Source organism: Nocardioides pacificus, assembly GCF_054775955.1.
Map to the genome: position 1 here is coordinate 1,112,058 of NZ_BAAHCI010000005.1, position 54,298 is coordinate 1,166,355.

Consider the following 54,298-nt stretch of genomic DNA (forward strand, 5'->3'; position numbering starts at 1 on the left):
CGCCCGCCTCCCGCGCGCGACGTACGACGAGGTGGGCCCGACCGTCACCCTCACCGGTGACCGTGGGTCCGTCACGCTGCCGGCGGAGCCGGGCGACCTGCCCGACGGCGTGGTCTGGGTGCCCAGCAACTCCTTCGGCAACGGCGTCCTCGCCGACCTCGCCTCTGCGGGCAGCCGGGTCACCGTGAAGGGAGCAGATCAGTGATCTCGACCAGCGCGATCGTGCTGGCGGCCGAGGAGCCGCTCCAGCAGTTCGGCAAGGACCCGTGGTGGCTGATCATCACGAAGGTCGTCCTGATCTTCGTGGTGCTGCTGCTGCTCACCCTGTTCAACATCTGGTTCGAGCGTCGCGTCGTGGCCCGGATGCAGCACCGCATCGGCCCCAACGTCAACGGTCCTTTCGGTCTGCTGCAGTCGTTGGGTGACGCGCTCAAGCTGATCTTCAAGGAAGACATCATCCCCAAGGGTGTCGACAAGGTCGTCTTCCTGCTGGCGCCGGTGATCGTCGTGATCCCCGCCTTCGTGACGTGGGCCGTGGTGCCCTTCGGGCCCGAGGTCGGGCTCCCGTTCACCGACCGCACCACGATGCTGCAGCTGACCGACATGCCGGTCGCGGTGCTCTTCGTGCTCGCGATCGCCTCTATCGGGATCTACGGCATCGTCCTGGGCGGCTGGTCCAGCGGGTCGCCCTACGCCCTGCTCGGCGGGATGCGCTCCAGCGCCCAGATGATCTCCTACGAGGTCGCGATGGGCCTCGCGCTCGTGGCGGTCTTCCTCTACGCGGGCTCCATGTCGACCTCGGAGATCGTCGAGGCGCAGAGCGACCTGTGGTTCGGGCTGATCCTCTTCCCCTCGTTCGCGATCTTCGCGATCTCGATGGTGGGCGAGACCAACCGCGCGCCCTTCGACCTCCCCGAGGCCGAGGGCGAGCTGGTCGGCGGGTTCCACACCGAGTACTCCTCGATGAAGTTCGCGCTGTTCTTCCTCGCCGAGTACATCAACATGGCGACGGTCTCCGCGATCGCGACCACGCTCTTCTTGGGCGGCTGGCACGCGCCGTTCTGGATCGACGAGGTGTGGGCCGGCGCCAACGAGGGCTACTGGCCGCTGCTGTGGTTCCTCGGCAAGGTGCTGTTCTTCATCTTCGTCTTCATCTGGCTGCGCGGGACCCTGCCCCGGCTGCGCTACGACCAGTTCATGGCGTTCGGCTGGAAGGTGCTGATCCCGGTCTCGCTGGTCTGGATCGTCGCCGTCGCCACCGTCCGCGCCGTGTCGCTGGACGGCGGGGTCGACCGGGAGTACCTCCTGATCGGCATCGGCGTGCTCGCCGCGCTGATGGTGGTGCTGTTCTTCGTCGGCGACAAGGAGGACCCGGACGCCGAGGAGAACGAGGCCGCCGAGCGCCTGGTCGCCAACACCGGCACGGGCTTCCCCGTGCCGCCGATGCCCGCCGGGGGTGCGGTCCGCGGTGCGGCCCGTCCCCTGACCTTCGACAAGTCCGGTGACCCTGTCGGGTCGACGGCGACCCGAACGGGTGAGGAGATCTGATGGCTGAGTCAAAGGGACTCAAGGAGCAGTTCTGGGACCCGATCGCGGGCTTCGGGGTGACCTTCCGGACGATGTTCCGCAAGGTCGTCACCGAGGAGTACCCGTTCGAGAAGGTGCCCACGGCGCCCCGCTTCCACGGCCGGCACCAGCTCAACCGCTGGCCCGACGGCCTGGAGAAGTGCATCGGCTGCGAGCTGTGCGCCTGGGCGTGCCCGGCCGACGCGATCTACGTCGAGGGTGCCTCCAACACCGAGGATGAGCGGTTCAGCCCCGGTGAGCGCTACGGCCGCGTCTACCAGATCAACTACCTGCGCTGCATCCTGTGCGGACTGTGCATCGAGGCGTGCCCCACGCGCGCGCTCACGATGACCAACGAGTACGAGCTGGCGGACAACAACCGCGCCGACCTCATCTACGAGAAGTCCGACCTGTTGGCGCCGTTGCTGCCCGGCATGGAGCAGCCGCCGCACGCGATGCTCCTCGGCGACGACGAGGGCGACTACTACCGCGGCACGTTCCGCTCGCCCGACGCGGCTCCCGAGCCCACCGTCGGTGGCACCTCACTCGACAAGGAGGCCGGTCGGTGACCGCTTTCTGGATCCTCGCCCCGGTCATGGTGATCGCGGCGCTGGGCATCCTCTTCGTGCGCAAGGCGGTCCACGCGGCCCTCCTGCTCGCCGTGGTCATGATCAGCCTCGCGGTGCTCTACGCCGTGCTCGAGGCGCCGTTCCTCTTCGCGGTGCAGATCATCGTCTACACCGGCGCGATCCTGATGCTCTTCCTCTTCGTGGTGATGCTTGTCGGCGTCGACGCGTCGGACTCGGTCGTGGAGACGATCCGCGGCCAGCGCGCGATGGCCGTCGTCGCCGGGCTGTTGCTCGCCGTCGTCCTCGCGATCGGCCTCGGCCAGATCTCGCTGGGCACGGCGGTCGGCCTCGAGGAGGCCAACTCCGGCGGCAACGTGCAGGGGCTGGCCAACATCCTCTTCTCCCGCTGGGTCTTCATCTTCGAGACCGCGTCCGCCCTGCTGATCACCGCCGCCGTCGGCGCCATGGTCCTCGCCCACCGCGAGCGGCTCACGCCGAAGCCCGGCCAGCGCGAGCTGGCCGCCGAGCGGATGCGTGCCTACGCCGAGACCGGAAAGCACCCCGGGCCGCTGCCCGCGCCGGGCGTCTACGCCCGCCACAACGCGATCGACACCCCGGCGCTGCTGCCCGACGGCAGCGCGGCACCCACGTCGATCTCCCGGGTGCTCGCCGCCCGCGGCTCGGTCCGCACCGCGCCCGTGGACGCGGAGGAGATCGAGACCTTCGAGCGCCAGGTCGAGGGCGGCCTCTCAGGGGCCCCGAAGATCACCGGCCACACCAGTGCGGCCGGAGGCGAGGAGACACCGATGAGCGCACCCCCTCAGGCTGAGGGCGCGACGGGCGACACCACCGGCAGCATGAAGGAGGACGGTCGATGAGCGTCACGCCCTACATCGTCCTCTCGGGGATCCTGTTCTCGATCGGGACGGTCGGAGTGCTCACCCGCCGCAACGCCATCGTGGTGTTCATGTGCGTCGAGCTGATGCTGAACTCCTGCAACCTCGCGCTGGTCACCTTCGCCAAGCAGCACGGCAACCTCGACGGTCAGATCGCGGCGTTCTTCGTGATGGTCGTCGCCGCCGCCGAAGTCGTGATCGGGCTCGCCATCATCATGACCATCTTCCGCACCCGCCGGTCGGCCTCGGTCGACGACGCCAGTCTGCTGAAGTACTAAAGGGAGACGGACCTTGTCGAACCTTTTCTCCGAGGGCGGCCATGCCCTCGTGCCGGTGATCGCACCGGGCGACGCCGAAGGCGTCCTCGCCCTGACCTGGCTGGTGATCGCACTGCCGCTCGCCGGCGCCGCGATCCTGCTGCTCGGCGGACGTCTCACCGACCGTTGGGGTCACCTGCTCGGCACGGCCACCTCGGTCGGGTCGTTCGCGGTCAGCCTCACGATGTTCTTCGAGCTCCTCGGCCGTGACGCCGGGGACCGACAGATCGAGCAGCAGCTGTTCACCTGGTTCGAGGCCGGCGGCCTCGAGGTGGGGATGGACCTGCTCTACGACCCGCTGGCGGCGCTCTTCCTGCTGCTGATCACCGGCGTCGGCTCGCTGATCCACATCTACTCGATCGGCTACATGGAGCACGACGCGCGCCGTCGCCGCTTCTTCGGCTACCTCAACCTGTTCGTCGCGGCGATGCTCACGCTGATCCTCGCGGCCAACTACCTCGTCCTGTTCCTGGGCTGGGAGGGCGTCGGCCTCGCGTCGTACCTGCTGATCGGCTTCTGGCAGCACAAGCCCTCCGCAGCCGCGGCGTCGAAGAAGGCGTTCGTGATCAACCGCGTCGGCGACATGGGCATGGTGCTCGCGATCTCGCTGATCTTCGTCACCTTCGGGACCATCTCGTTCGCAGGCGTCAGCGAGGTCGCCGGCGAGGCGTCCGAGAACACGATGACCGCGATCGGTCTGCTGCTGCTGCTCGGCGCCTGCGCCAAGTCGGCGCAGGTCCCTCTGCAGGCGTGGCTGCTCGACGCGATGGAGGGCCCCACCCCGGTGTCGGCCCTGATCCACGCCGCAACCATGGTCACCGCGGGTGTCTACCTCGTGACGCGGTCCAACTTCATCTTCGAGAACGCTCCCGTCGCCCAGACGGCCGTCGTGATCGTCGGAGTCGTGACGCTGCTGTGGGGTGCGGTCATCGGTTGCGCCAAGGACGACATCAAGAAGGCGCTGGCCGGCTCCACGATGAGCCAGATCGGCTACATGATGCTCGCCGCGGGTCTCGGCACCGCCGGCTACGCGTTCGCGATCTTCCACCTGCTGACGCACGGCTTCTTCAAGGCCAACATGTTCCTCGGCGCCGGCTCGGTCATGCACGGCATGGACGACGACGTCGACATGCGCCACTACGGCGCGCTCAACAAGGCGCTGCCGGTCACCTTCGCAACGTTCGCGATGGGCTACCTGGCGATCATCGGCTTCCCGGGCTTCGCCGGCTTCTGGTCCAAGGACAAGATCATCGAGACCGCCTTCGCGGAGAACACTCTGGTCGGTCTGGCTGCACTGCTCGGCGCCGGCATCACCGCGTTCTACATGACCCGGCTGATGCTGATGACGTTCTTCACCAACAAGCGCTGGGCGCCCGAGACGCACCCGCACGAGTCGCCCAAGCTGATGACGTTCCCGCTCATCGTGCTCGCGGCGCTCTCCGTCCTCGGTGGCTTCCTCCTGCTCGGCAACTGGATCGTCGACTGGCTCTCGCCGGTCGTCGGCACCGCCGAGCACCACGACCTCCCCGTCGCGCCCATCGTGATGACGCTGATCGTGACCCTGGTGGTCGCGGTGGGTGTCGCGATCGCCTGGCTCCTCGTCGGACGCAACCCCGTGCCGCGCGAGGCGCCCAGCGACGTGTCGTTCGCGACCCGCGCCGCCCGGGCCGACCTCTACGGCGACGCGATCAACGAGGGACTGGTGGTTGCCCCCGGCCGGTCGCTGGTCGGTGGCCTCGCCGTCCTGGACCGCGTCGGCATCGACGGCACCGTCGAAGGCGGCTCCGCCGTGGTCGGCGGTCTCTCCCAGCGCCTGCGCCGGGTGCAGAACGGCTTCGTCCGCTCCTATGCCCTCTCCCTCCTCGGCGGCGTCCTGCTCGTCGTCCTGGCCCTGCTGGCGGTGACCCTCGTATGAACGACTTCCCCTGGCTCACCACGATGATCGTGGTGCCGCTCATCGGCGCCGTCGTCGTTGCTGTGATGCCCCGCAACCCGGGCGCCGCGCTGACCAAGTTCGTGGCCCTCGGCTTCTCGCTGGTCACGCTGGTCGTCGCCGGTCTGATGACCTCGGTCTACAACGTCGGCGACGGCATGCAGCTCGAGGAGACCCACGAGTGGATCGGCGCCCTGGGCGTCCACTACGCCGTGGGCGTGGACGGCCTCGGCCTCGTCATGCTGCTGCTGACGGTGTTCCTGGTGCCCGTCGTGATCGGTGCCGCCTGGCATGACGCCGACGGCCCGGTCGCCGGCCTGAGCGGCGGCCGCAGCACCAACACGTTCTTCGCCTGGATCCTGGCGCTCGAAGCCGCCGCGCTCACGGTGTTCGCCGCGACCGACGTGTTCCTCTTCTACGTCGTGTTCGAGGCGACGCTGATCCCGGCCTACTTCCTGGTGGGTGGCTTCGGCGGTGCGGGCCGTGCCCGCGCCGCGGTGAAGTTCCTCGTCTACCAGCTGGCCGGCGGCCTGATCATGCTGGTCTCGGTGATCGGCCTCTACGTCATCTCCGCCGACGCCGGCTCCCCGTCGTACCTGCTGAGTGACCTGGCCGCCCTGGACATCGGGGTCAACGAGGGCCGCTGGCTCTTCCTCGGCTTCTTCATCGCCTTCGCGATCAAGGCGCCGCTGTTCCCGGTGCACACCTGGCTGGCGGACACCACCGCGACCGCGACCCCGGGGACCAGCGTGCTGCTGGTCTCGATCCTGGACAAGATCGGCACCTTCGGGATGATCCGCTTCTGCCTGGGCCTCTTCCCCGAGGCCTCGCAGTGGGCGACCCCCGTGGTGGTGGTGATCGCGCTGATCTCGATCGTCTACGGCGCGCTCGTCGCGATCGGCCAGGACGACATGCTGCGCCTGATCGGTCTGACCTCGCTGTCGCACTTCGGGTTCATCGTGCTGGGCATCTTCGTCTTCACCTCGCAGGGCGGCACCGGCGCGATCCTCTACATGGTCAACCACGGGCTCGGCACCGCCGCGCTCTTCCTGGTCGCCGGCTACCTGATCCGCCGCCGGGGCACCGCCTCGATCCGCGCGATCTCCGGGGTCGAGAAGACCGCCCCGGTCCTGGCCGGACTGTTCCTGGTGGCGGGACTCGCGACGCTGGGCCTGCCGGGCCTCTCGCCGTTCGTCTCCGAGTTCATGGTGCTGCTGTCGGCCTTCGACCACGCCTGGTGGGCGGGGGCGATCGCCGTGACCGGCATCGTGCTGGCCGCCATCTACATCCTGTGGATGTACCAGCGCACGATGACCGGTCCCGAGCGCCCGGAGAACGTCGGCATGCCCGACCTGAGCCGTCGCGAGATCGGCGCGGTGGCCCCGCTGGTGGCCGCGCTGCTCGTCTTCGGCTTCTACCCGATGCCGCTGCTCGACGTGATCAACCCGGTCGTCGAGACCACCCTGGAGCACGTCGGAGTGACCGACGACGATCCGACCGTCCCCGCCGCCGACCCCTCGGGGAACGGCGGGAACGCCCCGGCTGAGGAAGGCTCGCACTGATGGAGTTCATCAAGCCCACGATCGAGTACTTCGAGCTCTCGCCGCTGCTGATCGTCCTCGGCGTCGCGGTGCTCGGCGTCCTGGTCGAGGCGTTCCTGCCCCGGGCGCGACGCTTCCTGGTGCAGACCGTGCTCGCGGGCGTCGGCCTCGTCGCCGCCTTCGTCGCTGTCGTCTGGGTCGCCGGAGACGTCGAGGAGCACGCCGACGGCGCCGCTCGCGGCCTGATCTCGGCCGGCGGCTCGCTGGTCGTCGACGGTCCCACGCTCTTCCTGTGGGGACTGATCCTGCTGCTCGCCGTCGGTGGGGTGCTGCTCTTCGCCGAGCGACGCCTCGAGGGAGGCCTGACGGGCTTCACCGGCCAGGCCGCCGCCCTGCCGGGCAGCGAGGCCGAGCGTGAGGGATCCTCCCTCGGCATCGAGCACACCGAGGTCTACCCGCTGCTGATGTTCTCGGTGGCCGGCATGCTGCTGTTCCCGGCGTCGGGCGATCTGGTCACGATGTTCGTGGCCCTGGAGGTCCTCTCCCTGCCGCTCTACCTGCTGACCGGCCTGGCGCGTCGTCGCCGTCTGCTCAGCCAGGAGGCGGCCCTGAAGTACTTCCTGCTCGGCGCGTTCTCGTCGGCGTTCTTCCTCTACGGCGTCGCCCTGATCTACGGGTACGCCGGCACGATGGACTTCGCGGGCATCGACGCCGCCGTCCGTGGCGGCGGGGAGAACGAGACCCTGCTGCTCATCGGCATGGGCATGCTGGCCGTCGGCCTGCTGTTCAAGGTCGGCGCCGCGCCGTTCCACGCCTGGACCCCCGACGTCTATCAGGGGGCCCCGACCGCGCTGACGGCGTTCATGTCGGCCGGCACCAAGGTCGCTGCGTTCGGAGCGATGCTGCGTCTGTTCTATGTCGCCTTCGGCTCCGACCGCTGGAGCTGGCAGCCGATGTTCTGGGTCATCGCGATCCTCACGATGGTCGTCGGCGTCGTGCTGGCGATCACCCAGACCGACATCAAGCGGATGCTGGCCTACTCCTCGGTGGCCCACTCGGGCTTCCTGCTCGCCGGCGTGCTCGGCGTGCGCGGTGCCGCGGAGGTGGGCGAGGGGTCGATCACGTCCCTGCAGGCGGTGCTGTTCTACCTCGTGACCTACGGCTTCGCGGTGCTCGGGGCGTTCGCGGTCGTCACGCTGGTGCGTGACAGCGGCGGCGAGACGACCCACACCGACCGCTGGGCAGGGCTCGGCAAGGAGTCCCCGGTGGTCGCCGGTGTCTTCGCGGTCTTCCTCCTCGCGATGGCGGGCATCCCGCTGACGTCCGGCTTCGTCGGCAAGTGGGCGGTCTTCGCGGCCGCCGGCTCCGCAGGCGCCTGGCCGGTCGTGGTGGCCGGTGTGCTGACCAGCGCCGTGGCGGCGTTCTTCTACGTCCGCGTCATCGTGCTGATGTACTTCTCCGACCCGATCGGCGAGGGCCCGGCCGTCACCGTGCCCTCGGTCCTGACCGCCGTCGTCATCGGCGTGTCCGTCGCTGTGACCATCGTCCTGGGCGTCGTGCCCGGCCCGGTTCTGGATCTGGCCGGGCATGCGGGAGAATTCATCAGGTGACCGCAGACTCTGCTATCAACGCGGCCCCCGACGGGCCCCCCGAAGGTGTCTCTGCCGGGCTTGCCCTGCCTGTCGTGGACGAGGCGCTGGCCGACCGGCTCCGCGCCCGGATGTCGCGGGTCGAGGATGCTCTCGACGGCCATGTCCGCAGCCGCGCGACCTTCGTCAGCGAGGCAGCCGGGCACCTGATGCACGCCGGCGGCAAGCGGTTCCGGCCGCTGCTGGTGCTGCTGGCCGCCGAGACCGGCGACCGGGCGGACAGCGACGAGGTGCTGCAGGCGGCGTGCGTCGTCGAGCTGACCCACCTGGCGTCGCTCTACCACGACGACGTGATGGACGAGGCGGCGCTGCGGCGCGGCGCCGACTCGGCGAACGCGCGGTGGGACAACCACGTGGCGATCCTGACCGGCGACTACCTCTTCGGCCGCTCCTCCGAGCTCACCGCTGGCCTCGGGCCGGAGGCCGTGCTGATCCAGGCGCAGACCTTCATGCGCCTGGTCGAGGGCCAGATCATGGAGACGGTCCAGCCCGCGCCCGGCGCGGACCCGCTGGCCCACTACCTGGACGTGGTGGCCGGCAAGACCGGCTCGCTGATCGCGACCTCGGCCCGGTACGGCGCCAAGTTCGGTGGAGCGTCCGCCGAGGTGGAGGACGCGCTGACAGAGTACGGCGAGATCGTCGGCTCCGCCTTCCAGCTGTCCGACGACATCCTCGACATCGCCTCCGAGTCCGACGAGTCGGGCAAGACCCCCGGCACCGACCTGCGCGAGGGTGTGCCCACGCTGCCGGTGCTGATGGCCAAGGCCTCGACGGACCCGGCCGACGCCCGGCTGCTCGAGCTGCTCGACGCCGACCTCACCGACGACGCGCTCCACGCGGAGACGCTCGAGCTGCTCCGTCGGCACCCGGCGATGGCCCAGGCCCGCGACTACGTCATGGGCCAGGCCAACGAGGCCAAGAAGCGGCTCGAGGTCCTCCCGCAGGGCCCCGTGCGCGACGCCCTCGAGGCCTTCGCCGACGTCGTGGCCCAGCGCTCCGCCTGACCCCGCCCGGCCCGGCGCTCGCCGTACTGGTGGGGCTGGAGTGGCGCGACGTTTCACGAGTTACCTCGTGAAACAGTCACTCACCACGTGAACCTTCGCGTGGTAAGTGACCGTTTCCCGAGTTAACTCGTGAAACGGACAGCCCTCAGCGGTCCCGGAACGCCACCGCGACCGACGGGCGCGGGAAGTCGTTCGTGTGCGGCCAGGTGCTCATCGGGGCCTCGAAGGTGGCGCCGTCGATCTCGCCCGGGTGCTGTACGGCGACGAAGAGCGAGCGGTCGTCGTCGGTCAGGAGCGGGCCGCAGGCCTCGGCGCCGCGCGGTACCGTGAGGAACTGCTGCACGCGGCCTCGCTCGGGGCCCGTGGTCGGCACCCGGAAGATGCCGTCGTTGGAGCCCAGCGCGTTGCCGTCGGTGGAGACCCACAGGTTGCCGACGGAGTCGAAGGCGACGTTGTCGGGGCAGCTGATCGGGCTGACCTTGGACTTGTCGTAGCCGGCGAAGTAGGTCTCCTGGGCCTCGGGGTCGCCACAGACCAGCATCAGCGTCCAGCTGAAGGAGCGCCCGGCGTGGTCGCCGCCGCGCGGCGTCAGCTCGAGGACGTAGCCGTTGCGGTTGCCGGTGGCCTCGGTGAGCGGCTCGCCCAGCGACTTGCGGACCATCGACGTCGCGAGCGGGTTGGCCTCGTCGACGGGGAACTTGGTCCCGCGGTTGGAGTTGTTGGTGAGCGCGACGTAGACCTTGCCGTTGACCGGGTTGGGCTCGACGTCCTCGGGACGGTCCATCCGCGTGGGGGTGAGCTTGTCGGCCGCGAGCCGGGTGTCGATCAGGACCTCCGCCACGCTCATGCCGGGCACGTAGGACTTCGTGTTCGAGCACAGTGGCAGCCACTCGCCGGTGCCGTCGTACTCGCCGTCTCCCGCGCCGTCGCCGGTGAAGCGGGCGACGTAGAGGGTCCCGGTCGTGAGCAGCGTGAGGTTGTGCGCCCGCGCCCGCTTGCCGCTGCCCTTGCGGAAGGTCTTGGCGGAGACGAACTTGTAGACGTAGTCCCCGCGCTCGTCGTCGCCCATGTAGGCCACGGCGTGCCCGGAGCGGGCGATGGCGACGTTGGCGCCCTCGTGCTTGAACCGGCCGAGCATGGAGTGCTTGCGCGGCGTCGAGCGCGGGTTCAGCGGGTCGACCTCGACGACCCAGCCGAAGCGGAACGGCTCGTGCGGCTCCCGGGTGAGGTCGAAGCGCTCGTCCACCTCGCTCCAGCCCCTCGTGCCGGTCCCGGAGACGCCGTAGCGGGCGTAGGACTCGGCGTAGCGAGCGTCCAGGTCTCCGGACTTGTCGAAGTACTGGTTGAAGTTCTCCTCGCCGGACAGGATCGTGCCCCACGGCGTGAGGCCGCCGGCGCAGTTGTTGAACGTGCCGAGCACCTTGGTGCCGGACGGGTCGGCGCTGGTGCGCAGTCGCTCGTGGCCGGCAGCGGGACCGGTCATCATGAAGGTCGTCTGGTCGTGCAGCCGGCGGTTGTAACGGGTGTTGCGCACCGGGACGCGCTTCCACGAGCCGGGCGTGCGCCCGCGCTTGATCTCGACCACGGACATGCCGTGGTTGGCGATCGCGATCTTCTTGATGTCCGCCTCGGCGTAGTCGCCGGTCGGGAACATCAGCGCCTCGTCGGTGTACTCGTGATTGACCACGAGCAGGGCCCGGTCGCCCTTGCCGGAGAGCGGGACGACGCCCACGTAGTCGCAGTTGTAGCCGAACTGCCGGCGGGCCTTGTCCGGCGTCTGACCGCGTACGTCGAAGCGCGGCGCGTCCTGGGTGACCTGGTCGCCCCATCCGATGACGACCTCGCTGCGGAAGCCGGAGGGTACGACGACCGCGTCGCGCTTGTTGGGCGCCACCGGAGCGAAGGGCAGCTTGGCCAGGCTGTCGTGGGGTCGCTTCTTCCGCCCCTTGTCGCCCTTGGGGCCCATCGCGAGGCTGGTCTCCGCTGCCGCGGCCGGGGACACGGCCGAGGCGGCCAGCCCGCCGGCGAGGACCAGCCCGGCGCCGACCGCGCCGCCGCGCAGGACGGCGCGGCGCTCGAGGGCGTGGCGGATCTCGTCCTGGATGTGCGGGTGGCCGGTCTGGTTCGGGATCGGACGGTCGCAGGCGTTGCCGCAGCGGAAGGCGCACGTCATGTGACTACGGGAGCCGTGCGGTCCGGAGCCGGTCGGGGTGAGGGGGAGGAGGGGGCGCTGAGCGGGAGCTGTCGTCATCGGGAGGCTTCCTGGTTCGGGCTGAGGGGCGAGCCGAACGTAGGACCTGCGGGTGAGAACGACGGGAGGACGAGGTGACCGTCAGATGAACGGGCGGGGGCTCACCTGGCGCGGCTAGATGGCGCTGGCCTCGGCGGTGAGCCGCAGCTGCCGCCGCCGGTGGTTGATCGCCTCGATCGTGAACACCACGAGCGCCAGCCAGACGAGTCCGAACCCGACCCAGCGGCCGGCGGGCATCGGCTCGTGGAACAGCAGCACGCCGAGCGCGAACTGCAGGATCGGGGCGAGGTACTGCAACAGCCCGAGCGTCACCATCGACACCCGCGTCGCTGCGGCCCCGAAGCAGATGAGGGGGATGGCGGTGACGATGCCGGCGGTCGTGAGGAGCAGGGCGTGCCCCGTGCCGTGGTTGCCGAAGTTGGAGGCCCCGGTGGCCACGAGGAATCCGACGTACGCCGCGGCGAAGGGCGTGATGACGGCGGTCTCGAGGGCGAGGCTCTCGACGGCGCCGGCGTTGGCGATCTTCTTCATCAGCCCGTAGACGCCGAAGGAGCAGGCGAGCACGAGGGCGACGTAGGGCAGGCGGCCGTAGTCCAGGGTCAGCACGACGACCGCCACACCCGCCAGGGCTAGCGCGCCCCACTGCAGCGGGCGCAGGCGCTCATCGAGGATCAGCACTCCCATCAGCACCGTGACGAGCGGGTTGATGAAGTAGCCCAGCGACGACTCGACCACGCGGTCGTTGGTGACGCCCCAGATGTAGGTGCCCCAGTTGACCGAGATGGTCACCGCCGCGACCGTGAGCAGCGCGAGGGTGCGTGGTCGGCGCAGGAGGTCGACGAGGTGCCGCCCCCGCCCGAGCACCACGACCAGGAGCCCCATGGTGAGGGCCGACCAGAGCACCCGGTGGGCCAGCAGCTCGACGGCTCCCGCCGGCTCCAGCAGCGGCCAGTACAGGGGGAACGCGCCCCACAAGCCGTAGGCTGCAGCACCGAACAGGAAACCTCGACGCTTATCCGGCACCGACGAAGCATAGGTGTCGCGGTCTAGGCCTGTCGCATCCGTTGGTTTGTCCCCCCTTTGCCCAGGGAAGGACCGGCCCGTTCGCTCCCGAGACCGAGAGAAGATCCGCCCATGAAGCGCTACCTCGTCGCCCTGATCAGCGGGGCCCTCCTGGGGCTCGCGCCCCTGTCCGTCACTGCCCAGGCTGCGCCTGCGGCCCCTGAGAAGCAGGCTGACGAGGCGTGGTCCGTGCCGGCCCAGCGCTCGGCGCGAGCCATCAACGTGCCGACCAAGGTGGTACTGGGGGCCGTCCCGAAGAAGGCCCTCTACAAGACCGCGGTCCGCATGGACGGCCAGGTCCTCGCGCAGAATCCCGCCGATGGCAGTTGGGGATACCTCACCCTGGGCACGGTGACCCTTCAGCGCAGCTGGAAGGGCAGCAAGGCCTGGAAGACGGTGTCCAGCCGCGACCTCGCTGCTCATCCCGAAGGCCTGTTCAGCTTCGTGCCGAGCGCTCAGCGGAACGCGGCCTACCGGATCAGCTACAGCGGCTCGACCTCTGGCGAGTACACCTTGACCCCGTCCTCCGCCACCCGCTCCCTGGGCGTCGCCCGCCGCTTCAACGAGTCCATCACCAAGCGCACGCTGATCTTCCGCGGCCGCATCGTCCCCTCGTTCGCCCGCAAGGCCGTCGTCATCGAGCGCCGCACCTGCGCCACCTGCAAGTGGAAGCGCTACGCCAAGGTCCGCACGGACGGTCGCAGCCGCTGGTCGAAGAAGGTCGCGGCACCCCGTTCGGTGGGGCAGCGCTGGTACTTCCGGGCCGTGACCCCGGGGAGCAAGCAGTACATCAAGTCCTACTCGCGGACGGCGGAGACCTTCCGCACTCGCTGATTCGGGGTTTGAGCGGCGGTGACGAGGGGGAGCCTCCTGCGGGTCACGTCAGCCATCTCACGCAACCAGGGGAACTCATGCGGATGAATCGTCTCGTCACCGCCGTCGTCTCAGTCGCCCTGCTCGGGTTCACGCCCGCTGCACTCAGCACCTCGGCCAGTGCCGCCGCTCCGGAGGTCACCGCCGCCGAGAGCGCGGCGCCCGACGCCCGCGCGGCTCGCACCATCTCGATCAGCTACGGCAACCGAGGCCGCCAGGCCTTCATCAAGGGCGGGGTCAAGCCGCGCTACGCCAAGCGCGTCCTCATCGTCCAGAAGCGCAAGTGCGGCGGCGGCGCCTGCACCTACAAGTTCTACAAGAAGACCAGGACCAACGCGAAGAGCAAGTACAAGGTCAACGTCTTCGTGCCGCGCCGCGGCAAGGCCGGCTACCGGGTGATGATCAAGCCCACGAGCACCATGGGCCCGTCCTACAGCAAGCCGGTCCTCCTCTACTGGCGCTGATCAACCAGCCGGCACGGCACACCCCGCGTCCCCGAGACGCGTGGAGAGCCAAGCAGAGCGGGCCGCAGACCCTAGGGTCTGCGGCCCGCTCTGTGCGTTCTGTCTGACTGAGCCGCTGCCTGCCTGGTGTGGGCCAGGACGGCTCAGACGACGGTCCAGGTGTCGCCGCCGCCGATCAGCGAGGCGAGCCGGTCGGCGGGGGAGCCCTCGACCGCGTCGGAGGCGGCCTGCACCTGCGCGCGCGCCTGGTCGTCGTACGTCGGGCGCTCGACCTGGCGGAAGATCCCGATGGGCGACTGGTTGAGGTAGCCCGAGTCGGTGAGCCGCGAGATCGCGAAGGCGAGCGTCGGGTCCGGGTTGTGGGCGTCGTGCACGAGGATCGCGTCGGCGCCGACGTCGGCGACCATCACGACCTTGACGCCGCCGGTGACGGAGTCGCGGATCAGGCCCTTGGCGCCGTTGCCGAAGATGATCGGCTCACCGTGCACGAGGGGGATGATCGCGTCGGCCTTGGTGTCGTTGTTCTTGATCGCGTCGAACGCGCCGTCGTTGAAGATCGGGCAGTTCTGGTAGATCTCGACCAGCGACGTGCCGCGGTGCGCCGCTGCCGCCGAGAGCACCGCGGTGAGGTGCTTGCGGTCGGAGTCGATGGTGCGGGCCACGAAGCTCGCCTCGGCGCCCAGGGCGAGCGAGACCGGGTTGAACGGGTGGTCGAGCGAGCCCATCGGGGTGGACTTGGTGACCTTGCCGGCCTCCGAGGTCGGGGAGTACTGCCCCTTGGTGAGGCCGTAGATCCGGTTGTTGAACAGCAGGATCGTCATGTTGACGTTGCGCCGCAGGGCGTGGATCAGGTGGTTGCCGCCGATGGAGAGCGCGTCGCCGTCGCCGGTGACGACCCAGACCGAGAGGTCCTCGCGGGCGGTGGCGATCCCCGTGGCGATCGACGGCGCGCGGCCGTGGATCGAGTGCATCCCGTAGGTGTCGAGGTAGTAGGGGAAGCGCGAGGAGCAGCCGATGCCGGAGACGAAGACGATGTTCTCGCGGCGCAGGCCCAGGTCGGGCAGGAACGACTGGACGGCCTTGAGCACGGCGTAGTCGCCGCAGCCGGGGCACCAGCGGACCTCCTGGTCGGAGGTGAAGTCCTTGCCGGTCTGGGTCTGGCCCTCGTCGACGGTGGGGACGCCCTCGGTGCCGGAGCGGAGGCCGGGGAAGGGGAGCTCGGTCGAGGCGGTCATGAGATGTCCTCCATCTGCGCGGCCTGCAGGTTGACTTCGATGCCCTCGGCGTCGGCGACCAGGCCGCCGATCACCTCGGCCAGGACGGCCGCCTTGAGCGGCATGCCGTTGACCTGGTTGTAGCCGATGGCGTCCACGAGGTACTTCGCGCGCAGCAGCAGGCTGAGCTGGCCGAGGTTCATCTCGGGGACGAGCACCTTGTCGTAGCGCTTGAGGATCTCGCCGAGGTCCTTCGGGAACGGGTTGATGTGGCGCAGGTGGACCTGAGCGACGTCATAGCCGGCGCGGCGCACGCGTCGTACGCCGGCTCCGATCGGGCCGTAGGTCGAGCCCCAGCCGAGCACCAGCACCTTGGCGTTGCCGGTGGGGTCGTCGACCTCCAGGGGCGGGAGCGACTCGGCGATCCGGTCGACCTTGGCCTGACGGGTGCGGACCATCAGGTCGTGGTTGGCCGGGTCGTAGGAGATGTTGCCGTGCCCGTCGGCCTTCTCCAGACCGCCGATGCGGTGCTCGAGGCCGGCGGTGCCGGGGATCGCCCAGGGGCGGGCGAGGGTGTCCTCGTCACGCAGGTAGGGCCAGAACTCCTCGACGGTCTCGCCCTTGGCGTTGGTCGAGGAGTGGTTGCGAGCGGTCGCGAAGTCGGGCTCGATGCGGGGCAGCTCGCTGACGTCCGGCACGTGCCAGGGCTCGGAGCCGTTGGCGAGCATGCCGTCGGAGAGCAGGATCACCGGCGTGCGGTAGGTGACCGCGATCCGGGTGGCCTCGACCGCGGCGTCGAAGCAGTCGCCGGGCGACTGCGGCGCGACGACCGGCACGGGGGACTCGCCGTTGCGGCCGAACATCGCCTGCAGAAGGTCGGACTGCTCGGTCTTGGTGGGCAGGCCGGTCGAGGGGCCGCCGCGCTGGACGTTGACCAGCACCAGGGGCAGCTCGGTCATCACGGCGAGCCCGAGCGCCTCGGACTTCAGGGCGACGCCGGGACCCGAGGTGGACGTGACCCCGAGGTGGCCGGCGAACGACGCGCCGATCGCGGCACCGATGCCGGCGATCTCGTCCTCGGCCTGGAACGTCGTGATGCCGAACGACTTGTGCTTGCTCAGCTCGTGGAGGATGTCGGAGGCCGGCGTGATCGGGTAGGTGCCGAGCAGCAGCGGGAGACCGGACTGCACGCTGCCCGCGACCAGGCCGTAGGCGAGCGCCAGGTTGCCGGTGATGTTGCGGTAGGTGCCCGGCGGGACCGTGGCCGGCTTGATCTCGTAGGAGACCGCGAACGCCTCGGTCGTCTCGCCGAAGTACCACCCCTGGCGGAACGCCGTGATGTTGGCGTCGCGGATCGCGGGGACCTTCGCGAAGCGCTTCTCCAGGAAGGTCACGGTGGTCTCGGTGGGGCGGCCGTACATCCACGACACGAGGCCGAGGGCGAACATGTTCTTGGCGCGGGCCGCGTCCTTGCGGGAGAGCCCGAACTCCTTGACCGCCTCGACGGTCATGCCGGTCAGGTTGACCGGGTGCAGCGCGAACTCCGCCAGCGAGTCGTCCTCGAGGGGGTTCTCGGCGTAGCCGGCCTTGGTCAGGTTGCGCCCGGTGAAGTCGTGGGTGTCGACGATGATGATCGCGCCCTTGGGCAGGTCGGCCAGGTTGGCCTTCAGCGCGGCGGGGTTCATCGCGACCAGGACGTCGGGGGCGTCGCCGGGGGTCAGGATGTCGTGGTCGGCGAAGTGCACCTGGAACGACGAGACGCCCGGGATGGTGCCCTGGGGCGCCCGGATCTCGGCGGGGAAGTTGGGCAGCGTCGCGAGGTCGTTGCCGAAGGACGCCGACTCCTGGGTGAACCGGTCACCGGTCAGCTGCATTCCGTCACCGGAGTCACCCGCGAACCTGATGATGACCCGGTCGAGCTGCTTGACCTGCTTTGCCACCGCAGCAACCTACTTCCTTGAGACACGCGCTCGAGAGCCCCACCGGAGGGGCGTTCCATACTCAGAGTACGGCAGAGACTGGAACGTGTTCCAGTTTTCCCGGTGAGTGATACCGGCACCTGGTGTGCCGAACCCCCACGATACCGGGGCGTCGGGCGAGCCCAAGATCGTCTCCCGAGGTGGACGTCGGCGGGGCGTGACCTGCGACACGCCCTCGGATCGGGGTGGGTCGATCGGGGCCGGGACGGTCAAGAAATGCGGCGGGGGATGAGCCCGTAAGCAGCACGGGCTCATCCCCCGCACACCGTATGGAGTCCCTGATGAAGCGAACCATCAGTTCCGTCGCCGCTCTCGCCCTGGCCGCCGGCGTCGCCGTCGGCGCCGTCGCGCCGGCGCAGGCAGCGCCGTCGCGCGATGCCGTCCACAGCAAGGTCAAGCCCGCCAAGGCGAGCAAGCCGAGCAAGCCCAGCAAGCCCAGCAAGTCCGCGAAGGCCGACCAGGCCGCCCGCAAGCTCGCCATCGCGAAGCGTCAGCTGACCACGGCCATCGTGGTGCGTGACTCGCTCCTCGCCAAGGCGGTCCGGGTCAACCGGGTCTCCGCGCTCCCGCTCGAGGCCGGCGCCGCCGTCGTCGCCAACGTCGCGGCCGACCGCGCCACCCTGAAGGAGCTGCGTGCGGAGGTCGCCGCCGCCGCCAGCCTCAGCGAGCTCACCCCGCTCCGCGCCGACGTCGTCGCCGTACGGCCCGCGAACTACAACTACGCGGTGAGCGCGCTGCGCCAGGCCGCGCAGGTGCAGGCCCTGGTCGAGGCGAACGTCGAGCTCGTGGTCGGCAACGTCGACGCCACACTCGCCAACTACGAGGCCGCGGCCGCGGTCGCCGCCGCGGTGGAGCTGGCGCTCGCCGTCACCGCGTGGAGCCCCACCGAGGACCTCTTCGCGGTCCGCGCCGAGCTGGTCGCCGCTGTCGACGCGCTGGCCGACGTGGAGGCAGCTCTCCTCGCGGTCGAGGAGCCTGTGGAGGAGCCGGTCGAGGAGCCCACGGAGGACCCGATCGAGGACCCGGCCGACGCGCCCGTCTTCGAGCCGGTCGTCTGAGCCACGGGAGCGCTGCCTAGCCTGATCAGATGGACCCCGACCTCGTGACCCACCCCCTCGTCACCCCCCTCGTCAGCGCAGCCAGCGTCGAGGAGGCGGCCGGCCGTCTCGTGGGGACCGTCGCGGCGACGCCCCTCCAGCACAACCGGAGGTTGTCGGCGCGCACGGGGGCCACGATCTGGCTCAAGCGCGAGGACCTGCAGGTGGTCCGGTCCTACAAGGTCCGCGGGGCCTACAACCTGATCGTGCAGCTCGATCCCGAGGTGCGAGCCCTGGGCGTGGTGTGTGCCAGTGCCGGCAACCACGCCCAGGGCTTCGCGCTCGCCTGTGCGCGTCTCGGTGTGCGCGGCACCGTGCACCTGCCCCGGACGACCCCGCGCCAGAAGCGGGAGCGGATCGCCGTCCTGGGCGGGGACTCGGTCGAGGTGCGGGTCGTGGGGGACACCTACGACGAGGCCGCCGAGGCCGCTGCGGAGTTCGCGGCCACCACCGGCGCCACGCTCGTGCCGGCCTTCGACGACCCGCGGACCGTCGCCGGTCAGGGCACCGTGGTCGTCGAGGCGATCGAGCAGCTGGGTCATGTGCCGGACGTGGTGGTCCTGCCCGTCGGGGGTGGGGGGCTGCTCGCCGGCACCGTCACCTGGCTGCGCGAGCGACACCCCGACGTGCGCATCGTGGGCGTCGAGCCCTCCGGAGCCGCGAGCATGGCCGCTGCGCTGGCCGCCGGGAGACCCGTGGTGCTCGAGAGCGTCGACTCCTTCGTCGACGGAGCGGCCGTACGGCGGGTGGGGGACGTGCCGTTCGCCCTGGTGCGCGACAGCGGTATCGAGGTCGTCGCGGTCCCCGAGGGCGGGGTCTGCGTGGAGATGCTCGACCTCTACCAGTCCGACGGGATCATCGCCGAGCCCGCCGGCGCGCTGGCCACGGCCGCGCTCGGCTCGTCGTTCGTCCCGGAGCCGGGCAGCGAGGTGCTGTGCGTGATCAGCGGCGGCAACAACGACGTCAGCCGCTACGGCGAGATCGTCGAGCGGGCCCTGATCCACGAGGGCCGCAAGCACTACTTCCTCGTGGACTTCCCGCAGGAGCCCGGCGCCCTGCGGCGCTTCCTCGACGACGTCCTCGGTCCGGACGACGACATCGCGCTGTTCGAGTACGTCAAGCGCAACAACCGGGAGACCGGCCCGGCCCTGGTGGGCATCGAGCTCGGCGACCCGGCTGACTTCGCCGCCCTGTGGGAGCGGATGGAGGCGGCCCCGCCCAGGATCGAGCGGGTGCCGCCGGACAGTCCGCTGTTCGGCTTCCTGCTCTAGTGCTGCCGGATCGGGCTCAGCGGTAGTTGGTGAACTGGACCGCGAACTCGAGGTCCTGCGACTTCACCAGCGCCTGCACGGCCTGCAGGTCGTCGCGCTTCTTGGACGAGACGCGCAGCTCGTCGCCCTGGATCTGCGCCTTGACGCCCTTGGGGCCCTCGTCGCGGATCAGCTTCGAGATCTTCTTGGCGTCCTCGGAGGTGATGCCCTCCTTGAGCGTGATCGAGATCTTCGAGACCTGCCCGGACTGGCGGGGCTCGCCGGCGTCGAGGATCTTCAGCGACTGGCCGCGCTTGATGAGCTTGTCCTTGAAGACGTCGAGGACGGCGGTGGCGCGGTCGTCGGCGGAGGCGCTGATCTCGATGCCGTGCTCGCCCTGCCACTCGATGCTGGCGCCGGTGCCCTTGAAGTCGTAGCGGGTGGCGACCTCGCGTGCGGCCTGCCCCAGTGCGTTGTCGACCTCCTGGCGGTCGAGCTTGCTGACGATGTCGAACGACGAGTCGGCCATGGGTTTCTCCTTCGTGCCGTCGGGGACGGCGGTTTTCGTCTGTCGGAGGTGCTGCGCTATTCTTTCGTCTTGCTGTCACCGGGCCAACTTTCGGCACGGAGACGCGTGGCAGATTGCCCGAGCGGCCAATGGGAGCGGACTGTAAATCCGTCGGCTTATGCCTTCGAAGGTTCGAATCCTTCATCTGCCACATCTGAGAGGCCCCGGTCCTGCGAGAGCAGGCTCGGGGTCTTTCGCCTTCCCGGGGCCCCCGGGTGCGTCGTACGACGAAGCAGCCGCATGGCGTTGAGGATCACGACGAGCACCGACGCCTCGTGGACGAGCATGCCGACGGCCATCGTCACGCCGCCGACGAGCACGCCGAGCAGCAGCAGGGTGACCGTCAGCAGGGCGACGGCGATGTTCTGCCGCATCGTGCGGACGGTACGGCGAGCGAGGTCGATCGCCTCGGGGAGCCGCAGCAGGTTGTCTCCCATCAGCGCGATGTCGGCGGTCTCGATCGCGACGGCCGAGCCGGCTGCGCCCATCGCGATGCCGATGTCGGCGGTGGCCAGCGCTGGCGCGTCGTTGACCCCGTCGCCGACCATCGCGACCGTGTGACCCTGGGCCTGGAGCCGGGCGACGACCGCAAGCTTGTCCTCGGGGAGGAGCGCGGCGTGCACCTCGTCGATCCCCGTCCGGGCAGCGACGGCCTCGGCGACCTGGCGCGCGTCGCCGGTGAGCATGACGACCGTGCTCACGCCGGTGCGGTGGAGACCGGCGACCATCTCGGCAGCGTCGGCGCGGACCTCGTCGGCGACCCCGATCACGCCGATCACCGCGCCGTCGACCCCGACGACCATCGGCGTACGCCCCGCTGCCGCGAGGCGGTCGACGGCCTCATCCGTGCCGACGGCCTCGGTGACCTCGAGCCGGTGCTGCAGCGCGAGCGTGCCGACGGTGATCCGGTGCGGACCCGCGTCGACGACGAGGCCCATCCCGGCGACCGCGTCGACGCGGTCGGGCAGCCCGGCGCCGCGGATCCCAGCCTCGACCGCCGCGTCGAGGATCGGGCGCGCGAGCGGGTGCTCGGAGCCGGCCTCGGCCCGGGCCGCCCACTCGAGCACGGTGTCGGCGTCGGTGCCGGGTGCGAGCGGGACGACGTCGGTGACCCGCGGGCGGCCCCAGGTGAGGGTGCCGGTCTTGTCGACCGCGACGGCGGTGATGCGGGCGGAGGTCTCCAGGAACTCGCCGCCCTTGATCAGGATGCCGTCGCGCGCGGCCCGGCCGATGCCGGCGACGATCGCGACGGGGATCGAGATGACGAGCGCGCCCGGGCAGCCGATGACCAGCAGGGTGAGGGCGAGCACGACGCTGCCGGTGGACAGGCCGACGACGAGGGCGAGCGCGATGATCGCGGGGGTGTACCAGGCCGAGAACCGGTCCATGAACTGCTGGGTGGCGGCCCGCGCGTCCTGGGCGTCCTCGACCCGGTGGATGATCCGGGCCAGCGTCGTGTCGGCGCCGACGCCCGTCGCGCGGACCTGCAGCAGGCCGCCGAGCGACACGGTGCCGGCGTGGACCCGGTCGCCGGGAGCCTTCTCCACCGGCATCGACTCGCCGGTGATCGAGGCCTCGTCGACGGCACCTGTCCCGCCGACGACCTCGCCGTCGACCGGCACGCGGGCCCCGTCCTTGACCACGACCGTCTCGCCGAGGCGTACGGCGGCGGCCAGGACGACGACCTGGGCGCCGTCGCGCAGCACCACGGCCTCGTCGGGAGTGATCGCGACCAGCTCGGCCAGCGCCGAGCGGGTCCGGTTGAGCGTGGCCGCCTCGAGGGCGTGGCCGATCGCGAACAGGAAGGTCACCGCCGCGGCCTCCCAAACCTCGCCGATGACCACCGCGCCGATGGCGGCGATGCTGACCAGCAGGTCGATGCCCACCACCCGGGCCAGGCTCGCCCGGACCGCCGACCGGACGATCGGCGCGCCGGCCACGACGGCCGCGGCGAGCAGGAGGGCGTCGGGGAGTGAGGCCGCGGCGAGACGGGTCATTCCGGGGCCGTGGTCGACGGCCAGGGCGAGGACGATCAGGATCCCGGAGAGGGCGGGGACCGCCCACCTCCGGTCGAGGCGGGGACGGGGTGAACGCATGGCTGCTTCCTTCGGGTCGCCCTCCCGGTCCGGGAGGTGACACTCACGCTAGGAACACGCGGCGATCCTCACCATGACCCGCGTCAAACGCCCACAGACGGTCCCAAGACGGCCATCGCACCCTGGCCCTGGGGGTGCGCGCGCCCTCTCCCGTCTAGTGGGTCGTGTGCCTGAGGGCGCGGTGGGGCGCGTGCTGGGGCACACGACCGGGCTGGGCGCGGCCGCGTGCTCGCCGTACCTCTCCCGCCTGGTGGGTCGTGTGCCTCACGGCGCGGCGGGGCGCGTGCTCGGGCACACGACCGGACTGGGCGGGCTCAGGCGTCGGGGGCGGTGCCGCGGGCCAGCCGGGTGAGGGCGGCGCGGTCGGTGATGGCGGTCCAGCGCCGGCCGGTGTCGACGAGGCCGTCGCGGCGCATCCGGCTCAGGGTGCGGCTGACCGACTCGGTGGTGGTGCCGGTCATCGCGGCGAGGTCGGCGCGGGTGAGCGGGAGCTGCAGGAGGAGGGAGTCGCCGTGCGGCTCGCCGAGCTTGTCGGCCAGCGTGAGCAGGGCGGCTGCGACCCGCTGCTCGACGGTCCCGCCGGAGAGGCGGCGCACGGACTGCTGGGCCTGCTCGAGCCGGTCCGCGACGTCGTCGAGCACCGCGAGCGCGACCGCCGGGTGGTCGGCGAGCACCCGGCGGAAGTCGGCGGCGCCGATGCTGAGCGTGCAGGCGACGGTGAGCGCCTGCGCGGTGTCCGGGTACGACGAGCGCCCCAGGGCCGACACCGAGCCGATGAGCGCACCGGGCGTGAGCACGTCGACCAGGACGTCGCCGCCCTCCGACGACGAGCCCAGCGACGGGCCTAGCGCCGGGCGCAGCACCTTGGCCCGGCCCGTGGCCAGGATGAACAGGTGGGTCGCCGGATCGCCCGCGCGGTGGATCGTCTCGCCCTCGGCGTGGCCGCGCACCTGCATCCGGCGGTCGATGGCCGCGATCTCGTCCGGGTCGAGCCCGGCGAAGTAGGGCGCGTGCCCGAGCACGTCGAGTCGCAACGACCGCGGGCAGGAGTGGGGGACCTCGCAACCGTGCCGCAGCGGGGTAGTCCGCCGCTCAGTGGCCATGCCCCCCACCCTAGCCAGCACGCCCAGTGGGGTGATCAGCATCAGTACGCCGCCACCCGGGCGCGGTAGCCCGCCTTCGCCACCGCGGTGACGAGCTCCGCCTCGTTGGTGAGGCGGGGGTCGTGGTCGACCTCGATCCGGCCCGTGGCGAAGCTGACCGTGACCGCCTCGACGCCGTCGAGGCGACCGAGGCTCTTCTCGATCTTGCCCACGCAGGAGGGGCACGAGAAGCCCTCGGCGCGCAGCAGGGTGTGGGTGGTGGCGAGGGGCTGGCTGGTCATGGGAGGCCTTCCGTCGAGCGTTGTGACCGGGGATCCGGCCACGTCTCGACGCTAGGCCGGGCGGGGCACAGCGACCATGACGTGCGTCAGACAACCGCACACCGGTCGAAATGCGCCGAAGGTAAGGCTTGCCTTATAGGATGCATCGGTGTCCCTGACCCTGCCCACCCCCGAGACGGTCATCCCCGAGACGACCGCCCCGGCGAGCGCCCCGGCGACCTTGGGGGTGCCCTTCGTCGCCGCCCTCGCGTCGTACGGCGAGCGGCCGGCGCTGGTCACCGCCACGGGCACGCTCAGCTATGCGGAGCTGGCCGGCCGGGTGGACGACTTCGCGGTGCGGCTGGGCACGACCCGCCGCCTGGTGCTGGTGGGCGGCGGCAACCACGTCGACGCGATCGTGGCCTACCTGGGAGCGCTGGCGGGCCGGCACCCGGTGCTCCTGGTCCCGGGAGGCCTGGGCGACGAGGCCGCCCGCGCCGCGCTCACCGAGGCCTACGACCCCGACGTGCTCGCCGTCGACGGCGAGCTCGTCGAGCGCCGCGCCGGCACCGCCCACGAGCTCCACCCGGACCTGGCGCTGCTGCTGTCGACCTCGGGGAGCACGGGCTCGCCCAAGCTGGTCCGGCTCAGCGCCGACAACCTGCAGGCCAACGCCGCGGCGATCGCGAGCTACCTCGCCATCCGCGACGGCGACCTCGCGGCGACCACGCTGCCGATGCACTACTGCTACGGGCTCTCGGTCATCAACAGCCACCTGCTGAGCGGCGCCGGTCTGCTGCTGACCTCGCTGTCGGTGGTCGACCGCTGCTTCTGGGACCTCTTCCGGGCGCAGGGCGCCACGACGTTCGCGGGTGTGCCCTACACCTTCGACCTGCTCGACCGCGTCGACTTCGCGGCCATGAAGCTGCCGAGCCTGCGCTACGTCACCCAGGCCGGCGGCCGGATGGCGCCCGCGCAGGTCGAGCGCTACGCCCGGCTGGGGCAGCGCTGCGGCTTCGACCTGTTCGTGATGTACGGCCAGACCGAGGCGACCGCCCGGATGGCCTACCTCCCGCCCGACCTGGCCCTCGAGCACCCGGGCGCGATCGGCGTGCCGGTGCCGGGCGGCTCGTTCCGGCTGGAGCGCTTCGCAGGAGCTCCCGACGGAGCCGGCGAGCTCGTCTTCCGCGGCGACAACGTGATGCTGGGCTACGCCGAGCGCCCCGGCGACCTCGCCCTCGGCCGGGTCGTCACCGAGCTGCGGACCGGGGACGTCGCCCGGCTCGACGACCAGGGGCTGCTCGAGATCGTCGGCCGGCGCAGTCGCTTCGCGAAGGTGCTGGGGCTGCGCATCGACCTGGAGCGCGCCGAGCGGGCGCTCGCGGCGGCCGGCCTCACGGCGTACTGCGCGGACGGCGACGGCGCCCTCGTCGTCGCGCTCGAGGGCGACGACCAGGACGCCCGGACCGATGCCGTGCTCCGCGTGGCCCGCCGCGACCTCGGCCTGCCGCCCGGCGCGGTCCGCATCCGGCCGGTCGAGGAGGTGCCACGGCTCGCGACGGGCAAGCCCGACTATCGCGCGATCGCGGCGCTGGCCGCCCCGGTCACCACGAGCGCGCCCGCCTCGCTGGAGGCGCTCTACGCCGAGATCCTCGGCTGCCCGCAGGTCGGGCCGGGCGACTCCTTCGTCTCCCTGGGCGGCGACTCGCTGTCCTACGTCGAGATGTCGATCCGCCTCGAGGAGGCGCTCGGCCACCTGCCCGCCGGCTGGCACCTGACCCCGATCGGCGAGCTGACCCCCGCCACCGGCCGCGCGCGGCGGGGCCGGACCGTCGAGACCAACGTGCTGCTGCGGGCGCTCGCGATCCTCGCCATCGTCGGCACCCACGGCAACCTCTTCGTCCTCACCGGCGGCGCCCACCTGCTGCTCGGGCTGGCCGGCTTCAACTTCGCCCGCTTCCAGCTGACCGACGCCCCCCGCGTCCAGCGCGTACGACGCGTGCTCGCGAGCGCGGCCCGGGTCGCCGTGCCGTCGGTGCTCTGGATCGGCGGGGCGACGCTGCTCACCTCGGCCTACCCGTGGCAGACCGTGACCCTCCTCAACGCGGTGGCCGGGCCCCGGTCCTGGTCGGAGCCGGAGTGGCACTACTGGTTCGTGGAGGCGTTGGTCTACACGCTGGCCGCGCTGGCCGCCCTGCTCGCCGTACCCGCCGTGCACCGCCTGGAGCGGCGATGGCCGTTCTGGCTGCCGGTCGCCGTCAGCGTGGTCGCGCTGCTCAGCCGCTATGACGTCGTGGTGCTGCGCGGGGGCGACGAGATCCACCGCGCCCACGTCCTGCTGTGGCTCTTCGCGCTGGGCTGGGCCGGTGCCCAGGCCAGCACGACCGTGCACCGCGCGGTCGTCTCGGGGCTGCTGGTCGTGACCGTCCCGGGCTTCTTCGGGGATCCGGCGCGCGAGGCGGTGGTCGTCGCCGGGCTGCTGCTGGTGCTCTGGCTGCCGAGCGTGCGGGTGCCGGCGCCGGTGGCCCGTGCCGCGGGGGTGCTGGCGTCGGCGTCGCTCTACATCTACCTGTCGCACTGGCAGGTCTACCCGCACCTCGAGGACAGCTACCCGCTGGCCGCGCTCCTGGTGTCGCTGGCCGTCGGCATCGCGCTGTCGCAGGCCGTGGCCTACGCCGGACCGCGCCTCACGTCCGGGCGGCTGCCGGCGGCTCGGTCACGGCGCGCTCGCCGCTGAGCAGCACCGGGACGATCCCGGGCACGACGCTCACCGCGACCGGTGTGCCGACCGGGTGACGCACGGAGTGCTGCTGCCACGAGCGCAGCGTGCGCCCGGACGCGAGACGGACCGTGTGCAGCACGAACGCGCCGTGATACTCCACCGCGACGACCGTCGCCTTCGACTGCGGGTCGGGCGTCAGCGCCACTTCGTGCGGGCGCAGCACCACCTCGACGTCGAGGTCGGTGCCGCCCCAGCCCGGGACGGTCGAGACGACGCCGATCTCGCAGGTGAGCAGGGCGTCGTGGACGTGGGCGGGCAGATAGTCGGCCTCACCCATGAACGACGCGACGAAGCGCGAGCTCGGCGACTCGAAGACCTGCTGCGGGGTGGCGGCCTGCTCGATCACGCCGTCGCGCATCACCACGACCCGGTCGCCCATCGACAGCGCCTCGGTCTGGTCGTGGGTGACGACGATCGCGGTGCTGCCGGTCTCGCGCAGCACCGCCAGGGTGTCCGCGCGCACCCGGGCGCGCAGGTTCTCGTCGAGGCTGGAGAACGGCTCGTCGAGCAGTACGACGGCGGGCCGGGGCGCGAGGGCCCGGGCCAGGGCGACGCGCTGCTGCTCGCCGCCGGAGAGCTCGTGGGGGTAGCGCGCGGTGACGTGGGGCAGGCCCACCATCTCGAGGACCTCGGCGACGCGGGCGCGGCGCTGGTCGCGGGGGAGCCGGTCCAGGCCGAAGGCGACGTTGCGGGTGACGTCGAGGTGGGGGAAGAGGGCGTGGTCCTGGAAGACCAGGCCGACGCGGCGGTGCTCGGGCTGCTGCCAGGTCCGGCCCTCGGCGACGGTGGTGCCGGCGATCGCGATGCGCCCGGAGTCGGGGCGCTCGAGCCCGGCCACCAGACGCAGCATCGTCGACTTGCCGCAGCCCGAGGGGCCGATCACGGTGATCACCTCGCCGGTCGTCACCTCCAGGGACAGCGAGCGCGCGGCGGGCACCGCGCCGTACGCCTTGGTGACGTCGTCGAGCACGAGAGCGGCAGTCATCAGCCCACCTTGGAGTTGAGGTCGACGAGCTTGACCTGACGGAAGAGGAAGAAGACGGGGACGACCGCGACCGCGACGATCACCAGCGCGGGGAGGGCGGCCTCGGCCCAGAAGTTCTCGGAGGCGAGCTCATAGACCCAGACCGAGACGGTGGTGAAGCCGAACGGGCGCAGCAGCAGCACCAGCGGCAGCTCCTTGACGGCGTCGATCAGCACCAGCACGAGCGCGACCGCGACGCCGGGGCGCACGAGCGGGAGGTGGACGCGCCACAGCACCCGGCGCGGGGCGGCGCCGAGGCTCATCGCGGAGAGCGTCATCGTCGGCGAGATCCGGGCGAAGCTGGCGTCGACGGCCTGGTAGGCCGGCGCCGTGAACCGCACGACGTAGGAGTAGAGGATGCCCACGACCGACCCGGTGGCGAGCAGACCGGTGCCGTTCTCGACACCGACGGCGACCAGCATCCGGTCGGCGCCGGCGAAGACCAGCAGCACGCCGATGCCGACGACCGCGCCGGGCACGGCATAGCCGAACGTCGTGAGCTGGGCCGCGGTGCGCACGACGCGGCCGCCGCCCAGGCGCAGGGCGTGGCCCATGCCGAGGGAGAGCAGCACGCAGGCGGCTGCGGTGATCGCGGCGACCACGAGGCTGTTGACGAGGTAGTCGGCGAAGCGGGAGTCGAGCACGGTGCCGGGGTCGTCGCGCAGCACCTCCGCGGCCCACAGGACCAGGCGCAGCACCGGCAGCCCGAAGCCCATCGCGAGGATGCTCGACGCCGCGGCGGTGGCCCCCCACGCCTTGGCGCCTGTCAGCCGACGTGACTCGAGGCCCTTCCCGCGCCCGCCGCGCTGGTGATAGCGGGCGCCGCCGCGCAGCAGCCGCTCGGCGGCCAGCACCGCGACCGCGAAGAGCAGCACGAGCACCGCGAGCTGGGTGGCGGCGTGGACCTGATAGCTGCCCTTCCAGACGAGGTAGACACCGACGGAGACCGTGCGGACGTTGAAGTACTGCACGGTGGCGAAGTCGGTGAGCGTCTCCATCATCACCAGCGCGAGTCCGGCGGCCAGCGCGGGGCGGGCCAGCGGCAGCAGCACCTTGCGGAAGGCGCGGGCCCGTGAGGCGCCGAGCGTGCGCGCCGCGTCGTACGTCGAGGGGGCCTGCTCGAGGAGAGCGGCGCGGGCCAGCAGGTAGACGTAGGGGTAGAGCGTCAGCGACAGCACGAGGATCGCCACCGGCAGCGAGCGCACCTCGGGGAACCAGACGTCGTCACCGAAGACCGAGCGCAGCCCCGTCTGCACGGGGCCGGCGTAGTCGAAGGTGGAGAGCAGCACGAAGCCGAGCACGTACGCCGGCATCGCCAGCGGCAGCACCAGCAGCCAGGTGAGCGCGTCGCGCAGCGGGAAGCGGTAGGCGGTGACCAGCCAGGCCAGCCCGCCGCCGAGGACGAGCGTGCCGAGCGCGACGCCGAGCAGCAGCAGCAGCGTGGTGACGACCATCTCGCCCACGCCGCGCGGCAGGTCGGGTGAGCCGGCCTGGGCGAGCCCGTCGCCGGCGACCGCCAGCACCGGGCTGGCGACGACCAGCGCGACCAGCAGGATGAGCAGGGACCAGCCGGGGCGCCCGTTCCCGAGGAGTCCGGCCCCGATGGGACGGGGCAGCCGTCGCCGGCGCTCCTGCCTCACCGGGGTGGACGCAGGTGTCACCGGTAGCCGGCCTCGTCCAGCAGCTCGATCGCGTCGGCGTTCAGCGAGCCGTAGGCGGCCGCGTCGACGGGCATCCGCTCGAAGGCGCCGAAGCTCGCGACCAGCGGCTCGGGCTCGACGTCGGGGTTGACCGGCAGCTCGTGGTTGGCGTCGACGAACGCGCTCTGGCCGTCGGCGGCCAGCCACTCGAGCAGCTTCTGCGCGTCCGCCGGGTTGTCGGAGGCCTCGAGCACGCCGGCGCCGGAGATGTTGACGTGCGTGCCCGCGCCCTCCTGGCTGGCCCAGTAGGGCTTGACGTTGTAGTCGGGGTTCTCGTCGAGCTGGCGCGCCAGGTAGTAGTGGTTGGTGATGCCGACGTCGCAGCCGCCCGCGTCGATCGCGTCGAGGAGCTCGATGTCGTTGCTCATCACGTCGACGTCGTTGGCGACCCAGCTCTCGACGATCTCGAGCGCCTTCTCGCGCCCGTGCAGGTCGATCAGGCTCGCGACCAGCGACTGGGTGTAGGAGGCGGTCTCGTCGCGCATGCAGATCCGGCCCTTCCACAACGGGTCGCCCAGGCCGGCGTAGGTGTCCTCCGCGTCGAGCTCGGCCGGGTCCACCGCGTCGGGGTTGTACATCACCGTGCGCGCGCGCATCGCCAGGCCGAACCAGCGGCCCTCGGGGTCCCGCAGGTCCTCGGGCACCGACTCCTCCAGCGCCGCCGAGTCCAGCGCCTGCAGCTGGTCCTGCTCCGCGGCGTTCCACAGGTTGCCGGCGTCGACGGTCATGAAGATGTCGGCGGGGGTCTTGTCGCCCTCGGCCTTGAGCCGCTCGAGCAGCTCGGCGTCGTCGCCGTAGAGGAACTCCACGCTCAGCCCGGTCTCGTCGGTGAACTCCTCGAAGGCCTTCTCGAGGTCGTAGTGGCGCGCGGAGTAGACCTGCAGGTCGGCCTCCTCCTCCGAGCCGAAGACGCCACACCCGGAGGTGAGCAGGGCGAGGGCAGCCAAAGGTGAGGCAGCCAGGGCGAGCAGCGGGCGACGCATGGGGCTCCTTCGGGGGACGATCAGCTGAGGGAAGGCTAACCTCTCGTCCGACTTCGGGCGTGGTCGCGTCCGGTGCTCGTCCGCCGGGGAAGGGTCGTCGTGTGCCCGAGGACGCGGTGGAGCGCGCCCTCAGGCACACGACCGGGACGCTTGCGCGATGGTGTGGCTGCGTTCATGTGCGCGTCGCCGGGCGGGCCTAGCCTCCGGGCGTGCTGAGCCGTGCGTCCGCAGTCCTTGCCGCCCGTGGACCGGTGAGGCCGCTGACGGCGCCGGCCTGGCTCCTCGCCGTGGCCGCCGTGGCCGCCGTGGCCGTCGTGGCCGCCGTGATCGGTACGGCGGTCGAGGCGCAGCGCGGCTTCACCGACCTCGCCGTCTATCGCTTCGGCGGGAGTGAGGCCCTCGCCGGCCTGGGCGGGTGGATCGGGTGGGGACCAGGCGCCGGCCCGGGGCTGTACGTCGGAGCGGACCCGGCCACCGGGCTGCCGTTCACCTATCCGCCGTTCGCCGCGCTGCTGATGGTGGGCGTCGCCCTCCTGCCCGCCGTCGTCGCCGCGGGGCTGTGGGCGGCGGCGAGCGTCCTCGCCCTGGCCGGGGTGGTCCGCCTCTTCCTCGCGGAGGGCGCGCCGCGACCGCCGCGCGGGGCGGCCGTGCTCACCCTCACCGTGGCGATGCTGCTCCTCGAGCCGGTGTGGTCGGGGCTCTCCTTCGGGCAGGTCAACCTGTTCCTCGCGCTCGCGATCAGCCTCGACCTGCTGCGTCCGGACCGGCGCTGGGCCGGCGTCCTGGTGGGGGTCGCGGCGGGCATCAAGCTGACCCCGCTGGTCTTCGTGGTGCTGCTGGTCCTCGTCGGCCGGCGTGCCGCAGCGGGCCGGGCGGTCGCGGCCTTCGCGGGGACGGTGGTGATCGGGTTCGCCCTGCTGCCGAGCGCCGCCACGTCGTACTGGACGGACGTGCTGTGGGACCCCGGCCGGGTCGGGGGCGTGGCCTATGCCGGCAACCAGTCGCTGCTCGGCGCGTTGACCCGGCTGCTGGGGCACGAGCCGGCGACCTTGCTGTGGCTCGCCGTGGCCGGGCTGGTCAGCGTGGCGGTGCTGCTGGTCGCGGCCGCGTGGTGGCGGCGTGGACGGCGCGACCTCGGCGTGCTGCTGGGCGCCGCCTCGATGCTGCTGGCCTCACCGGTGTCGTGGAGCCACCACTGGGTCTGGGCGGCTCCGGCATTGATCGTGCTGTGGCGCAGGGCGAGCGCGACGGTCCCGGCCCTCGCGGCCGCGATCGCGGTCACGCTGGTGGCCACCTCGGCCTGCATCTGGTGGCCGCCCCACCGCTCGGACCAGGAGCTCGCGTGGTCCTGGCCCGAGCAGGTCGTCGGCAACGCCTATGTCTGGACGGCGCTCCTGCTCGCGACGTATGCCGCCGTCAGGCTGGCCCCACGGCGTGACCGAAGTACGCCGCCTCCACGTCGGCCCGCCGCGCCCGCAGGTCGTCGGCCGGCCCGCTGAGCGCCAGCCGTCCGTGGTGCAGCACCGCGGCGTGGTCGGCGATAGCCAGCGCCAGGTCGATGTGCTGCTCGACCAGCACCACCGCGACCCCCAGGTCGTCGGCCAGCGAGCGGATCGTGGGCAGCAGCCCCTGCATCGCGATCGGCGCCAACCCCAGGCTCATCTCGTCGATGAGCAGCACCTTTGGCTTCGCGAGGATCGCCTTGGCGAGCGCCAGCATCTGCTGCTCGCCGCCGGAGAGCAGGCCGCAGCGCCGACCCATCAGCGTGCGCAGCTTGGGGAACCGGTCGAGGGTCTCGTCGAGGTCCGCGCCGCCGCGGCGCACCGCGAGCCGCAGGTTCTCGCGCACGGTCAGCCGGTGGAACACGCCCCGGTCGTCGGGCAGCAGCACGACCCCGCGCCGGGTGTTGCGCTCCACCCGCCGGCTCACCGGCTCGCCGAGCGCGGTGACGGTGCCGGCCAGCGGGGCCAGCAGACCCACGGCCGCCAGCAGGGTCGTGGTCTTGCCGGCGCCGTTGGGCCCGAGCAGCGCGAGCACGCTGCCCGCTGCGACGCTCAGGTCGAGGTCGCGGACGGCCGGTACGCCGTTGTAGCCGGCACTGAGCCCCCGAATCACCATGGCAGGGCTCGCCAGGGCAGGGCTCGCGAGGGCGGGACTCCCGAGGGCGGGACTCTCCGGGGCGGCGCTCATGGGGCCACGCCCGACCCGAGGTACGCCGCGATGACGGCCTCGTCGCGTCGTACGACGTCGGGCGGGCCGGAGGCGATGATCCTCCCGAAGTCCATCACGTAGACCCGGTCGCAGGTGTCGAGCACCAGCGCCATGTCGTGGTCGATGAGCAGCGCTCCGACGCCGCCTTCGACGACCCGGCGCAGCTCGCGGCCGAACTCCAGGCTCTCGTGGCTGTCGAGGCCGGCGGCCGGCTCGTCGAGGAGGACGACGCGGGTGCCGCCCACCAGCGCCCGGGCCACGCCGACCAGCTTCTGCCGGCCCAGCGTGAGCTCGTCGGGGCGCACGTCGGCGACCGCGGTCAGCCCGAGCAGCTCGAGCGTCTCGCCGACGTGGGCCACCCGCGGGGGCGTGCGGCGCACGACGTCGGCGAGCATCGTCCGCAGCCCCGGGCGCTGGACGGCGACGGCGAGGTTGTCGGCGACGGTGAGGTCGAGGAAGAGCTCGCCGGCCTGCCAGGTGCGGGCCAGGCCGGCGCGGCGCCGCCGGTGGGGGCTGCGGCCGTCGATCCGGTGCCCGCCGAGGATCACCTCTCCGGTGGAGGGGGTGAAGCCGGTGACCGCGTCGACGAACGTCGTCTTGCCCGCGCCGTTGGGGCCGATCAGCCCGACGATCTCGCCGGCGTGCACGTCGATCGAGACGTGGTCGTTGGCGACCACGCCTCCGTAGTGGACGCTCAGGTCCGTGGTGGTGAGCAGCGGCTCGGTCATCGGGTCCCTCTCAGGGCGGGGGCGGCGTCCGGGGTCGTCACGCGCGGCTCGGCGACCGGCGCGGCCGGCGTCGGCGGTTCGTGGCCGGGCGGTCCGTGCCGGCCCCGCGCCGCGGCGTACGCGTGATGGACGGTGCCGGCGATCCCCGCCGGGTTGAGCACGGCGGTGACGAGCAGCCCGAGCGCTGCGATCAGGTGGTAGTAGTGGCCGAGGTCGACGGTCTGGTTGAGGAACGTGTAGAGCACCCCGAGCGGGGCGATCAGCCCGGCGATGATCGCGCCGCTGATGTGGGTGATGCCGCCGACGTAGGTCATCGCGAGCAGCGAGAGCCCGATCAGCACGCTGAACGACGCGACCGAGAGCTGGCTGCGGCTGTAGCCGATCAGGCAGCCGCCGACCCCGGCGAGGAAGGCCGAGAGCGCGAAGCCGAGCAGCTTGGTGGCGGCGACGTCGATGCCGGCCGAGGCGGCGGCCCGCTCGTTGGAGCGTACGGCGAGGAAGGCGCGGCCCGAGGCGCCGGCCATCAGCCGCGCGACCACGATCATCGACGTCGCGACGACGGCGATCACCATCAGCGAGAACGGCACGGTGGTCAGCGTGGTGCCGCTGCGCACGGACAGGTCGATGCCGAACAGGCTGGGGTCCTCGATCAGGTTGCCCTCGAACGGCGTGAAGGCGGGGTTGCTGAAGACGAAGCTCTGGATCGCGATCGCCGCGGCCAGCGTGACCACCGCGAGCTGGGCCCCGCGGATGCGCAGCGCCGGGATCCCGACGAGCACGCCGAGGAAGGTCGCGGCGAGCGCGGAGATCAGGATCGAGAACGGGAACGGCACGCCCAGGTCGGTGGTGACCTTGGAGAGCGCGAACCCGGCCGCGCCGGCGAACGCCATCGACGCCAGCGAGATCTGGCCGAGGTAGCCGGTGAGCAGCACCAGCGAGAGCGCGATCAGCGCCATGATCGCCGAGGTGACCACGCCGAAGCGCCAGGTGCCCGAGGTGAGCAGCACCGCCGCGACGGCCGCCGCGATCGTGACCGCCACCGGGACCGGCCGCAGCCGGGGCGCGGTCACCGCGGGCATCCGGACCTCGCCGAGGGAGCCGCGCGAGGGGATCTTCCCGCCGAGCACGAAGAGGGCCACGATCACCACCACGAAGGGCACGGCGTCACCGAAGCCGGCCTGGGCCCAGTCGGGCCACCACGACTTCGAGGTCAGCCACAGCAGCACGGTCTGGAACGAGCCCAGCCCCAGGCCGGCGACGCAGGCGACGCCGATCGAGGTGAGCCGCCCGAGCAGTGCGGCCGCCAGCGCGGGGATGACATAGAAGGTGTAGCTGACCGGGTCGAGCCCGATCGTGGGCGCCGCGAGGACGGTGACCAGGGCCGTGGCGGCCCCGGTCATCGCCCACACGGCCGCCGCGAGCCGGTCGGGCGCGAAGCCGGTGAGTCGCGCGGCCCGCTCGTCCTCGGCGCCCGCCCGGGTGGCGACCCCCGCACGGGTGAAGCGGAACCACGCCCACATCGCCAGGGCCACGCCGCCCGCGACGGCGGCGAGGACCAGGTTGCTGACGCTGATGAGCGCGCCCCCGACGTCCACGGTCGCGTCGCTCAGGACCGGGCGGACGAAGGTGTTGACGGTGTCGAAGCGGAGGGTGACCAGCGCCTGCAGGAAGACCATCAGCCCCACCGAGGCCACCACCTGGGACAGGATCGGCGCCCGGCGCAGCGGCCGGAACACCAGCAGGTGGGCCAGCAGGCACCACACCACGGCGTACCCCACCCCGATCAGGATGGCGGGCCACATCTGCAGCGGCCCTCCCGGGGTCAGCGCGATCGAGCCCACCGGCAGCACCAGCACGCCGTCGGTGCGCAGGGCCGCGACGACCCAGACCGACCAGAGGGCGACGGCGCCCTGGGCGAAGTTGATGATGCCGGTGGCGGCGTAGACCGCGACCAGGGACGACGCCAGCACGGCGTACACCGCCCCGGTCGACAGCCCCAGCGAGGCGAACAGCAGGAACTGGTCCATGGTCAGCTGGCGCCGGGGATGTTGGCCATGACCTCGGGCAGCGGCGTGATGAAGTCACCCGTGGCCGGTTCGATCGTGCCGTCGTCCTGCACCGAGAAGAGCAGCATCTCGGTGGTGCAGTTGGGCGAGGTCTTCGAGCCGCAGGTGACCTCGGGCCCGAGGAACGTCGGGAAGTCCGTGAGCCCCTTGAGGGTGTCGAGCACGACGGTGCCGGTCAGCTCCTTCTCCGACTCGCCCACCTCGGCGAGCGCCTTCGCGAAGTTCACGAACAGCGCGAACTCGCCGAAGGCGTAGTAGCCCGCCTGGCCGCCGTGCTCCTCGATCGCGTTGCTCGCGATGGCGAGCTCCGCCTGGACCTCCTCGGGTGCGTACGACGCGGCGTCGGGCAGCCAGTTGGACGAGTACGCCGCCCCGCCGGCCGCGTCGTCGGGCGCGGTCTCGATGTGGTCGGTGCAGGCGGCCGTGAAGATCGTGCCCTGGTAGCCGAGCTGGCGCAGGCTCTGGACGAGCTGGGTGCAGGTGGCCTCGTTGGGCGAGGCGATCAGCCCGCCGACGTCGGGGTTGGTCGACACGATCGTCGAGGCGATCGCGGAGAAGTTGGGGTTGGTGGGGGAGTAGTAGAGCCCCTTGACCTCGATGCCGAGCGCCTCGCCGACGGGCTTGAGCACCTTGTCGATGGTCTGGTGCGAGCTGGGCAGGTCGACCAGCACCAGCGTCGCGGACTCCTTGCCCTCGGCCTGGAAGGCCTGCAGCGCGCCGACCAGGAACGACGCCTGCGGGGCGGCGAAGAACACCCTGTTCTCGGCGGCGGAGCCGGTGACGGAGTCGAAGGGGATCATGCCGACGAGCGGGATCTTGGCCGAGGTGAGGGCGGGCAGTGCGGCGCTCGAGGAGGTGTTGTAGCCGTCGAGGACGGCGACCACGCCCTCCTCGACGAACGTGTTGGCGCACGCCTGTGCGGCCTCGGGGGTGGCGTCGGTGTCGCACTCGACGACCTCGATCGGGCGGCCGCCGGCGCCGCCCATCTTGGTGTTGACGTAGTCCAGCGCGGCCTCGCCGCCGGTCTGCACGCCGGGCTGGCTGTAGGCGCCCTCGGACGGGTTCAGCCAGCCCACCCGGATGGGCTCGCCGGTCGCCTCGACGGCCGGGGCCTCGCTGAACTCGGCGGCCGGCGTGGTCGAGTCGCCGGCTCCGGTGTCGGTGCTGTCCTCGGCGCAGGCGGTGATCGCCAGCAGACAGGCGGACGTGACGGCGGCGGCGCGGATGAGTCGTGTGGGGCGCATGGCTCCCTCTCCCTGGGGGTCTGGCACGGACCGCGAGGTGTGACCCGAGCCACATCGCTCCTTGGAAAGTAGCGATTGCTGAAACTGAGGTCAAGATCAGTTTTAGGGTCGACTGGTCCAGCGCCGGCCCGGATTGGATGTCCGTGCAGGATGGGGAGGTGGAGTCAGCCGAGACGGAGTCGCATCAACCGACCGACGCGAGCCAGGCGCGCCCCAAGCCGCGACGTACCCGCCAGGACGCGCGGCGCGACCGCACCCAGAAGGCGCTGGTCGCTGCGGCGCGCGTGGTGTTCGAGCGCGACGGGTTCTACAACGCCCGGCTCTCCGACATCACCGCGGAGGCCAAGGTCGCCTCGGGGACCCTCTACAACTACTACCGCTCCAAGCACGAGATCTTCCGCGACGTGATGGCCGAGGTCGTGGCGGAGATGACCGCGATCCCGCCCGACCACGTGAGCAGCCAGCAGGACCCGGTGGCGCGGCTGCAGGAGGTCAACAAGGTCTACGTCCGGGCCCACCGGCGCAACGCCCGGATGATGTCGCTGATGTATCAGGCCGGCGACGGCGACGAGCACATCCGCGAGCAGTCCGAGGAGCTGATCGCCTTCTTCCAGGACCGGGCGACCGCCGCGATCGAGAGCTGGCAGCGCGCCGGGCTGTGCGACCAGGACCTCGATCCGCGCCACACCGCGCACGCGCTGACGTTCATGGTCGAGCGGCTGGTGCTGGCGTGGGCGACCGGGCCGGTGGAGTACGACGAGGAGACGCTGCTGGCCACGGTCGACCGGATCTGGCTCAACGGGACCGGTCTGAGACGCGTTCCCGAGTAGTTCACGCGCGGGTCCCCGGCTGGTCGCCGACCGTCCCTAGCGTGCCTGCGTGCTCACTCGTGGTGTGATCGGCTCGGTCCTGGTCCTGCTCGGCGGGCTCGTGGTGTCCACGCTGCCGGAGTCCACGCCGCTGCTCGAGCTCGACGCGCTGGTGGCCACCCGCGGTGCGATGGCCGGCCGGATGGCGGGGCTCGCGGTGGTGCTGGTCGGCCTCGGGATGCTCGGGTCGGCGTGGCTCTCGCTGTGTCGGTATGCCGCGCACGCGGGCGGAGCCGCGCGCGAGGAGGCGCTGGGCGTGGTCCGGCTGGCGGCGACGGTCTGGTCGCTCCCGCTGCTCGTCGCGCCGCCGCTGTTCTCCCGCGACGGCTGGTCCTACGCCGCGCAGGGGACGATGACGGCGCTGGGCATCTCGCCGTACGAGCACGGTCCGGGGGTGATGGACGGCCCGATCGTCGAGGCGGTGGACCCGCGCTGGATGGAGACACCGGTGCCCTACGGGCCGGTCCCGCTCGGGCTCGGCGCCGCCGCAGCCCATGTCATCCAGGACCCCTGGCTGCTGGTCGTCGCCCACCGCGGGGTGGCGCTGCTCGGGCTGGTCCTGCTCGCGTGGGCGGTGCCGCGACTGGCCCGGTGGACCGGCGCCAATCCCGCGCTCGCCACGGCGATCGCGGTGACGTCGCCGCTGATGATGGCCAACGGGGTCGCCGGGCTGCACAACGACCTGCTGATGGTGGGCGTGATGGCCGCGGCGCTGGTCGTCGGCGTCGAGAACGGCTGGGCCTGGGGCGCCGTGCTCGGCGGTGTCGCGGCGGCGGTCAAGCTGCCGGGTGGCCTGGTGTGCATCGCGGTCGCGCTGGTGTCGCTGCCGGTGGGGGCGGGGCTCGTCGACCGCCTGCGTCGCCTGGTGTCCGTCGGCGCGGTCTCGGTGGGCACCCTGGTCGCCGCCGGGCTGCCCTGGCAGCTGGGGATCGGCTGGGTCAACGCGCTCGGTGTGCCGGGCACGGTCAACACGCCGCTGTCGGTGCCGACGGTGCTGGGCGGGCTCATCGACCTGTTCGCCGAGGCCGTGGGTGCCGGGCTCGCGCCGGCGACGTTCCTCGAGGTGACGCGGACCCTGGCCAGCGTGGCCTCGCTGCTGGTGGCCGGCTGGGTGGCGCTGCGCTGGCGCACCGGCTCCCCGGCCCAGGGCGTGGCCGCGATGGCGGTCGTGCTCGGCGCCGCGCTGCTGCTGTGCCCGGTCGTGCACCTGTGGTACTTCCTGTGGCTGGTGCCCTTCGTCCCCACCCTGCGCCTGTCGCGGGCCGGCACGACCGCCGTCGTCGCGGTCGCCCTGCTCACCGGCCTCGCCGCCCCGCTGGACTCGTCGCTGCACGGCGCCTACGTGGCCATCGTCTTCGGCGCGATGACCGTCGGCGCGCTCTTCGCCGCGCTCCTGCTCACCCACCCCGCCCGCGCCCGGCTGCGCCGGATTGCCGACGCCGACTGGCTGGCGGTGCGGGGGTGAGGGGTGGGAGGGGCGTCGGTTTCCCCGGTCGACCGGGGAACGCTGATGTGGGCGGCCGTAACTTCGCCCGACAACATCAGTGATTGACAGCGTGAACTACCTCTGGGGGCTCAGCAGACGCCTGCGTCACACAGACCCCGTTGGTGCCAGGGGTGTACGGCGCGTCGGGCCGGCCGCTGTCGGTTTCCCCGGTCGACCGGGGAACGCTGATGTGGGCGGCCGAAATTTCGCCCGACAACATCAGCGATTGCCCATCCAGCGCACTCCCGAACCCACGCCTCAGGCGTTCTCCTCCACCGGTACGGCGTGTGCCGCCGCGGCGTCGACGGCGAGCTGGACGCGCCCGGCCTTGCGACTGGTGAACGCCGCGAGCACGGTGCCGACGGCCATCGCCGCGATCGTCACCCCGAACGCCGCGGTGTAGCCGTGCAGGTCCGCGAGCCGCCCGGCGCTGCTCGAGCCGAGGGCATAGCCGATGCCGGTGGCGCCGGCGAGCAGCGTCATCGCGAGTCCGACGCGGCTCGGCGGCACGGTCCGCTCGCCGAGCGTGAAGACGCCGATCATGTAGGGCGCGACGCCGAAGCCGAGCAGCATGACCACGACGATCAGGCTGGCGATGGAGTCGACGAGCAGCAGCGGCAGGGACAGCACGAGCAGCGCGCTGGAGGCGATCAGGATCCGTCGCTCCTGACCGATCCGCTCGGGGACCCACACGGTGGCGAGCCCGGCGATCACGCTGCCGACGCCGAGCAGCGCGTGGATCAGCCCGGCCACGCCGGCCTGGCCGGCCTCGGACGCGAGCGCCGTCGTACCCGTCTGGGTGGCGCCGAAGAGCATGCCGATGCAGGCCTGCGAGCAGAGCAGCGCCACGAAGACGCCGGTCAGCAGGCGACCGGAGGCGGCGTGATGGACGACGCCGCCGGTGAGCCGCGAGGTCGGGTGCAGCGCGAAGGCGCAGCCGAAGACCGCGAGCAGCGCCGCGGCGGTGAGCATCGCGCCACCGGGGGAGACCGCGACGGCCGCGACGCCGACGAGGGCCGGGCCGAGCACGAACGACGCCTCGTCGGCCGCGCCCTCATAGGAGAACGCCGCGTCGATGAGCTTGCGCTGGTGGTGGCCCGAGCCCTTGGTGATGGGGCGCCAGCGGACCCGGGCGAGCGGCCCGACCTGCGGCATCACGAGCCCGGCGAGGGCCGCGGCCGCGACGAGGTAGGGCCCGTCCGCGCCCGTCGAGGTCAGCCAGACGAGCGCGGTGACGGCGGTGGCGCCGACCAGGGACTGGACGAGCACGACCGGACGCTGGCCGATCCGGTCGGCGAGCACGCCGGCGAACGGCGAGCCGAGGGCGTTGGCCACGGCGAGCGCACCGGCCGCGAGCCCGCCGGTGCCGTAGGAGCCGGTCTCGGTGGAGACCAGCAGCAGGGCGCCCAGCTGCGCCATCGCGAGCGGGAGGCGGCCGACGAAGGCGACGAAGACATAGAGGGGACCGGCGAGCTGGTAGAGGCGCCGGTAGGAGGCAAGAGGGGACACGCGTGTTCTTTCGGGTACGACGGACAAGCGCGTCGAACCCACCTCCGAGACGCGCACAAACCCTCTGCGAGGACCATGATAGTCAACGAGGGTCGCGTTCACCGCTTCCACGGCGGCCACGCGATCGGCTCGGGGGAGCTGATGAGCGAAGACACGACGTACGACGTGCGGCGGGCGCCGTCCCGCCCGGTCGCGGCCGGCCTGGTGGCGGTGCTCGCGAGCCCCCGCGTGGCCGGGGTCGTGCTGCTCTGCTCGCTGATCGCCCAGGTGGTGTGGGTGACGCTCGTCGACCGTCCGGCCTTCGTGGACCTGCACGTCTACCTCGCCGAGGGGCAGGCCGTGCGCGACGGCATCGACCTCTACGGCCCGCTGCCCGGGGTGCACGGGCTGGCGACCTACCCGCCGTTCGCGGCGATCCTCTTCGTCCCGGGCACCTATCCGCCGGTCGCGCTGGTCGAGTCGGCCTCGGTCGTCCTCAACGCAGCACTCGTGGTGCTGGCCGCGTGGCTGTCGGTGCGGCTGGTGACCGGCGGCCCCGCCCGGGCGTTCGCGGGGCCGGTCGCGCTGTTGGCCGCCGCGGCGCTGTGGGCCGAGCCGGTCCTGCAGACCAGCACCTTCGGCCAGGTCAACCTGCTCCTGCTGTGCCTGGTGCTGGCCGACCTCTGCCTGCCGGCCGGCTCACGCCTGCAGGGGGTGGGGATCGGCCTGGCGACGGCGATCAAGGTGACGCCGGCGATCTTCGTGCTCCACCTCCTGCTCATCGGCCGGATCCGGGCCGCGGTCACGGCGTGCGCCACCGGTGCCGCGACCGTGCTGGTCTCGCTCGCGGTGGCGCGGCAGGCGACGTGGGACTACTGGACCGCACACGTCTTCGATGCCGGCCGGGTCGGGCGCCCCGAGAACTCCGTCAACCAGACGCTGCGCGGCTGGCTGGTCCGCGCGACCCACACCCGCGACACCGGCGTGGTCGAGCTGCTCGTGATCGCGCTCGTGCTCGTCGCCGGCCTCGCGGTCGCGGCGCTCGCCCACCGCGAGCTCGGGACGGCGTGGGGACTGCTGGCGGCGGCCCTCACCGGGCTGGTCGTCTCCCCGATCTCCTGGAGCCACCACTGGGTCTGGTGCATCCCGGCGCTCGCGCTGTGCTGGCGCGAGTGCCGCTGGCTGGCGGTGCTCGGGGTCGCGGTGTTCTGGTCGTTCACCGTCTGGTGGGTGCCGCACGGCGACATGGTCGAGCTCGACCTGTCGCCGTGGGAGATCGCGATGTCCGGGTGGTACGTCGTGTTCGCGCTCGCGTTCCTGACCGTCGCGGCGGCGCGAGTACGGCGAACGCGAGCCGCCGGTCAGCGCGCCGGCAGCACCGTCCCCCGCACCTCGCCCAACGCGATCCGCCCACCTGAGGCTCCGGGAGCGGTGTAGCGCAGCACGACCTCGTCGCCGTCCTCCAGTGCGGTCCGCTCCTCATCACCGACGGCGAACGGCTCGCGCCAGCCCCAGCTCAGCTCGAGCAGCGAGCCCTGCTGGCCGGCGTCGGGTCCGGACACGGTGCCGGAGCCGAAGAGGTCGCCGGGCCGGGTGGAGGCGCCGTTGACGCTGAGGTGGGCGAGCATCTGGGCGGGCGACCAGTACATCGAGCGGTACGGCGGACGCGAGACGACGTGGCCGTTGATCTCCACCTCGATCGCGATGTCCAGCCCGGCCGGCCCGGCCACACGCAGGTAGTCGAGCGGCTCGGGGTCCTGACCGGGGAGGTCGGTCCACGCGGCGTCGAGCGCCTCGAGCGGGGTGACCCAGGCCGAGATGCTGGTGGCGAAGGACTTCCCGAGGAACGGGCCGAGGGGGACGTACTCCCACGCCTGGATGTCGCGCGCGGACCAGTCGTTGAGCCCGACGACGCCGAAGACGTGGTCGGCGAAGGCGCCGGTGGGGATCGACTCGCCCAGCGCCGTACCGCTCCCGAGGACGAAGCCGAGCTCGGCCTCGATGTCGAGGCGGCCGGTGGGTCCGAAGACCGGCGTGGGGTCGTTGGGCCCCTTGCACTGGCCGTGCGGGCGGACGATGTCGGTGCCGGACGGCACGACGGTGCCGGCGCGGCCGTGATAGCCGACGGGCAGGTGCTTCCAGTTGGGCAGCAGCGGCTCCTGGTCGGGGCGGAAGATTCGGCCGACGTTGGAGGCGTGCTGCTCGGAGGCGTAGAAGTCGACGTAGTCGCCGACCGCGAACGGCATCCGCAGGCCCACCTCGCCGAGCGGCACCAGGTGCGGCTCGGCGGCGTCGCGCCCGGCCTCCTCGCCGAGCAGCGTGGCCAGCCAGCGGCGTACGGCGCTCCAGGTGGGCCGCCCGGCGGCGAGGAACGGATTGAGCGTGTCCGCCTCGAAGAGGTGCGTCGCCTCCGGCAGGTCGGTCGCGGCGGCCGGTGCTAGGTCTAGCACGTGGTCGCCGATCCGGACGCCGACCCGCGCCATCTCGCCGGACCGCGCGAACACGCCGTACGGCAGGTTGTCGACGTCCCACAGCGACCCGGCCGCGCCGGGGACCCAGCTGCTCATGCGTCCTCCTCGGTGAGCAGGCCCGGTGCAAGAAGACCCAGCGTGCGCAGGTCGGCGAGCGGCTCGTCGACGCTGCACGAGCCGAAGGAGGTGAACCAGCGGCGGGTCCGCAGCATCGCGTCGTCGCCGTGGCCGTGCCAGCGCTCGAGGAGCGCGGCGGGGTCGCGCTCGTCGAGCAGTGCCACGACCTCGTCGCGGGAGTCGCCGTCGAAGGTGCTGCGGGTGGCGAGCAGCAGGTTGAGGAAGCCGTGGCGGGTGAGGCCGTCGTGCTCGTCGGTGTGGCGTACGGCGCGGTGCAGGCCGGCGGTGCACTTGAAGGTGACCTCGCGGTCGAGGGCGGCGTCGACCCAGGCGGCGAGTGTCGCGCTGGAGGGGATCTGGTCGGCCTCGGTGCCGCCGGTGCGCAGCTTGAGGGCCAGCTCGGCGCCGGCGACCTCGTCGGCGGCGGCCAGCCAGGAGGGGCGCGGGTCCTCGGCGGGCAGCTCGACGTAGACAGGGGTGTCCTCCTGGAGCAGACCTTCGTCGCGGGCGGCGTCGACCGCGGCGAGCACCCGACGGGCGTTGCCGGCGAGGTCGTCGAGGTCGCGCAGCGCGATCTCCAGTCCAGCGGCAGTGGCGGGGCTGCGCTGGAGCTGGCGCAGCGCGCCGGGGATGGCGCCGGCGCCGCCGGTGACCACGACCGAGACGGGCACGGGGACGATCACGTCGCTCAGCTGCACGTCGCGGGCGACGAACGACCGCACCAGTCGGGACTCCGGCCGGCCCTCGCGCGCGACGTACGCCGCGAGGGCATCGGACAGGGGCGCGTCACCGGGTGGGAAGACCGCGGCGTCGTCCACGAGGGCCTGCAGTGACGGAGGCCACGCGGCGGGCCACTCGGCGGAATGGGCAGTGGTGGAGTCGGGTGGCGTTGACACGAGAGCTACTCTAACCACGAAGCACATACCGAACGAGAGTGTTCGTTAATCGGTCATTCGATCCAGTTTGGGGAGCGCCATGGCCCACTACCGCAGCGTCGGTGCCATCCCGCCGAAGCGCCACACCCAGCACCGCGACGCCGAGGGGCGGCTCTATCGCGAGGAGCTGATGGGGGAGGAGGGCTTCTCCTCGGACTCCTCGCTGCTCTACCACCGTGGCGTGCCGTCGGCGCTCACCGCGTCGGAGGTCTGGGAGCTGCCCAGCCAGGACCGCGAGCCCAACCACCCGCTCAAGCCGCGCCATCTGCGCCTGCACGACCTGGAGACCGGCACCGACGCGGTCACCGGCCGGCGCCAGATCCTGGGCAACGCGGACGTGCGGATCGCCTACGTCGTGACGGGGCTGAAGCCGTCGGCGCTCTATCGCAACGCGATCGGTGACGAGTGCGCGTTCGTGGAGCGCGGCTCGGGAGTCGTGGAGACGGTCTTCGGGGTGCTGCCCTATCGGGCGGGGGACTACGTGGTGATCCCGCGGGCGACGACGCACCGGTGGGTGCCGGCCGAGGAGTCCGCGCTCTACGTCGTGGAGGCCAACTCCCACATCGCGCCGCCGAAGCGCTACCTGTCGCGCTATGGGCAGCTGCTCGAGCACGCGCCGTACTGCGAGCGCGACCTGAGCGGCCCCACCGAGCCGCTGCTGACCGACGGCGAGGACGTCGAGGTGCTGGTCAAGCACCGCGTCGCCGGTCGCATCCTCGGGACCCGGATGACGTATGCGACGCACCCCTTCGACGTCGTCGGCTGGGACGGCTGCCTCTATCCGTGGACGCTCAACGTCGAGGACTTCGAGCCGATCACCGGGCGGATCCACCAGCCGCCGCCGGTGCACCAGGTGCTCGAGGGGCACAACTTCGTGATCTGCAACTTCGTGCCGCGCAAGGTCGACTATCACCCGCTCGCGATCCCGGTGCCCTACTACCACTCCAACGTCGACTCCGACGAGGTGATGTTCTACGTCGCCGGCGACTACGAGGCGCGCAAGGGCTCCGGCATCGCCCGCGGTTCGATCTCGCTGCACCCCGGCGGTCACGCCCACGGCCCGCAGCCCTCGGCGATCGAGGGATCGCTCGGTGCGGAGGCGTTCGACGAGCTCGCGGTCATGGTCGACACGTTCGCCCCGCTGGAGCTGGGCGAGGGTGGGCTGGCCTGCGAGGATCCGGCGTATGCGTGGACGTGGGCGGCTGACCCAGGACCTTCGTGATGACGGTTGAGTCGTCGAACGCGGTCCATGAGTTCGAGGCCGAGATCTGGCTGTCGGACTCGGTCGACGCCTGGGCGTTCGTGACCGTGCCCGAGGAGATCGGCGAGGAGATCCGGATGGAGTCCGGCCCGCCGACCGGCTTCGGGTCGGTGCGGGTCGAGGTGACGATGGGTACGTCGACGTGGCGGACGTCGGTCTTCCCCGACAAGGTGTCGCTGCGCGTGACCTGAGAGCTCTTAGGAGCTGACCTCAAAAGCGCTGACGGCGTCGGGGTCAATGCTGGTGATCAGGCTGTCGTTGAAGACTCTGGTCTGGTCCTCGAGGAAGGTCCTCGTGGGAGGCGAGGTGCTCGGCTTGTGCTCCCGCGTCCAGGGTCTCGTTGATCATGTCGACCTGTGTGATGTCGGGACTGATCCAATTCAAGCGGCCCCCGTCCTCGGTAGCGACCTTGAAAGTGGGCTCGTCGTATCCGATGAAGGTGAACTCCGCACACCGTCTCGGTGCTTCCAGGTGGGCACTTTCCGGAGGCTTTCGCGCACTTGTCCTCATCTGAGAGGCCTTGGACGCTCGACCGGAGCAGTGCGACCTCCTGGCTGCGCTCGACTGCGCTGATCACGTGCGAGTCGTTGCGCTCGAAGCCGACCCCGAAGGGAAGTCGCCAGCCCAGATCGTGGAGCTCCTCAGCGCACCGACTCCATAAGGAAGGCGAGGAGCAGCGACATCAGACGCATTGCCGGACCGGTTATCCGTCGTGTCATGAGCTCGAAGCCTCCTGAATCGTGACGCCGTTGACTAGAGCTTCAGTGCGTCGCAGGAGAGTGGCAGATCCACTGCCACGCCGTCTCCTAGGCGAGGGCACTCGCTCCGGGAATCGGTATCCCGCCCAGTTTCCAACGGGCCGCGCCGACCGGTTCTCGCTGCCTCGACCTCTTGGGTTTGCGTCAGGGCGGAGCTGACGCCCCTCGGGGGATGGGCAGGCGTCCGGTCAACGTCAGCAGATGGGTGCCCATGGTTGCGTGCACCTCGCCGCCGCTGCCAAACGCCCAGTCGGTATCGGTGGCCACGAAGCGGATGCCGCGCGGGGGCTTCCAGCGCCGGATCGGAGCGGGGGTGCCCAGCACGCGGTCGGCGGCCGCGGCGGCCGCGTCCGGCGGGATCGGGTGGTCGACGCCAAGCGGGCGGGCGATGTCCTGGTTGTGCACCAGGATGTCGATCAGCGGCTCGAGGTCGGTGATGAACGCGACGCGTCGACGCGAGCCAAGGAAGCTGCGCAGCCTGGCCACGATCTCCTCGGGGGTCAGCGGGCTGCGAATCGCCGTGTCCCGGACCAGTACGTCGTACCGGAAACCCGCGCGAAGCATCGGCCACAGCAGGTTGCGCACCGGTGTCTGGGCGAACGTGAGGTGCGCGCCGACGTCGCGCACGGTCCATCCCGCGCAGAGGCTCGGCTGCTGCCAGTCCGCGGCGGGGAGCGACTCCAAGAAGTCGGCCATCCAGGCCCGTTCTGAGTCGATGTGCCACCACACGGTGTCGCTGTCCACGGTGGGTCACCTCTCCACAACTAGACAGGTTTTCTGTCTAAAATGGCACGGTGACCAATCCTCGTCAACGCCAAGAGCTGGGGATCCTCCTCTTCGTCGCCAACCGCGCGCTGGAGCAGCGGGCGTTCGACGCTGTCGTGGCCGCTGGCATCACCGACATCACGCTGGCGCAGGCCCGCATCGCGGCGCGCATTGCTCCAGACGGTTCGCGGGTCTCCGACCTCGCCGAGCAGGCCCGGGTCACCAAGCAGAGCGCAGCGTCGCTGGTCGAGCAGTTGGAGAAGGCCGAGTACGTCGAGCGGGTGCCCGATCCCACCGACGGTCGCGCCCGCCTGGTCCGCCTGACTCCCCGACTGCAGCGGGTTGCCGAGGTGGCGGACGCGGAGGTCGCACGAGTGCTCGCCGAGTGGGCGGACCACGTCGGGGAGGACCGGCTTCATCAGCTGCACGAGATCCTGGGCGACCTGCGCGGGATCACCGACCCGTGGTGGCACTCGTGAGTGCCCTCCCTTCGACCGGAGGTCGACCACGCGATTCGACGTGACCACCCACGCCCCACAGACACCGCAGTACCCCACGTCAACACCCGTTTGGGGTATTGCTCGCCCCAGGTCCCGGTGGAAGCATTGTCGGCGCCTTGGCGCCCTGCCTCAGTGACGATCGCGGTGTCAGAGAGCCCGACTTTCATAACGCGCCCGCGCGGGCGCCCACGTCCCCCGGGCCGTCGGTCCAGGTGAGTCGCACTCGCAACTCCATCCCACTTCTGGGAGCGCAAGCATGTGCCCTATCGAATCCCCGAGCACGACGAGCACGTCCGCAAGCCTGCTTCAGGACAGCAACGGCCGCCCCTCCGAGGAGCTGGTCAACCAGGCCGCGTCTGCGCGCGGTTTCGGATCACCACACCGACCGGCGCGCGGGCACGGCTACGAGCAGCGGGGTCTCGCCTACCTGCCGGTCTCGCAGCTGTTCGAGGGCCGGTTCGGACGGATGTTCCGGCTCCCACCCTTCGTCCCGCCCAAGCAGCGCATCGATGCAATCGCCGCTGCCATGACGGAGGGCAGCACCGGTGGCGATGCAACGCAGAACAACCCCACCATCCCCGCGGGCTACACCTACCTCGGCCAGTTCATCGATCACGACCTGACCTTCGATCCCGTCTCCAGCCTGACACGCCAGAACGACCCGGATGCTCTGACCAACTTCAGGTCCCCATGCTTCGACCTCGACTCCGTCTATGGCCGGGGACCGAACGATGACGCCTACATGTACGACAAGCGCCCCGGCTTCGAGGACATGTTGCTCGTCGACCAGCATGACAACGAGGACGATCTGCCCCGCAACTCTCAAGGCACCGCCCTGATCGGCGACCCGCGCAATGACGAGAACACGTTCGTCAGCCAGCTGCAGCTGACGATGCTGAAGTTCCACAACAAGATGGTCGAGCGTGTCCGCGACGAGCCCGGTCTCCGCCGAGGCAGCGAAAGCGTCTTCGAGACCGCCCAGCGAGTGGTCCGTTGGCACTACCAGTGGATCGTCATCCACGACTTCCTGCGGCGCACGGTCGGCCAGGAGATGCTCGACGAGGTCTTCGACGAGACAGCCGTCGTTCCGACGGTGAGGCTGGAGTACTACCGACCGAGATCCGCTGCTCCGTACATGCCGGTCGAGTTCGCTGTCGCTGCCTATCGCTTCGGCCACTCCCAGGTCCGCGGCCGGTACTCGCTGAACACCCTGGTCCAGAACCTTCCGACGTTCCTTCCCGGAGCCACCACCGACCCGGCGCTCGCGCTGCAGCAGTTCGGGGGGTTCCGCATCCTGCCCCCCTTCTGGACGATCGAGTGGCGACGGTTCTTCGAGGTCGACGGAGCCGGCGACGGGGAGCTTCAGCTCACTCGGCTCATCGACACCAAACTGGCCAACCCGCTGGCCGACCTACCGGCCGAGATCGGAGGCAACCGGCCCTCGCTGATCGACCGCAACCTGACCCGCGGCGCGCGACTGGCCCTGCCGTCCGGACAGGACGTCGCGGCCGTGATGGGCATCCCCCCGCTCACCGATGCGGAGCTCGAACTCCCCGACGGCGGACCGGCGCCGCTGTGGTACTACATCTTGCGCGAGGCGCGGGTGCGCGCCGGGGGCCACCATCTCGGGCCGGTGGGCGGGCGCATTGTGGCTGAGGTCTTCCTCGGTCTCCTCGCGAAGGATCCCTCGTCCTACCTGCGAAATGACCCGACCTGGACGCCGTTCGTGGAGTCGGCGACCGACAGCTTCTCGATGCCCGACCTGATCAAGGCATCCGGGCACGGACTGGAGGTCACCGACCTGCCCGGCCGCTAGCCGGGAACCGGTCCCGAGGCGTGGTGACCCAGGTCACCGCAACGCCGGCCGCGTGCCGGACAGTTGAGGGTGTGAACCTCGACGACGCCGCCTCCGTGCGGCAGCTGCGGCAAGAGCTGCGCGACGGCGACCCGGACGCCTTCGCCTCGCTCTTCCGTGACCATGCCAGCCTGGTCCACCGGGTGGCGGCGAGGCTGTGCGGTGACGGGTCGCTCGCCGAGGACGTGGTGGGCGAGACGTTCCTCGCGGCGTGGCGGAACCGGACCGCCATCGGCGACTCCGACGACCCGCTGGGCCCCTGGCTGCTGGCCATCGCAACACGCCAGTCGCTGAACGCGACGCGCAGCCGTTGGCGCCAGGTGCGGTTGGTCGCTCGCCAGGGGCATCGCCTCGAGGTCTCCACCCCCGACATCGCCGAGGGCGTCTCGTCACGACTCGACGACGCCGCCCAGCTGCGGCGTACCCAGCTGGCCCTCGATCGGCTGGCCGACAAGGAGGTCGAGGTCCTGGCCCTGTGCGTGTGGTCCGGTGTCAGCACCCGCGAGGCAGCTCTCGCGCTGGGCGTGGCCGAGGGCACGATCCGCTCGCGACTCTCCCGGGCGCGAGCCAGGCTGCGCACCTTGACCACTGACTCCTCGACCGCCCCGCCGCGCGCCGCCGGCGCGGTCCCTACCGTCTCCCAGGAGCCTTGCCATGCCCATCACCGATGACTCCGCGCACGACCAGCTGCTCCGCGACCTGCGAGACCTCGCTCCGCCACCCTCCACGGCACCGCTCGACGTGCGATCCCGTGACCGGCTGGAGTCCGAGTTGCTGGCCGCGATCGAGAACGCCTCGATCGTTCGGCGCAGCACGCGCGAGGCACTGGGCAGCTGGGGGCCGGCAGCCCTGGTCGCTGCCTGCCTCGCCGCGGTCGTCGGGCTCGGCGTGATGGCGCTGCCGCCGTCGGCACCGGGAGGCGGGCAGACCGCCCTGCCGGTCCTCGCCGAGACCGCCGCCGTCCGCGCCCTGGACGGCCTCGCCTCCGCGGCCCTGACCACCGAGGTGCCCACCGTCGCGGAGGACCAGTTCGTCTATGTCCGCAGCACCGTCGTCACCAACGAGGGTGCCCTCGGCGGCGACGTCACGCTCGGAGCGCCGCACGAGCGGGAGATCTGGCTGTCGCAGGCCAGTGAGACCGCCGACTTGGGACTGATCCGCGAGCACGGCCAGGACTGGCCGTTCAGCAGCGGGTACGTCGCGCCGGCCGGCCCCGATCGCCCGACGTACCGATGGCTGTCGTCGCTGCCCGCGGATCCCGACGCCCTCATCGCGGAGATCGCCAGCCAGCAGCACCTCGAGTCCGCGGTCTCCGCGGACCAGTACACCTTCGAGCGGATCGGCGACATCATCTCCGAGGGGCTCGTCCCTCCGGACCTGTCCGGCGCGTTGTTCCAGGCGCTCACCAAGATCTCCGGCGTCGAGCACACCGGGCACGCCGAGGACGCCGTCGGGCGTCGTGGGTTCGGAATCTCCCGCACCGACGAGCTCTCCGGTGTCACCTCGATGTGGGTCTTCCGCCCCGGCTCGCCGGTGCCGCTCGGCACTCGGTGGTACCTGCCCGGCGACGGCGACGGCGACGGCGACGGCGACGGCGACGGCGACGGCGGGCCGGGCGTGCTGTTCGGCGCGACCGCGGTGCTCGAGCGCGGGGTCGCGGACCGGGTCGGTGCCCGACCCGGTGACGACGCGGAGATCGAGCGATCCGCCCGGGAGGCTGCGACCGCAGGTGCATGATCCCCTGACGACTCGAGTCGCGCTACTGACCGAGGTCAGCAGCGCCGTCGTGCCTCGACTGAGCGAGCCGAGTCCATGCGAACCCAGCGAGCCCTAGAAGCACAGGCCAGAGGGCAAGGCGCTCGAAGGCGCCAGCCGCCGGTCCATCCCCAGCCAGCACAAACGCCACGGCGGCGAGGCCGGTGACGCCTCCCAAGATCACGAGGGCCCCCGCCAGCCGTGGCCGCTCATCTCGGAGTCGCGTGCCGACAGCGACCAGAGCGATCGGCTGAGCGACGAACAGCGGCGCCGCGGCGACCGCATGCAGGGCGGCGTCCTGGTCGAGCGGCGCGAGACCGGTGGCGATGGAGCTCAGCCCGGAGACCACCAGCAGTCCGGTGACCCACGCGCCCAGAGGCCGGGCGAGCAGGAGAGCGCCGACCACCAGCAGCGCCCCGAACGCCATCAAGGCACTGTTCATCAGCTCGTGACGCGGTGAGCACTGGATTGCAGAGCACCCGATCTCCCCGAGCTGGCTCACCGAGTCAGCGACCAGGCTGTATCCGCCGGTGGCTGCCGAAGCGACGACGAGCTCGACTGCGATGTAGGCCGGCCGGAGCATCAGGGCGAGCGCCCCCCAGCGCTCGTACGCTGCGGTCGCGACCCGTTCCTGCCGTCGTCGTGGAGTGGGGGTCATCAGAGCGCTGTCCGTCCGAGGTTCTGCTCCGCCCTCCTGAGCAGCAGCCCCCGCTCGCTCTCGTTCCTGCTGCGCCCGGCCGCCTCGGCGAACGCCTCGCTCGCCTCCGCATGCAGCCCCGCCCGCTCCAGCAGATCTCCCCGCACGCTCGGGATCAGCGGGGAGTCGCCCAGCGCCCCGGAGTCCACTCGATCGAGCACGGCCAGCCCCGCCCCGGGCCCGGACGCTCGCCCGTGCGCCACCGCCCGGTTCACCTCGACGACCGGTCCCGGCGCGGCGTCGGACAACACGTCGTACAACGCTGCGATCCGGCGCCAGTCCGTGTCCTGGGCGCGCTCCGCGCGGGCGTGTTGGGCGGCGACCGAGGCTTGCAGGAAGTACTTCCCGATCGGCGTCCCGCGCGCGGCGAGCCGCTCTGCCTCCTGCAGGGCGGCGAGCCCGCGCCGGATCAGCGCCTGGTCCCAGGACGTCCGGTCCTGCGCCTCGAGCAGCACCGGCGCGCCGTCGTCGTCCAGCCGGGCGGCCGTTCGTGACCCTTGGAGCTCCAGCAGGCCTTGGAGTCCGAGCACCTCGGGCTCGTCGGGCGCGAGCGCGGCCAGCATCCGCGCGAGTCGGATCGCCTCGTGGGACAGGTCGGGGCGCATCCAGTCCTTGCCGGAGGTGGCGGTGTAGCCCTCGTTGAAGATCAGGTAGATCACGGCCATGACGTCGTCGAGGCGCTCGGTCCGCTCCGCTCCGGTGGGCAGCTCGAAGTCGACGTCTGCCTCGGCGAGCGTCCTCTTGGCCCGCGAGATCCGCTGCCCCATCGCGGACTCGGCGACCAGGAACCCGCGGGCGATCTCGGCCGTGGTGAGCCCCCCGACCAGCCGCAGCGTCAGCGCCGCGCGGGACTCGCTGGTCAGCGCGGGGTGACAGGTCAGGAAGACGAGGCGCAGGACGTCGTCCTCGATGTGGTCGACCTGTGCGTCGAGGTCGGGCATCGCGTCCTCCTCTCCCCGGCCGCTCTGCCCGAGCTCCGCGACCTTGCGCCGCAGCACGTCGGCGCGCCGGAAGTGGTCGACGCCGCGTCGCTTGGCGGTGGTCATCAGCCAGGCGCCCGGGTTGGCTGGTACGCCGGACGCGGGCCACTGCTCGAGTGCGGCGACGAGCGCGTCCTGCGCCAGGTCCTCGGCGAGCCCGACGTCGCGCGTCATGCGCGTGAGGGCACCGACGAGGCGGGCCGACTCGGCCCGCCACGCCGCGACGATGACCTCTCGTGGATCATCCGCGGGGGTCTCGGCAGGCACGCAGCCAGCGTAGTGACCCCCTCGTCGACGCGACGCCCGCTCAGGCGTCCGGAGCCCCCGGGTCCTCGGAGATCTGGCGCAGGGTGGCGACCACGGTGACCTCGGGCCAGTGCTTCGCGTGCAGCTCGGCGAACTCCCGCTGGTCGGCCACAGCCTCCTCGAGCGTGTCGTACTGCAGCAGCGACCAGCCGCCGACGATCTCCTTGGCCTCGGCGTACGGCCCGTCGACCCGGCTGACCTCGCCCTTGCGGACCACGAAGTTCACGGCGTCCTCGGTGCCGTAGAGGCCACCTCCGTCGAGGAACACACCCTTGGCGGCCCGCTCTTCGATGTAGCCGCCCATCGCCTCGAACAGCGACTGCGGCGGCATCCCGATGCCCTCTTCCATCCTCACGAATCCCATGAAACGCGGCATGTCGATCACTCCTGTCGGTAGCTGAGGATTGCCTCTCGCACACACGTCGAACGGTGGCCACGTCCTTCGACATGCGATCTCGAGTCATTTCCGAAGGCCGCAGTCGGAGGACAATCGACCTGACGGAACCACGCCTGCTCGGTAGCGTGCAACGCATGCCCATCAAGCTCGAGAACGTCGGGATCGCCGTCCGCGACCTCGAGGCGACGATCGCCTTCTTCACCGACCTGGGGCTCACCGTCCTGGGCCGCGACACGGTCAGCGGCGAGTGGGCCGACACCGCCGTCGGTCTCAACGGCAACCACGCCAAGATCGCCATGCTTCAGACGCCGGACGGCAATGGCCGCCTGGAGCTCTTCGAGTACCTCCACCCCGAGGCGATCGAGACCGAGCCCACCCGGCCCCACGAGATCGGCATGCACCGCGTCGCCTTCTCCGTCGACGACATCGACGAGGCCCTCGCCATCGCCGCCCGGCACGGGTGCCACCCGCTGCGCGGCGTTGCGACCTACGAGGACGTCTACAAGCTGACCTACGTCCGCGGGCCCAGCGGCATCATCGTTATGCTCGCCCAGGAGCTGAACAAGGACTGAGCGCCGCATGGATGCGGAGACCAGCGTGGTGCCTGCGAACCAGCCCCGTGCGGGGACCTGCAGTCGGTCCTTGGCACGCGCGGAGTCGGCTCCCGCTGTCAGTGCCAGCGCCCTGATTGCGGTCATCCGGACTCACGTGTCACCAGTGGGCTGGGTGGCCCACCTGGCGGTTGACACGCAGCCGTGGGTTGAGCAGGTTGCATGGCCCCTCGTTGGTCGAGCAGGTCGCGCACCCCTCGGTGGTCGAGCAGGTTGCGCACCCCTCGGTGGTCGAGCAGGTCGCGCACCCCTCGCTGGTCGAGCAGGTTGCGCACCCCTCGGTGGTCGAGCAGGTCGCGCACCCCTCGCTGGTCGAGCAGGTTGCGCACCCCTCGGTGGTCGAGCAGGTTGCGCAGCAACCGACGTCGAGACCCCACCTGTAACCCGTCCCTGTGGACAGTTGGTGGGCCGCCAGAAAAACTTTCGAATGTTGTCCACAATTCGAGACCAGACCAGGTCAAACCGGGGGTCAATGTCGGTGCCACCTGTTTGAGTGATCTGCATGGCGATGATCCCGAACGGCCCCGACGACACCGGACCCGGTGCCGTCGGTGGTGCCGTGGGCGCGCTCGGTCTGGCCGACCATGCCTTGGCCGGGCTGGACTCTGTGCTGTGGG

General features: G+C 71.3%; 48 protein-coding genes and 1 tRNA gene (1 of these 49 running past the window's edge). 27 read left to right on the forward strand and 22 right to left on the reverse strand.

What is annotated here, in order from left to right:
• The 9 genes from ACYU7L_RS07920 to ACYU7L_RS07960 form a co-directional block, all read left to right on the forward strand.
• Positions 1-205, forward strand: partial view of an NADH-quinone oxidoreductase subunit G gene (locus ACYU7L_RS07920; RefSeq protein ID WP_460794804.1) — the 3' end only. 2,219 nt of this gene lie to the left of the window's left edge; the window shows 205 of its 2,424 coding nt (coding positions 2,220-2,424); its start codon lies off the left edge, out of view; the stop codon is at positions 203-205.
• Positions 205-1,548: an NADH-quinone oxidoreductase subunit NuoH gene (gene nuoH, locus ACYU7L_RS07925; protein ID WP_460796612.1), complete on the forward strand. Its 1,344-nt coding sequence runs from the start codon at positions 205-207 to the stop codon at positions 1,546-1,548. Before ACYU7L_RS07920 ends, nuoH begins: the two co-directional genes overlap by 1 nt.
• Entirely contained in the window at positions 1,548-2,135 is a 588-nt protein-coding gene (gene nuoI, locus ACYU7L_RS07930) for an NADH-quinone oxidoreductase subunit NuoI (protein ID WP_460794806.1), read from the forward strand. The genes nuoH and nuoI overlap by 1 nt, the downstream gene beginning before the upstream one ends.
• 26 nt (positions 2,136-2,161) lie before the next feature.
• Complete coding sequence (locus tag ACYU7L_RS07935) at positions 2,162-3,013, forward strand: NADH-quinone oxidoreductase subunit J (RefSeq protein ID WP_460796615.1); 852 nt, start codon at positions 2,162-2,164, stop codon at positions 3,011-3,013.
• The gene (gene nuoK, locus ACYU7L_RS07940; RefSeq protein ID WP_460794808.1) at positions 3,010-3,309 is read left to right on the forward strand and encodes an NADH-quinone oxidoreductase subunit NuoK; all 300 of its coding nucleotides are present in this window, start codon (positions 3,010-3,012) and stop codon (positions 3,307-3,309) included. Before ACYU7L_RS07935 ends, nuoK begins: the two co-directional genes overlap by 4 nt.
• Positions 3,310-3,364: 55 nt before the next feature.
• Positions 3,365-5,263, forward strand: coding sequence for an NADH-quinone oxidoreductase subunit L (gene nuoL, locus ACYU7L_RS07945; RefSeq protein WP_460796619.1), 1,899 nt, complete (start codon positions 3,365-3,367; stop codon positions 5,261-5,263).
• Entirely contained in the window at positions 5,260-6,843 is a 1,584-nt protein-coding gene (locus ACYU7L_RS07950) for an NADH-quinone oxidoreductase subunit M (RefSeq protein WP_460794810.1), read from the forward strand. The genes nuoL and ACYU7L_RS07950 overlap by 4 nt, the downstream gene beginning before the upstream one ends.
• On the forward strand, positions 6,843-8,432 hold the full coding sequence (nuoN, locus tag ACYU7L_RS07955) for an NADH-quinone oxidoreductase subunit NuoN (protein WP_460794812.1): 1,590 nt from the start codon (positions 6,843-6,845) through the stop codon (positions 8,430-8,432). The genes ACYU7L_RS07950 and nuoN overlap by 1 nt, the downstream gene beginning before the upstream one ends.
• Positions 8,433-8,542: 110 nt before the next feature.
• Complete coding sequence (locus tag ACYU7L_RS07960; protein ID WP_460796623.1) at positions 8,543-9,475, forward strand: polyprenyl synthetase family protein; 933 nt, start codon at positions 8,543-8,545, stop codon at positions 9,473-9,475.
• 145 nt (positions 9,476-9,620) lie between these two features.
• On the opposite strand, the gene ACYU7L_RS07965 is transcribed toward ACYU7L_RS07960, so the two are convergent.
• Both ACYU7L_RS07965 and rarD read right to left on the reverse strand, forming a co-directional pair.
• Entirely contained in the window at positions 9,621-11,648 is a 2,028-nt protein-coding gene (locus ACYU7L_RS07965; protein WP_460794814.1) for a PhoX family protein, read from the reverse strand.
• Between the two features lie 192 nt (positions 11,649-11,840).
• The gene (gene rarD, locus ACYU7L_RS07970) at positions 11,841-12,749 is read right to left on the reverse strand and encodes an EamA family transporter RarD (RefSeq protein ID WP_460794816.1); all 909 of its coding nucleotides are present in this window, start codon (positions 12,747-12,749) and stop codon (positions 11,841-11,843) included.
• 111 nt (positions 12,750-12,860) lie between these two features.
• On the opposite strand from rarD, the gene ACYU7L_RS07975 reads away from it, so the two are divergent.
• Both ACYU7L_RS07975 and ACYU7L_RS07980 read left to right on the forward strand, forming a co-directional pair.
• Positions 12,861-13,622, forward strand: coding sequence for a hypothetical protein (locus ACYU7L_RS07975; RefSeq protein WP_460794818.1), 762 nt, complete (start codon positions 12,861-12,863; stop codon positions 13,620-13,622).
• An 83-nt stretch (positions 13,623-13,705) separates the two neighbouring features.
• Positions 13,706-14,125 carry a hypothetical protein gene (locus tag ACYU7L_RS07980; RefSeq protein ID WP_460794819.1) on the forward strand — a complete coding sequence of 140 codons (420 nt, stop codon included), beginning with the start codon at positions 13,706-13,708 and terminating at the stop codon, positions 14,123-14,125.
• A 143-nt stretch (positions 14,126-14,268) separates the two neighbouring features.
• Here the strand turns inward: ACYU7L_RS07980 and ACYU7L_RS07985 are convergent, their stop codons facing one another.
• Both ACYU7L_RS07985 and ACYU7L_RS07990 read right to left on the reverse strand, forming a co-directional pair.
• A complete protein-coding gene (locus ACYU7L_RS07985; protein WP_460794820.1) occupies positions 14,269-15,360 on the reverse strand; it encodes a 2-oxoacid:ferredoxin oxidoreductase subunit beta in 1,092 nt (363 codons plus the stop codon).
• Positions 15,357-17,213, reverse strand: a complete 1,857-nt coding sequence (locus tag ACYU7L_RS07990; RefSeq protein WP_460796625.1) for a 2-oxoacid:acceptor oxidoreductase subunit alpha — start codon at positions 17,211-17,213, stop codon at positions 15,357-15,359. The genes ACYU7L_RS07985 and ACYU7L_RS07990 overlap by 4 nt, the downstream gene beginning before the upstream one ends.
• 386 nt (positions 17,214-17,599) lie before the next feature.
• On the opposite strand from ACYU7L_RS07990, the gene ACYU7L_RS07995 reads away from it, so the two are divergent.
• On the forward strand, positions 17,600-18,376 hold the full coding sequence (locus tag ACYU7L_RS07995) for a hypothetical protein (RefSeq protein WP_460794822.1): 777 nt from the start codon (positions 17,600-17,602) through the stop codon (positions 18,374-18,376).
• 29 nt (positions 18,377-18,405) lie between these two features.
• Entirely contained in the window at positions 18,406-19,686 is a 1,281-nt protein-coding gene (ilvA, locus tag ACYU7L_RS08000) for a threonine ammonia-lyase IlvA (RefSeq protein WP_460794824.1), read from the forward strand.
• Positions 19,687-19,702: 16 nt separating this feature from the next.
• Here ilvA and ACYU7L_RS08005 read toward each other — a convergent pair whose 3' ends face one another.
• Positions 19,703-20,194: a YajQ family cyclic di-GMP-binding protein gene (locus tag ACYU7L_RS08005; protein WP_460794826.1), complete on the reverse strand. Its 492-nt coding sequence runs from the start codon at positions 20,192-20,194 to the stop codon at positions 19,703-19,705.
• A 107-nt stretch (positions 20,195-20,301) separates the two neighbouring features.
• On the opposite strand from ACYU7L_RS08005, the gene ACYU7L_RS08010 reads away from it, so the two are divergent.
• A tRNA-Tyr gene (locus tag ACYU7L_RS08010) sits at positions 20,302-20,384 on the forward strand.
• Here the strand turns inward: ACYU7L_RS08010 and ACYU7L_RS08015 are convergent.
• The 3 genes from ACYU7L_RS08015 to ACYU7L_RS08025 form a co-directional block, all read right to left on the reverse strand.
• Positions 20,350-22,329 (reverse strand): heavy metal translocating P-type ATPase, encoded by a 1,980-nt coding sequence (locus ACYU7L_RS08015; RefSeq protein ID WP_460794829.1) that lies wholly within the window; start codon positions 22,327-22,329, stop codon positions 20,350-20,352. The genes ACYU7L_RS08010 and ACYU7L_RS08015 overlap by 35 nt on opposite strands.
• Positions 22,330-22,643: 314 nt before the next feature.
• Complete coding sequence (locus ACYU7L_RS08020; protein ID WP_460794831.1) at positions 22,644-23,432, reverse strand: Crp/Fnr family transcriptional regulator; 789 nt, start codon at positions 23,430-23,432, stop codon at positions 22,644-22,646.
• 41 nt (positions 23,433-23,473) lie between these two features.
• Positions 23,474-23,713, reverse strand: coding sequence for a heavy-metal-associated domain-containing protein (locus ACYU7L_RS08025; RefSeq protein ID WP_460794833.1), 240 nt, complete (start codon positions 23,711-23,713; stop codon positions 23,474-23,476).
• 148 nt (positions 23,714-23,861) lie between these two features.
• Here ACYU7L_RS08025 and ACYU7L_RS08030 point away from each other — a divergent pair, with 148 nt between their 5' ends.
• Positions 23,862-26,429: a non-ribosomal peptide synthetase gene (locus tag ACYU7L_RS08030; protein WP_460794835.1), complete on the forward strand. Its 2,568-nt coding sequence runs from the start codon at positions 23,862-23,864 to the stop codon at positions 26,427-26,429.
• On the opposite strand, the gene ACYU7L_RS08035 is transcribed toward ACYU7L_RS08030, so the two are convergent.
• From ACYU7L_RS08035 to ACYU7L_RS08045, 3 genes are read right to left on the reverse strand one after another with little or no spacing between them, the layout of a single operon-like run.
• The gene (locus tag ACYU7L_RS08035) at positions 26,380-27,459 is read right to left on the reverse strand and encodes an ABC transporter ATP-binding protein (RefSeq protein WP_460794837.1); all 1,080 of its coding nucleotides are present in this window, start codon (positions 27,457-27,459) and stop codon (positions 26,380-26,382) included. The genes ACYU7L_RS08030 and ACYU7L_RS08035 overlap by 50 nt on opposite strands.
• Positions 27,459-29,138: an ABC transporter permease gene (locus tag ACYU7L_RS08040; RefSeq protein ID WP_460794839.1), complete on the reverse strand. Its 1,680-nt coding sequence runs from the start codon at positions 29,136-29,138 to the stop codon at positions 27,459-27,461. The genes ACYU7L_RS08035 and ACYU7L_RS08040 overlap by 1 nt, the downstream gene beginning before the upstream one ends.
• 17 nt (positions 29,139-29,155) lie before the next feature.
• A complete protein-coding gene (locus ACYU7L_RS08045; RefSeq protein ID WP_460794841.1) occupies positions 29,156-30,181 on the reverse strand; it encodes an extracellular solute-binding protein in 1,026 nt (341 codons plus the stop codon).
• Positions 30,182-30,390: 209 nt separating this feature from the next.
• Here ACYU7L_RS08045 and ACYU7L_RS08050 point away from each other — a divergent pair, with 209 nt between their 5' ends.
• A complete protein-coding gene (locus ACYU7L_RS08050) occupies positions 30,391-31,680 on the forward strand; it encodes a glycosyltransferase 87 family protein (protein WP_460794843.1) in 1,290 nt (429 codons plus the stop codon).
• Here ACYU7L_RS08050 and ACYU7L_RS08055 read toward each other — a convergent pair.
• From ACYU7L_RS08055 to ACYU7L_RS08070, 4 genes are read right to left on the reverse strand one after another with little or no spacing between them, the layout of a single operon-like run.
• A complete protein-coding gene (locus tag ACYU7L_RS08055) occupies positions 31,598-32,371 on the reverse strand; it encodes an ABC transporter ATP-binding protein (protein ID WP_460794845.1) in 774 nt (257 codons plus the stop codon). The two genes, ACYU7L_RS08050 and ACYU7L_RS08055, sit on opposite strands and share 83 nt — an antisense overlap.
• Positions 32,368-33,120, reverse strand: coding sequence for an ABC transporter ATP-binding protein (locus ACYU7L_RS08060; protein ID WP_460794847.1), 753 nt, complete (start codon positions 33,118-33,120; stop codon positions 32,368-32,370). Before ACYU7L_RS08060 ends, ACYU7L_RS08055 begins: the two co-directional genes overlap by 4 nt.
• A complete protein-coding gene (locus tag ACYU7L_RS08065) occupies positions 33,117-35,147 on the reverse strand; it encodes an ABC transporter permease (protein ID WP_460794849.1) in 2,031 nt (676 codons plus the stop codon). The genes ACYU7L_RS08060 and ACYU7L_RS08065 overlap by 4 nt, the downstream gene beginning before the upstream one ends.
• Positions 35,148-35,149: 2 nt before the next feature.
• Complete coding sequence (locus tag ACYU7L_RS08070; RefSeq protein WP_460794851.1) at positions 35,150-36,430, reverse strand: ABC transporter substrate-binding protein; 1,281 nt, start codon at positions 36,428-36,430, stop codon at positions 35,150-35,152.
• Between the two features lie 158 nt (positions 36,431-36,588).
• Here ACYU7L_RS08070 and ACYU7L_RS08075 point away from each other — a divergent pair, with 158 nt between their 5' ends.
• Both ACYU7L_RS08075 and mptB read left to right on the forward strand, forming a co-directional pair.
• Positions 36,589-37,260 (forward strand): TetR/AcrR family transcriptional regulator, encoded by a 672-nt coding sequence (locus tag ACYU7L_RS08075; protein ID WP_460794853.1) that lies wholly within the window; start codon positions 36,589-36,591, stop codon positions 37,258-37,260.
• Positions 37,261-37,309: 49 nt separating this feature from the next.
• Entirely contained in the window at positions 37,310-38,764 is a 1,455-nt protein-coding gene (gene mptB / locus ACYU7L_RS08080) for a polyprenol phosphomannose-dependent alpha 1,6 mannosyltransferase MptB (protein WP_460794855.1), read from the forward strand.
• Positions 38,765-39,043: 279 nt separating this feature from the next.
• On the opposite strand, the gene ACYU7L_RS08085 is transcribed toward mptB, so the two are convergent.
• A complete protein-coding gene (locus ACYU7L_RS08085) occupies positions 39,044-40,294 on the reverse strand; it encodes an MFS transporter (protein ID WP_460794857.1) in 1,251 nt (416 codons plus the stop codon).
• Between the two features lie 75 nt (positions 40,295-40,369).
• Here ACYU7L_RS08085 and ACYU7L_RS08090 point away from each other — a divergent pair, with 75 nt between their 5' ends.
• Positions 40,370-41,710, forward strand: a complete 1,341-nt coding sequence (locus ACYU7L_RS08090) for a glycosyltransferase 87 family protein (RefSeq protein ID WP_460794859.1) — start codon at positions 40,370-40,372, stop codon at positions 41,708-41,710.
• On the opposite strand, the gene fahA is transcribed toward ACYU7L_RS08090, so the two are convergent.
• Positions 41,635-42,840, reverse strand: a complete 1,206-nt coding sequence (gene fahA, locus ACYU7L_RS08095) for a fumarylacetoacetase (protein ID WP_460794861.1) — start codon at positions 42,838-42,840, stop codon at positions 41,635-41,637. The two genes, ACYU7L_RS08090 and fahA, sit on opposite strands and share 76 nt — an antisense overlap.
• Positions 42,837-43,757: a hypothetical protein gene (locus tag ACYU7L_RS08100; protein WP_460794863.1), complete on the reverse strand. Its 921-nt coding sequence runs from the start codon at positions 43,755-43,757 to the stop codon at positions 42,837-42,839. The genes fahA and ACYU7L_RS08100 overlap by 4 nt, the downstream gene beginning before the upstream one ends.
• 79 nt (positions 43,758-43,836) lie before the next feature.
• Here ACYU7L_RS08100 and ACYU7L_RS08105 point away from each other — a divergent pair, with 79 nt between their 5' ends.
• Both ACYU7L_RS08105 and ACYU7L_RS08110 read left to right on the forward strand, forming a co-directional pair.
• Positions 43,837-45,018: a homogentisate 1,2-dioxygenase domain-containing protein gene (locus ACYU7L_RS08105; protein ID WP_460794865.1), complete on the forward strand. Its 1,182-nt coding sequence runs from the start codon at positions 43,837-43,839 to the stop codon at positions 45,016-45,018.
• Positions 45,018-45,248: a DUF1905 domain-containing protein gene (locus tag ACYU7L_RS08110; protein ID WP_460794867.1), complete on the forward strand. Its 231-nt coding sequence runs from the start codon at positions 45,018-45,020 to the stop codon at positions 45,246-45,248. Before ACYU7L_RS08105 ends, ACYU7L_RS08110 begins: the two co-directional genes overlap by 1 nt.
• A 711-nt stretch (positions 45,249-45,959) precedes the next feature.
• Here the strand turns inward: ACYU7L_RS08110 and ACYU7L_RS08115 are convergent.
• A complete protein-coding gene (locus ACYU7L_RS08115) occupies positions 45,960-46,559 on the reverse strand; it encodes a maleylpyruvate isomerase family mycothiol-dependent enzyme (RefSeq protein WP_460794869.1) in 600 nt (199 codons plus the stop codon).
• 50 nt (positions 46,560-46,609) lie between these two features.
• On the opposite strand from ACYU7L_RS08115, the gene ACYU7L_RS08120 reads away from it, so the two are divergent.
• From ACYU7L_RS08120 to ACYU7L_RS08135, 4 genes are all read left to right on the forward strand, one after another.
• Entirely contained in the window at positions 46,610-47,059 is a 450-nt protein-coding gene (locus tag ACYU7L_RS08120; RefSeq protein WP_460794871.1) for a MarR family winged helix-turn-helix transcriptional regulator, read from the forward strand.
• Between the two features lie 277 nt (positions 47,060-47,336).
• Complete coding sequence (locus tag ACYU7L_RS08125; protein ID WP_460794875.1) at positions 47,337-48,896, forward strand: peroxidase family protein; 1,560 nt, start codon at positions 47,337-47,339, stop codon at positions 48,894-48,896.
• 71 nt (positions 48,897-48,967) lie between these two features.
• The gene (locus ACYU7L_RS08130) at positions 48,968-49,606 is read left to right on the forward strand and encodes an RNA polymerase sigma factor (protein ID WP_460794877.1); all 639 of its coding nucleotides are present in this window, start codon (positions 48,968-48,970) and stop codon (positions 49,604-49,606) included.
• Complete coding sequence (locus ACYU7L_RS08135; RefSeq protein ID WP_460794879.1) at positions 49,590-50,672, forward strand: CU044_5270 family protein; 1,083 nt, start codon at positions 49,590-49,592, stop codon at positions 50,670-50,672. The genes ACYU7L_RS08130 and ACYU7L_RS08135 overlap by 17 nt, the downstream gene beginning before the upstream one ends.
• 22 nt (positions 50,673-50,694) lie before the next feature.
• Here the strand turns inward: ACYU7L_RS08135 and ACYU7L_RS08140 are convergent, their stop codons facing one another.
• The 3 genes from ACYU7L_RS08140 to ACYU7L_RS08150 are packed head-to-tail and all read right to left on the reverse strand — an operon-like array spanning position 50,695 to position 53,022.
• Positions 50,695-51,348 (reverse strand): DUF998 domain-containing protein, encoded by a 654-nt coding sequence (locus tag ACYU7L_RS08140; RefSeq protein WP_460794881.1) that lies wholly within the window; start codon positions 51,346-51,348, stop codon positions 50,695-50,697.
• Positions 51,348-52,634, reverse strand: a complete 1,287-nt coding sequence (locus ACYU7L_RS08145) for an RNA polymerase sigma factor (RefSeq protein WP_460794883.1) — start codon at positions 52,632-52,634, stop codon at positions 51,348-51,350. Before ACYU7L_RS08145 ends, ACYU7L_RS08140 begins: the two co-directional genes overlap by 1 nt.
• Positions 52,635-52,674: 40 nt before the next feature.
• Entirely contained in the window at positions 52,675-53,022 is a 348-nt protein-coding gene (locus ACYU7L_RS08150; protein ID WP_460796627.1) for a YciI family protein, read from the reverse strand.
• A gap of 182 nt (positions 53,023-53,204) precedes the next feature.
• Here ACYU7L_RS08150 and ACYU7L_RS08155 point away from each other — a divergent pair, with 182 nt between their 5' ends.
• On the forward strand, positions 53,205-53,642 hold the full coding sequence (locus ACYU7L_RS08155; RefSeq protein ID WP_460794885.1) for a VOC family protein: 438 nt from the start codon (positions 53,205-53,207) through the stop codon (positions 53,640-53,642).
• Between the two features lie 188 nt (positions 53,643-53,830).
• Positions 53,831-54,064, forward strand: coding sequence for a hypothetical protein (locus ACYU7L_RS08160; protein ID WP_460794887.1), 234 nt, complete (start codon positions 53,831-53,833; stop codon positions 54,062-54,064).
• Positions 54,065-54,298: the final 234 nt, after the last annotated feature.

Bases quoted from the DNA above. Each gene is read 5' to 3' on its own strand.
- nuoI (WP_460794806.1), top strand. From the start codon at position 1,548: ATGGCTGAGTCAAAGGGACTCAAGGAGCAGTTCTGGGACCCGATCGCG.
- ACYU7L_RS07935 (WP_460796615.1), top strand. From the start codon at position 2,162: ATGGTGATCGCGGCGCTGGGCATCCTCTTCGTGCGCAAGGCGGTCCAC.
- nuoK (WP_460794808.1), top strand. From the start codon at position 3,010: ATGAGCGTCACGCCCTACATCGTCCTCTCGGGGATCCTGTTCTCGATC.
- ACYU7L_RS07950 (WP_460794810.1), top strand. From the start codon at position 5,260: ATGAACGACTTCCCCTGGCTCACCACGATGATCGTGGTGCCGCTCATC.
- nuoN (WP_460794812.1), top strand. From the start codon at position 6,843: ATGGAGTTCATCAAGCCCACGATCGAGTACTTCGAGCTCTCGCCGCTG.
- ACYU7L_RS07960 (WP_460796623.1), top strand. From the start codon at position 8,543: ATGTCGCGGGTCGAGGATGCTCTCGACGGCCATGTCCGCAGCCGCGCG.
- ACYU7L_RS07965 (WP_460794814.1), bottom strand. From the start codon at position 11,648: ATGACGTGCGCCTTCCGCTGCGGCAACGCCTGCGACCGTCCGATCCCG.
- ACYU7L_RS07975 (WP_460794818.1), top strand. From the start codon at position 12,861: ATGAAGCGCTACCTCGTCGCCCTGATCAGCGGGGCCCTCCTGGGGCTC.
- ACYU7L_RS07980 (WP_460794819.1), top strand. From the start codon at position 13,706: ATGAATCGTCTCGTCACCGCCGTCGTCTCAGTCGCCCTGCTCGGGTTC.
- ACYU7L_RS07985 (WP_460794820.1), bottom strand. From the start codon at position 15,360: ATGACCGCCTCGACCGAGCTCCCCTTCCCCGGCCTCCGCTCCGGCACC.
- ACYU7L_RS07990 (WP_460796625.1), bottom strand. From the start codon at position 17,213: ATGCAGCTGACCGGTGACCGGTTCACCCAGGAGTCGGCGTCCTTCGGC.
- ACYU7L_RS07995 (WP_460794822.1), top strand. From the start codon at position 17,600: ATGAAGCGAACCATCAGTTCCGTCGCCGCTCTCGCCCTGGCCGCCGGC.
- ilvA (WP_460794824.1), top strand. From the start codon at position 18,406: ATGGACCCCGACCTCGTGACCCACCCCCTCGTCACCCCCCTCGTCAGC.
- ACYU7L_RS08005 (WP_460794826.1), bottom strand. From the start codon at position 20,194: ATGGCCGACTCGTCGTTCGACATCGTCAGCAAGCTCGACCGCCAGGAG.
- ACYU7L_RS08015 (WP_460794829.1), bottom strand. From the start codon at position 22,329: ATGCGTTCACCCCGTCCCCGCCTCGACCGGAGGTGGGCGGTCCCCGCC.
- ACYU7L_RS08020 (WP_460794831.1), bottom strand. From the start codon at position 23,432: ATGGCCACTGAGCGGCGGACTACCCCGCTGCGGCACGGTTGCGAGGTC.
- ACYU7L_RS08025 (WP_460794833.1), bottom strand. From the start codon at position 23,713: ATGACCAGCCAGCCCCTCGCCACCACCCACACCCTGCTGCGCGCCGAG.
- ACYU7L_RS08035 (WP_460794837.1), bottom strand. From the start codon at position 27,459: ATGACTGCCGCTCTCGTGCTCGACGACGTCACCAAGGCGTACGGCGCG.
- ACYU7L_RS08045 (WP_460794841.1), bottom strand. From the start codon at position 30,181: ATGCGTCGCCCGCTGCTCGCCCTGGCTGCCTCACCTTTGGCTGCCCTC.
- ACYU7L_RS08055 (WP_460794845.1), bottom strand. From the start codon at position 32,371: ATGAGCGCCGCCCCGGAGAGTCCCGCCCTCGGGAGTCCCGCCCTCGCG.
- ACYU7L_RS08060 (WP_460794847.1), bottom strand. From the start codon at position 33,120: ATGACCGAGCCGCTGCTCACCACCACGGACCTGAGCGTCCACTACGGA.
- ACYU7L_RS08065 (WP_460794849.1), bottom strand. From the start codon at position 35,147: ATGGACCAGTTCCTGCTGTTCGCCTCGCTGGGGCTGTCGACCGGGGCG.
- ACYU7L_RS08070 (WP_460794851.1), bottom strand. From the start codon at position 36,430: ATGCGCCCCACACGACTCATCCGCGCCGCCGCCGTCACGTCCGCCTGT.
- ACYU7L_RS08090 (WP_460794859.1), top strand. From the start codon at position 40,370: ATGATAGTCAACGAGGGTCGCGTTCACCGCTTCCACGGCGGCCACGCG.
- fahA (WP_460794861.1), bottom strand. From the start codon at position 42,840: ATGAGCAGCTGGGTCCCCGGCGCGGCCGGGTCGCTGTGGGACGTCGAC.
- ACYU7L_RS08105 (WP_460794865.1), top strand. From the start codon at position 43,837: ATGGCCCACTACCGCAGCGTCGGTGCCATCCCGCCGAAGCGCCACACC.
- ACYU7L_RS08110 (WP_460794867.1), top strand. From the start codon at position 45,018: ATGACGGTTGAGTCGTCGAACGCGGTCCATGAGTTCGAGGCCGAGATC.
- ACYU7L_RS08125 (WP_460794875.1), top strand. From the start codon at position 47,337: ATGTGCCCTATCGAATCCCCGAGCACGACGAGCACGTCCGCAAGCCTG.
- ACYU7L_RS08135 (WP_460794879.1), top strand. From the start codon at position 49,590: ATGCCCATCACCGATGACTCCGCGCACGACCAGCTGCTCCGCGACCTG.
- ACYU7L_RS08140 (WP_460794881.1), bottom strand. From the start codon at position 51,348: ATGACCCCCACTCCACGACGACGGCAGGAACGGGTCGCGACCGCAGCG.
- ACYU7L_RS08150 (WP_460796627.1), bottom strand. From the start codon at position 53,022: ATGGAAGAGGGCATCGGGATGCCGCCGCAGTCGCTGTTCGAGGCGATG.
- ACYU7L_RS08155 (WP_460794885.1), top strand. From the start codon at position 53,205: ATGCCCATCAAGCTCGAGAACGTCGGGATCGCCGTCCGCGACCTCGAG.